Annotated in this window: 54 protein-coding genes, 1 tRNA gene and 3 pseudogenes (2 of these 58 only partly in view); 32 read left to right on the forward strand and 26 right to left on the reverse strand. The window is 52.2% G+C overall.

All coding sequences use genetic code 11. The annotated features are described in order from the left end of the window. Positions 1-398 carry the 5' portion of a hypothetical protein gene (locus AC1V0D_RS12090; RefSeq protein ID WP_046101128.1) on the reverse strand. The gene continues 238 nt to the left of window position 1, outside the view, so the window shows 398 of its 636 coding nt (coding positions 1-398); it begins with the start codon at positions 396-398; the stop codon falls past the left edge of the window. A gap of 131 nt (positions 399-529) precedes the next feature. Next, entirely contained in the window at positions 530-1,039 is a 510-nt protein-coding gene (locus tag AC1V0D_RS12095) for a YjjA family protein (protein ID WP_482907470.1), read from the reverse strand. Between the two features lie 533 nt (positions 1,040-1,572). On the opposite strand from AC1V0D_RS12095, the gene AC1V0D_RS12100 reads away from it, so the two are divergent. Then, on the forward strand, positions 1,573-1,974 hold the full coding sequence (locus tag AC1V0D_RS12100) for a DUF2382 domain-containing protein (RefSeq protein WP_033736634.1): 402 nt from the start codon (positions 1,573-1,575) through the stop codon (positions 1,972-1,974). Between the two features lie 16 nt (positions 1,975-1,990). Beyond that, positions 1,991-2,989, forward strand: a complete 999-nt coding sequence (locus tag AC1V0D_RS12105; protein ID WP_482907471.1) for a YsnF/AvaK domain-containing protein — start codon at positions 1,991-1,993, stop codon at positions 2,987-2,989. Between the two features lie 118 nt (positions 2,990-3,107). Here the strand turns inward: AC1V0D_RS12105 and AC1V0D_RS12110 are convergent, their stop codons facing one another. Both AC1V0D_RS12110 and AC1V0D_RS12115 read right to left on the reverse strand, forming a co-directional pair. Then, entirely contained in the window at positions 3,108-3,773 is a 666-nt protein-coding gene (locus AC1V0D_RS12110; protein WP_482907472.1) for a class I SAM-dependent methyltransferase, read from the reverse strand. Next, positions 3,770-4,783: an HNH endonuclease family protein gene (locus AC1V0D_RS12115; RefSeq protein ID WP_482907473.1), complete on the reverse strand. Its 1,014-nt coding sequence runs from the start codon at positions 4,781-4,783 to the stop codon at positions 3,770-3,772. The genes AC1V0D_RS12110 and AC1V0D_RS12115 overlap by 4 nt, the downstream gene beginning before the upstream one ends. A gap of 265 nt (positions 4,784-5,048) precedes the next feature. Here AC1V0D_RS12115 and AC1V0D_RS12120 point away from each other — a divergent pair, with 265 nt between their 5' ends. From AC1V0D_RS12120 to AC1V0D_RS12135, 4 genes are all read left to right on the forward strand, one after another. Then, positions 5,049-6,077, forward strand: a complete 1,029-nt coding sequence (locus AC1V0D_RS12120) for a DUF1176 domain-containing protein (protein WP_482907474.1) — start codon at positions 5,049-5,051, stop codon at positions 6,075-6,077. 11 nt (positions 6,078-6,088) lie between these two features. Then, positions 6,089-7,120: a DUF1176 domain-containing protein gene (locus AC1V0D_RS12125; protein ID WP_482907560.1), complete on the forward strand. Its 1,032-nt coding sequence runs from the start codon at positions 6,089-6,091 to the stop codon at positions 7,118-7,120. 207 nt (positions 7,121-7,327) lie between these two features. Further along, a tRNA-Leu gene (locus AC1V0D_RS12130) sits at positions 7,328-7,412 on the forward strand. A gap of 151 nt (positions 7,413-7,563) precedes the next feature. Beyond that, positions 7,564-8,826, forward strand: a complete 1,263-nt coding sequence (locus tag AC1V0D_RS12135; protein WP_482907475.1) for a tyrosine-type recombinase/integrase — start codon at positions 7,564-7,566, stop codon at positions 8,824-8,826. A 24-nt stretch (positions 8,827-8,850) separates the two neighbouring features. Here AC1V0D_RS12135 and AC1V0D_RS12140 read toward each other — a convergent pair whose 3' ends face one another. Together AC1V0D_RS12140 and AC1V0D_RS12145 are read right to left on the reverse strand one after the other, a co-directional pair. Beyond that, complete coding sequence (locus AC1V0D_RS12140; protein WP_482907476.1) at positions 8,851-10,572, reverse strand: ATP-binding protein; 1,722 nt, start codon at positions 10,570-10,572, stop codon at positions 8,851-8,853. Positions 10,573-10,574: 2 nt separating this feature from the next. Continuing rightward, on the reverse strand, positions 10,575-11,861 hold the full coding sequence (locus AC1V0D_RS12145; protein WP_482907477.1) for an SIR2 family protein: 1,287 nt from the start codon (positions 11,859-11,861) through the stop codon (positions 10,575-10,577). A 113-nt stretch (positions 11,862-11,974) separates the two neighbouring features. Here AC1V0D_RS12145 and AC1V0D_RS12150 point away from each other — a divergent pair. The 3 genes and pseudogenes from AC1V0D_RS12150 to AC1V0D_RS12160 form a co-directional block, all read left to right on the forward strand. Then, positions 11,975-13,927, forward strand: a pseudogene (locus AC1V0D_RS12150) (phage/plasmid primase, P4 family); the annotation flags it as partial. A gap of 794 nt (positions 13,928-14,721) precedes the next feature. After that, positions 14,722-15,729 (forward strand): hypothetical protein, encoded by a 1,008-nt coding sequence (locus AC1V0D_RS12155; protein ID WP_482907478.1) that lies wholly within the window; start codon positions 14,722-14,724, stop codon positions 15,727-15,729. Positions 15,730-16,138: 409 nt separating this feature from the next. Further along, positions 16,139-16,465: an NIPSNAP family protein gene (locus tag AC1V0D_RS12160; RefSeq protein ID WP_482907479.1), complete on the forward strand. Its 327-nt coding sequence runs from the start codon at positions 16,139-16,141 to the stop codon at positions 16,463-16,465. Positions 16,466-16,519: 54 nt separating this feature from the next. Here AC1V0D_RS12160 and AC1V0D_RS12165 read toward each other — a convergent pair whose 3' ends face one another. Next, positions 16,520-16,939 (reverse strand): bleomycin resistance protein, encoded by a 420-nt coding sequence (locus tag AC1V0D_RS12165; RefSeq protein WP_482907480.1) that lies wholly within the window; start codon positions 16,937-16,939, stop codon positions 16,520-16,522. Between the two features lie 238 nt (positions 16,940-17,177). Here AC1V0D_RS12165 and AC1V0D_RS12170 point away from each other — a divergent pair, with 238 nt between their 5' ends. Then, entirely contained in the window at positions 17,178-17,387 is a 210-nt protein-coding gene (locus tag AC1V0D_RS12170) for a DUF6434 domain-containing protein (RefSeq protein WP_482907481.1), read from the forward strand. A gap of 159 nt (positions 17,388-17,546) precedes the next feature. On the opposite strand, the gene AC1V0D_RS12175 is transcribed toward AC1V0D_RS12170, so the two are convergent. Next, a complete protein-coding gene (locus tag AC1V0D_RS12175; RefSeq protein ID WP_482907482.1) occupies positions 17,547-18,038 on the reverse strand; it encodes a hypothetical protein in 492 nt (163 codons plus the stop codon). 283 nt (positions 18,039-18,321) lie between these two features. Here AC1V0D_RS12175 and AC1V0D_RS12180 point away from each other — a divergent pair, with 283 nt between their 5' ends. From AC1V0D_RS12180 to AC1V0D_RS12210, 7 genes and pseudogenes are all read left to right on the forward strand, one after another. Beyond that, on the forward strand, positions 18,322-19,023 hold the full coding sequence (locus tag AC1V0D_RS12180) for a lecithin retinol acyltransferase family protein (protein WP_482907483.1): 702 nt from the start codon (positions 18,322-18,324) through the stop codon (positions 19,021-19,023). An 11-nt stretch (positions 19,024-19,034) separates the two neighbouring features. Then, positions 19,035-19,130 (forward strand): annotated as a pseudogene (locus tag AC1V0D_RS12185) (major capsid protein); the annotation flags it as partial. A 272-nt stretch (positions 19,131-19,402) separates the two neighbouring features. Continuing rightward, positions 19,403-21,481 carry an AAA family ATPase gene (locus tag AC1V0D_RS12190; protein ID WP_482907484.1) on the forward strand — a complete coding sequence of 693 codons (2,079 nt, stop codon included), beginning with the start codon at positions 19,403-19,405 and terminating at the stop codon, positions 21,479-21,481. Continuing rightward, complete coding sequence (locus AC1V0D_RS12195; protein ID WP_482907485.1) at positions 21,474-22,295, forward strand: HNH endonuclease family protein; 822 nt, start codon at positions 21,474-21,476, stop codon at positions 22,293-22,295. The genes AC1V0D_RS12190 and AC1V0D_RS12195 overlap by 8 nt, the downstream gene beginning before the upstream one ends. A 138-nt stretch (positions 22,296-22,433) precedes the next feature. Continuing rightward, entirely contained in the window at positions 22,434-22,859 is a 426-nt protein-coding gene (locus tag AC1V0D_RS12200; protein WP_482907486.1) for a hypothetical protein, read from the forward strand. Between the two features lie 147 nt (positions 22,860-23,006). Continuing rightward, positions 23,007-23,396 carry a hypothetical protein gene (locus tag AC1V0D_RS12205; protein WP_482907487.1) on the forward strand — a complete coding sequence of 130 codons (390 nt, stop codon included), beginning with the start codon at positions 23,007-23,009 and terminating at the stop codon, positions 23,394-23,396. Positions 23,397-23,596: 200 nt separating this feature from the next. Further along, a complete protein-coding gene (locus AC1V0D_RS12210) occupies positions 23,597-24,154 on the forward strand; it encodes a hypothetical protein (protein ID WP_482907488.1) in 558 nt (185 codons plus the stop codon). Positions 24,155-24,286: 132 nt separating this feature from the next. On the opposite strand, the gene AC1V0D_RS12215 is transcribed toward AC1V0D_RS12210, so the two are convergent. Both AC1V0D_RS12215 and AC1V0D_RS12220 read right to left on the reverse strand, forming a co-directional pair. Next, positions 24,287-24,820 (reverse strand): hypothetical protein, encoded by a 534-nt coding sequence (locus AC1V0D_RS12215; protein WP_482907489.1) that lies wholly within the window; start codon positions 24,818-24,820, stop codon positions 24,287-24,289. 958 nt (positions 24,821-25,778) lie between these two features. Next, entirely contained in the window at positions 25,779-26,879 is a 1,101-nt protein-coding gene (locus tag AC1V0D_RS12220; protein ID WP_482907561.1) for a nuclease, read from the reverse strand. Between the two features lie 227 nt (positions 26,880-27,106). Between AC1V0D_RS12220 and AC1V0D_RS12225 the strand changes: the two genes are divergently transcribed. The 7 genes and pseudogenes from AC1V0D_RS12225 (at position 27,107) to AC1V0D_RS12255 (ending at position 31,448) form a co-directional block, all read left to right on the forward strand. Further along, positions 27,107-27,427: a hypothetical protein gene (locus tag AC1V0D_RS12225; protein WP_482907490.1), complete on the forward strand. Its 321-nt coding sequence runs from the start codon at positions 27,107-27,109 to the stop codon at positions 27,425-27,427. An 842-nt stretch (positions 27,428-28,269) separates the two neighbouring features. Next, complete coding sequence (locus AC1V0D_RS12230) at positions 28,270-28,530, forward strand: hypothetical protein (protein ID WP_482907491.1); 261 nt, start codon at positions 28,270-28,272, stop codon at positions 28,528-28,530. A gap of 72 nt (positions 28,531-28,602) precedes the next feature. Continuing rightward, positions 28,603-28,959, forward strand: coding sequence for a putative T6SS immunity periplasmic lipoprotein (locus AC1V0D_RS12235; RefSeq protein ID WP_482907492.1), 357 nt, complete (start codon positions 28,603-28,605; stop codon positions 28,957-28,959). Positions 28,960-29,114: 155 nt separating this feature from the next. Next, a pseudogene (locus AC1V0D_RS12240) lies at positions 29,115-29,816 on the forward strand (hypothetical protein). Next, positions 29,813-30,238, forward strand: a complete 426-nt coding sequence (locus AC1V0D_RS12245; protein ID WP_482907493.1) for a hypothetical protein — start codon at positions 29,813-29,815, stop codon at positions 30,236-30,238. Before AC1V0D_RS12240 ends, AC1V0D_RS12245 begins: the two are co-directional and overlap by 4 nt. A gap of 25 nt (positions 30,239-30,263) precedes the next feature. Then, the gene (locus tag AC1V0D_RS12250; RefSeq protein WP_482907562.1) at positions 30,264-30,557 is read left to right on the forward strand and encodes a contact-dependent growth inhibition system immunity protein; all 294 of its coding nucleotides are present in this window, start codon (positions 30,264-30,266) and stop codon (positions 30,555-30,557) included. A 72-nt stretch (positions 30,558-30,629) separates the two neighbouring features. Then, entirely contained in the window at positions 30,630-31,448 is an 819-nt protein-coding gene (locus AC1V0D_RS12255; RefSeq protein ID WP_482907494.1) for a CDP-diacylglycerol diphosphatase, read from the forward strand. A 34-nt stretch (positions 31,449-31,482) separates the two neighbouring features. On the opposite strand, the gene AC1V0D_RS12260 is transcribed toward AC1V0D_RS12255, so the two are convergent. The 4 genes from AC1V0D_RS12260 to AC1V0D_RS12275 all read right to left on the reverse strand — a co-directional run bounded on the left by AC1V0D_RS12260 (position 31,483) and on the right by AC1V0D_RS12275 (position 35,890). Beyond that, on the reverse strand, positions 31,483-32,343 hold the full coding sequence (locus tag AC1V0D_RS12260; RefSeq protein WP_009092306.1) for a ketose-bisphosphate aldolase: 861 nt from the start codon (positions 32,341-32,343) through the stop codon (positions 31,483-31,485). A gap of 5 nt (positions 32,344-32,348) precedes the next feature. Next, positions 32,349-33,773, reverse strand: a complete 1,425-nt coding sequence (locus AC1V0D_RS12265; protein WP_482907495.1) for a PTS fructose transporter subunit IIC — start codon at positions 33,771-33,773, stop codon at positions 32,349-32,351. Positions 33,774-33,886: 113 nt separating this feature from the next. After that, on the reverse strand, positions 33,887-34,360 hold the full coding sequence (locus AC1V0D_RS12270) for a PTS sugar transporter subunit IIA (RefSeq protein WP_482907496.1): 474 nt from the start codon (positions 34,358-34,360) through the stop codon (positions 33,887-33,889). Positions 34,361-34,375: 15 nt separating this feature from the next. Continuing rightward, on the reverse strand, positions 34,376-35,890 hold the full coding sequence (locus tag AC1V0D_RS12275; protein WP_482907497.1) for a BglG family transcription antiterminator: 1,515 nt from the start codon (positions 35,888-35,890) through the stop codon (positions 34,376-34,378). Positions 35,891-36,342: 452 nt separating this feature from the next. Here AC1V0D_RS12275 and AC1V0D_RS12280 point away from each other — a divergent pair, with 452 nt between their 5' ends. From AC1V0D_RS12280 to AC1V0D_RS12290, 3 genes are read left to right on the forward strand one after another with little or no spacing between them, the layout of a single operon-like run. Beyond that, on the forward strand, positions 36,343-36,858 hold the full coding sequence (locus AC1V0D_RS12280) for a DUF2778 domain-containing protein (protein WP_307567908.1): 516 nt from the start codon (positions 36,343-36,345) through the stop codon (positions 36,856-36,858). Next, a complete protein-coding gene (locus AC1V0D_RS12285) occupies positions 36,839-37,360 on the forward strand; it encodes a hypothetical protein (protein WP_482907498.1) in 522 nt (173 codons plus the stop codon). Before AC1V0D_RS12280 ends, AC1V0D_RS12285 begins: the two co-directional genes overlap by 20 nt. A 1-nt stretch (position 37,361) precedes the next feature. Continuing rightward, entirely contained in the window at positions 37,362-37,847 is a 486-nt protein-coding gene (locus AC1V0D_RS12290; RefSeq protein ID WP_307567903.1) for an Hcp family type VI secretion system effector, read from the forward strand. Positions 37,848-37,992: 145 nt separating this feature from the next. Here the strand turns inward: AC1V0D_RS12290 and uhpT are convergent, their stop codons facing one another. The 5 genes from uhpT to AC1V0D_RS12315 form a co-directional block, all read right to left on the reverse strand. Then, positions 37,993-39,384 carry a hexose-6-phosphate:phosphate antiporter gene (gene uhpT, locus AC1V0D_RS12295; protein ID WP_482907499.1) on the reverse strand — a complete coding sequence of 464 codons (1,392 nt, stop codon included), beginning with the start codon at positions 39,382-39,384 and terminating at the stop codon, positions 37,993-37,995. Between the two features lie 151 nt (positions 39,385-39,535). After that, on the reverse strand, positions 39,536-40,864 hold the full coding sequence (gene uhpC, locus AC1V0D_RS12300; RefSeq protein ID WP_482907500.1) for an MFS transporter family glucose-6-phosphate receptor UhpC: 1,329 nt from the start codon (positions 40,862-40,864) through the stop codon (positions 39,536-39,538). A 9-nt stretch (positions 40,865-40,873) separates the two neighbouring features. Then, the gene (gene uhpB / locus AC1V0D_RS12305; protein ID WP_111207672.1) at positions 40,874-42,373 is read right to left on the reverse strand and encodes a signal transduction histidine-protein kinase/phosphatase UhpB; all 1,500 of its coding nucleotides are present in this window, start codon (positions 42,371-42,373) and stop codon (positions 40,874-40,876) included. After that, on the reverse strand, positions 42,370-42,963 hold the full coding sequence (gene uhpA / locus AC1V0D_RS12310; protein WP_140028820.1) for a response regulator transcription factor UhpA: 594 nt from the start codon (positions 42,961-42,963) through the stop codon (positions 42,370-42,372). The genes uhpB and uhpA overlap by 4 nt, the downstream gene beginning before the upstream one ends. Positions 42,964-43,144: 181 nt before the next feature. Then, positions 43,145-43,813, reverse strand: coding sequence for a YecA/YgfB family protein (locus tag AC1V0D_RS12315; RefSeq protein WP_046101153.1), 669 nt, complete (start codon positions 43,811-43,813; stop codon positions 43,145-43,147). Positions 43,814-44,051: 238 nt separating this feature from the next. On the opposite strand from AC1V0D_RS12315, the gene AC1V0D_RS12320 reads away from it, so the two are divergent. Continuing rightward, on the forward strand, positions 44,052-45,332 hold the full coding sequence (locus AC1V0D_RS12320) for a serine hydrolase domain-containing protein (RefSeq protein WP_482907501.1): 1,281 nt from the start codon (positions 44,052-44,054) through the stop codon (positions 45,330-45,332). Positions 45,333-45,426: 94 nt separating this feature from the next. Next, on the forward strand, positions 45,427-45,939 hold the full coding sequence (locus AC1V0D_RS12325) for an RcnB family protein (protein WP_111207674.1): 513 nt from the start codon (positions 45,427-45,429) through the stop codon (positions 45,937-45,939). A gap of 32 nt (positions 45,940-45,971) precedes the next feature. Here AC1V0D_RS12325 and AC1V0D_RS12330 read toward each other — a convergent pair whose 3' ends face one another. The 4 genes from AC1V0D_RS12330 to AC1V0D_RS12345 all read right to left on the reverse strand — a co-directional run bounded on the left by AC1V0D_RS12330 (position 45,972) and on the right by AC1V0D_RS12345 (position 49,532). Further along, positions 45,972-47,084: an NAD(P)/FAD-dependent oxidoreductase gene (locus AC1V0D_RS12330; protein WP_482907502.1), complete on the reverse strand. Its 1,113-nt coding sequence runs from the start codon at positions 47,082-47,084 to the stop codon at positions 45,972-45,974. A 19-nt stretch (positions 47,085-47,103) separates the two neighbouring features. Further along, positions 47,104-47,856, reverse strand: coding sequence for an amino acid ABC transporter ATP-binding protein (locus AC1V0D_RS12335; RefSeq protein ID WP_009092290.1), 753 nt, complete (start codon positions 47,854-47,856; stop codon positions 47,104-47,106). After that, on the reverse strand, positions 47,849-48,658 hold the full coding sequence (locus AC1V0D_RS12340; protein WP_482907503.1) for an amino acid ABC transporter permease: 810 nt from the start codon (positions 48,656-48,658) through the stop codon (positions 47,849-47,851). The genes AC1V0D_RS12335 and AC1V0D_RS12340 overlap by 8 nt, the downstream gene beginning before the upstream one ends. A 61-nt stretch (positions 48,659-48,719) precedes the next feature. Then, positions 48,720-49,532: an ABC transporter substrate-binding protein gene (locus AC1V0D_RS12345; RefSeq protein WP_058958261.1), complete on the reverse strand. Its 813-nt coding sequence runs from the start codon at positions 49,530-49,532 to the stop codon at positions 48,720-48,722. Between the two features lie 193 nt (positions 49,533-49,725). Here AC1V0D_RS12345 and AC1V0D_RS12350 point away from each other — a divergent pair, with 193 nt between their 5' ends. Next, the gene (locus AC1V0D_RS12350) at positions 49,726-50,793 is read left to right on the forward strand and encodes a LacI family DNA-binding transcriptional regulator (RefSeq protein ID WP_307744052.1); all 1,068 of its coding nucleotides are present in this window, start codon (positions 49,726-49,728) and stop codon (positions 50,791-50,793) included. Positions 50,794-50,811: 18 nt separating this feature from the next. Here AC1V0D_RS12350 and pdxR read toward each other — a convergent pair whose 3' ends face one another. Beyond that, positions 50,812-52,260, reverse strand: coding sequence for a MocR-like pyridoxine biosynthesis transcription factor PdxR (gene pdxR / locus AC1V0D_RS12355; RefSeq protein WP_337025446.1), 1,449 nt, complete (start codon positions 52,258-52,260; stop codon positions 50,812-50,814). 100 nt (positions 52,261-52,360) lie between these two features. Between pdxR and AC1V0D_RS12360 the strand changes: the two genes are divergently transcribed. After that, positions 52,361-53,074, forward strand: a complete 714-nt coding sequence (locus AC1V0D_RS12360) for a GNAT family N-acetyltransferase (protein WP_482907504.1) — start codon at positions 52,361-52,363, stop codon at positions 53,072-53,074. A gap of 63 nt (positions 53,075-53,137) precedes the next feature. Here the strand turns inward: AC1V0D_RS12360 and opgB are convergent, their stop codons facing one another. Next, complete coding sequence (gene opgB, locus AC1V0D_RS12365; RefSeq protein ID WP_482907505.1) at positions 53,138-55,429, reverse strand: phosphatidylglycerol--membrane-oligosaccharide glycerophosphotransferase; 2,292 nt, start codon at positions 55,427-55,429, stop codon at positions 53,138-53,140. A 223-nt stretch (positions 55,430-55,652) separates the two neighbouring features. Next, positions 55,653-56,042: a tautomerase family protein gene (locus tag AC1V0D_RS12370; RefSeq protein WP_009092284.1), complete on the reverse strand. Its 390-nt coding sequence runs from the start codon at positions 56,040-56,042 to the stop codon at positions 55,653-55,655. A gap of 101 nt (positions 56,043-56,143) precedes the next feature. Here AC1V0D_RS12370 and AC1V0D_RS12375 point away from each other — a divergent pair, with 101 nt between their 5' ends. Next, a protein-coding gene (locus AC1V0D_RS12375) for a LysR family transcriptional regulator (protein WP_482907506.1) crosses the window boundary here: on the forward strand, positions 56,144-56,483 show its 5' end (the start). 578 nt of this gene lie beyond the right edge of the window; 340 of the gene's 918 nt are visible here — the first part of the coding sequence; the start codon lies at positions 56,144-56,146; its stop codon lies off the right edge, out of view.

The raw sequence follows: 56,483 nt of genomic DNA on the forward strand, positions 1-56,483 counted from the left end.
TCGTCGAACATCTCCATCAGCGCTTCGGTCTGCGGCGTGCGCGACTCATATTCGCGCGGATGCTCCTCCTCCAGGAAGCGCAGCATGGCGCGCATCGGCGTGCCGTCAGGGGAAGCAGGGGGTTCGGCTGCGAACCAGCTCAGCAGCTGGTGCATGGTGACCTGGTGAACGCGATAGCCGCTGTCGACCAGCTCATCGGCCAGCAGTTCGGCGGTTTCGTTTTCTATCAGACAGATATGCGTGCGGTTGGGTTCGTACTGATCCAGCCACTGATAGATCTCTTCAATCACGCCATCGTCATACTCGAATTTTTTGCTGAGATAGCTGCCGTCCTGCTGGTGGACGCAGGCCTGGATCTGATCGGGGTCGAAGTAAAGTGCGATGTTGATGCCTTTCATGCGTGCTGTCCTGTAGAAACCAAAACAACACTATAGCGCTCAACCCCAGGTTAAGGGAATGTCAGGCATCACAGCACGGGGGAGTTTCCCGCTCCCCGCTGAACCACGAGGAGAGGGAGGCAGAGAAGGGATCAGGAGATAAAGTTTTTGCCCTGCTTCAGGACCACGTCGCAGGCTTTGGTTTTGAGTTTCTCACCCATTGGCGAGTTGCTCAGGCTCTGCAGATTAAGCTGCTGACCGTTACCGGTGTTCAGCAGGCCAGCCAGACCCTGGGTGTAGTCTGTCTGCTGCTGTTGCGCGGCGGGCGTAGTCAGGCCCAGCTTGCTCAGCACCTGATCTTTCACCGACTGCACATTGTTTTTCACCACGTTGTGCTCGACGCAGTACTGCATCACGCCGGCCGCGTTCGTCATGCTACTGGCGCTGACCGCTTTGTCGCCGCCGCCCAGCATACTGGTAATGGAGGAGAGCGACAGCCCGCCATTCTGCTGCATGGTGCTGGTGGTGTTACCGCTGTTCTGCTGGCTGAGCTGCGACGCTGCACTGCTCAGCTGATCCTGCCAGCTTGCTGCTGATGCACTGCCTGCGACCAGAAGCGCGGCCAGTCCCCATCCCCACACACTGCGTTGTGCCTGTTTCATCTCAACCTCGGTATCTGCGTATTCAGTTTTGCTAAGAGAAGCAAAGGCACAGAAAGTTCCTGAACTTTTTTATTTAATTTTACTTTAAGACTCTTCTGTAATCATGGCGCTGAATAATGGAGTAAAGCGCGGCCTGGGTTATTTCACGGCGTAACATGATGGCTGTGTAAATAAAGATCTGGCGCTGAAACATTATTTAATATTCTCGCCCGTTATGGCAGGAATATTCCTGGTTACCGCGAATTTTTGTGGCCTTTTTATCGGCATAAATCCTGATGCCATATACCGGAAGGTAACTATTTATCCGTGAAATCAGTTCTTTTCAGGTTTTTGTTTTTACGGGTTTTTCTATTTTTAGCGCAGCGGTAAAAACTGAGATTTTATTTTGATTGATGTTAATCGAGGGGGCTGAATATAAATTTCATTCGCCGGAAATTTTATTATTCCGGCTTGCGAAATCAGCGAGAGTGTTCATGCTTAATCACTGTGTCAGGCAGTTGTGGCAGATATTTAATCTTAACGGGAGAATCAATATGGCTGGGCAGCCAGAACACAATAACTCTGCAGAGGTCGCGCTTAAACTCGCTGAAGAGAAAATAGCCCTGACGAAGCAAAAGATTGTGGATGGACATGTCCGGGTTACCCGTTCCACAACCGAGCATGACGAGGTCATCAGTACACTGCTTAACCGGGATAAGGTTGAGGTTGAGCATGTAGCAAAAGCACAACCCGTAGAGACGATGCCCGATATCAGGGAAGAAAACGGTGTACTGATTGTCCCGGTAGTTGAAGAAGAAATTCAAATCGTCAGAAAACTGGTGCTTAAAGAGGAAATCCACATCCGAAAAGTGCAGGAACACGTTCCTTTTCAGGAAGTGGTGACCCGACGTGAGCAGCAGGTGAACGTTGAGAGAGATGACGATCAAACCCGCTAACAGAGAGGAACCTATCATGGCACAGGAAAAAATCGTAACACTGTTCGATTCTGCAAATCAGGCAGAGGCCGCGAAAAGAAATCTCGTGAAAGCAGGCTTTTCCGATCGGGACATCAGTCTTATCAGTGGAGAGCGTTTAGAGCAGGAAGGGCAGTCAGTCCGCCATCCGAGCCTCTGGCAGCGCCTGTTTGGCCATACCGTCGATAAAGATCAGGCGGATGTCTATACCCGGGCGATGGATAAAGGCGGCGTGGTTCTGACGCTGCGCACCGAAGAGGAGAAGCTGGCACGCGCCATGACGATTCTCCATTCACATGACTCGGTGGATGTCCCGTCACGTATGCAGAGCACCCTGGATAACGGCACGACCACGCCGGGCGTTAACCCGACGGCGGGTAAGCAGTTTGCCGGTGAGACCAACGACCGTCAGGTTGAGCCGCGACGCACCTCGCTGACCGGTGATGAGAGCGAGGCCGATATTCTGCGTCTGGCCGAAGAGCAGATTGAAGTGGGTAAACGTCTGGTCAGCGAAGGCTCCACCCGTGTACGCCGCTATACGGTGACCGATACCGTCTCTGAAGAGATTTCGCTGCATGAGCAGCACGCTGACATCTTCCGCCGCTCGGTGAATGAACCCGCGCTGGCCGGAGAGGTGGACTGGTCCGAGAAAACCGTCGAAGTGGCGGAGACCCATGAGCAGCCAGTGATCAACAAAACGGCTCATGTGAAAGAAGAAGTGGTGGTGCGAACCGATGGCAGTGACCGCACCGAGACCATCAATGACACGGTGCGTCGTCAGGAAGTGGATATCGACCACGCCCGTGGCGGTCTGGATAGCGAACTGCCGGGTTCGGCGGCTCGAGGCAAACCGGTAACCGCAGGCACGGCCTCACCCGGCGTGCAGAACCGCGACCACAAAGAGAGCCTGACGGAGAAGGTGAGCGAGAAAGCCAGCGAAGTGAAGGATAAGGTTGAAAACAAGCTGCATCATCGTGATTACGACCATTCGCACTGAGGCGCCAACCCTGACAACAGGCGCTGAGGGCAATGCCCGATGCTGAGCATGCACGAAGAAGCCAACCGCGAGGTTGGCTTTTTTGTGGGGGTGGAACCTCGCCTGAGAGGCAGAGAGGTCAGCTTAGCGTTTTCCTGAGAATCGCATTCAGCCAGATCTCATTGCCCCGGCCGGCACGTAAATCACCGGTCTGCCAGAGGTGTGCTGTCTCAAGAGCGAACCTGTTCTCCCTGGCGCCCGCTTCTGCTGTCGTCAGCGACTTATTTTCCGCCAGCTTCTGAGCGCCGCGAATATTAACGCCATCAATCAGTTTCTGTAACCCGGCCATATCCATATCTGTAAATCTGCGGCCATCCTTTTCCCGCTCGCCGCGGCCATATTTGAACGAGAGATACCAGACGCCGTTTGGTTTCAGCGCGGTGGCCAGCCTGGTCATGACGCCAGGCAGCTCCGCCTCGGAGATATGCAGCAGGGAGGCGCAGCACCAGATCCCGTCGTATGTTTCAACCGCATCAACCTCCTGAAAGCACTTATGCGCCACCGCTTTCCCGGAAAACTGACTAGCCAGCGCAACCAGTTCGGCGGAAGCATCAAAGGCTTCGACGACAAAGCCCATGTCACTAAAGGCTCTGACGTCACGCCCTGAACCGCAGCCTGCATCCAGAATGCTTGCGCCTGGCGGCAATTCCCTGATAAAAGGTCGGTAAAGTGCCGACATATCTACGTTTGCCGTATCACGAAAAAACTGCTGAGCGTGCTCCTGGTAATACTCTTCATTGCTCAAAACAGGCTGTCTCCCTGTGCCGCTGGCTGCCACTCGTGCAGCAGGGCAAATTTTGCCCTGTTCCAGTTTGTCTGCAGAAAGCTGTGCCGCTGTTGGGGCGTTTCGCCGGTCTGGCGGATTAACGTTTCCCGCAGTGGCAGGTGGCTGTTAATAAAGTATTCGTTTCGATCGTTCAGGCGCTGCAGCAGCGCGATTGAGGGGATACGTGCAAACTTACCCTGAGCACCGCGATTACAGGTCTGGCAGGCCAGCACCAGATTCCAGACGCCGTTGAGGTTGCCGATCTCTTCGCTGAGCATCAGCGGCAGGAAGTGATCGACATCAGCCAGGTTCTCCTCACCGCCCGTCACGCCAATCGACCGGAAGCAATAAAAGCACCGGCCTTTCTGGTAGCCATTCAGGCTGCTGCGACAGCTGGTAATAGTGACGCGACGACCACTCTGACGGCTGAAAAGCATCTTATCGTTATCGTCATAATCAACCGCAATCAGATTACGTGAAACGTTCATCGCCCAGGCTTCTTCAACCAGCCGCCATCTGGCCTCTGTTTCCGCGACCAGACTGGCAAACTGATCATTTTCTGTCAGCTGGTAAAAGTTATCCGTCAGCCGGATGCCTTTATGGCTGCGCCGTTCATCCAGAAAGAAACGTTTGTCGATCTCCGCGTAATTCACGTTATGAAAGGCATCAATGACATTCGCAAAGCCGCGCTTCACGGTAATGGCAATCAGCTGATCTTCGGTGATGTCGCCCGCATTGAATTGCCTGCACGCCTCCAGAAACCCGCTGCTTTTGCTGGTGATTTGTTTAGGGGCATCCCGCAGGTGAGCACATAAATGACGCGTAAAGGGCACGGCCAGCGCCTCCAGCGTAATCAGATCGCTGTCTGGCTGCTTCAGGTCATAGAGCGCATGGGCCAAGGCAAACTTATAGGAGGCGACATTTTTGCCAAAGAGAATAACGCCGCGCCAGTAGTTTTCAAGGCGGGGATCGGCCTGGTAAAAGCGCATGCAGGTTCCTGTTTTGCGAGGCAGCTCGAAAATTCACGTAACAGGATCAGATAACAAACACAGGTAAATGTAAACCGTAAAGGGCGGGCGGGGGAGCGCGCGCTTTCAGGAATAAAAAGGCGTTAAAAGGTCATAAAGAGATTATGATAGCCGCTGTTGCCGGGCTCATCCGCAGGGACGCCCTCTGCTTAACAACAGATTGTCATTTCACTCACCTCACATTCAGGGAACAGGAAGCAGCGTGACGGTTATTCAGAAGCGGGTAATGCTAGTGGCAGCGCTTGCCACTCCGGTTATCGCCCAGGAAAGCGGCGTATCTTTTAATCACAAGGCGTGGTCAGTAGCCTGCGATAACACCTTAACCTGCCGTGTCGGCGGGCAAACCACAGAAGAGAATCTGGGCGGCGTGTTGCTGACGCGTGCAGCGGGCGCGGATACCGCCACCTCTGGCGAAATCATGCTGCCGGAGGATGATGAAAATCAGAAGCCCGTAACAACGCTCACGCTCTGGATCAACGGCCAGCGTGTGGGTGACGCGACGCAGAAAGCGCATCGCTGGTGGTTGTCAGATGCGCAGTCGCTGGCGCTGATTCAGGCTATCAAAGGCCGCGGCACGGTGGAGTTCAGAGGGGATAATGAGACGCTTCAGCTTTCCGGTGATGGCGCCTATGCAGCCCTGCTGAAAGTGGATGACGTGCAGGGCCGCATCAACACGCCGGGTGCCTGGGTGAAAAAAGGCGACAGGCCCGAAAAAAGCGTCGCGAAAGCCGTGGCTGTTCCGGTTATCCAGGCGGCACAGATCAGTCACTCCCAGCCCTCTGTTCTGACAAAAGAAGAGGCGGCAGCGCTCAGGCCGCAGTTGCTGGCCGCGTTAACCCCGGATCAGGAATGTGATTATCTGACCGCAGTCGGAGAGAAGGACGTCAACGACCATATTATCAGCGGCGATATTACCGCCACGCCACTGGATGCAACGCACACGTTGCTTTCCACCCAGTGCTGGGGCGCAGCCTATAACCAGGGATACGGCTTCTGGGTTACCGACCCGCAACGCAAAGCGAAGCCGGTGGCCGTTACCACCGACGCTCAGACCTGGGAAAAGGGGGTAATCACCAATGTTTCGCTGGCAAGCAGTGCCGGCAGCTGCGTGTTTAAAGAAGAGTGGGTCTGGGATGGCAGAGCGTTTCGTCAAAGCCTGGTAGAAATCAACGATGGCTGCTGGTTTCCACGTTCCCTCGGTGACAGAGTGATACCCACGCTGATATCAGACGTAAAACATGAGGGAATAAAGTGAACCGTAAACCGATGCTGTTCGTTCTGGCGATGCTCTCCCTGTCGGCTCAGGCTAGCCAGAGCGGCACCACCTTTGAGCACAAAGACTGGGAAGTCGCCTGTGATAATACGCTGACCTGCCGCATTGCGGGTTATGGCAAAGAAGAGGACCCGTCCGGCTCTATCCTGCTCACCCGTGCCGCCGGACCCGGAACAGAGACGGTGGGAGAGGTGACGCTGGGCGACACCGAAGATGACAGCGAACCGGCGGAAAATCTGACGCTGTGGATCGACGGGAAATCAGCTGGCGATCTGGTGGCGGCTGACGACAACTGGCGCATGTCGGCCAGTCAGACTTCTGCGGTCATCAGCGCCGTCAAAGGCAACGGTAAAGTGGAATTTAAAGGCGGCACAAAGCCTTTCCTGCTTTCCGGCGAAGGCGCCTATGCCGTGCTGGTGAAAGCGGACGACGTGCAGGGCAGGATCGGCACGCCAGGCGCGCTCACCAAAAAGGGCAATAAGCCGGAGAGCAGCGTGGCTAAGGCTGTGCCCGCACCGGTTATCCAGGCAGCAAAAACCGTCAGCGGCGAACCCCGTTTGCTGACTGATGCGGAAATTAACGCGCTGAAAACCCGACTGCTTTCAACCGTCAATCGCAATGACGATGACACGTGCGACAGCCTGTACTCACCTGCCGAAAACAGCGATCCGGAAACCGACGGACTCACCCTTACGCCACTGGATGAGACACATGCCTTGCTTTCGGCGCTCTGCTGGCGAGCCGCTTACAACGAAGGCTATGGCTACTGGGTAATCGATAATCAGCTAAAAGGCCAGCCGGTGCTGGTAACCGTATCCGGATCGGATTACGACAAGGGCGAGATCACCAGCGTGCAGAAAGGCCGGGGCATCGGCGACTGCATGAACCAGGAAAGCTGGGTATGGGACGGTCAGGCTTTCCGCAAAAGCTATGACGGCGGGACCGGGATGTGCCGCTATATTCATGCGGGCGGCACCTGGGATCTGCCCACGCTGGTAGCGGATGTGAAGCCTGTTTCGGGTTAGCGCTTTGGTTACGCCAGGAATTATTGGGGCTGCAGGAACCGCTGTAGAGCGGGCGAGGGGAGTAATCAGCGTCAGCAAGGCTGCCATCTGATGAACGTGAAATCTGAAAAGATGGTTTTTTCAGCAGTTGTACCTTAGCCTGCGGATAAGGGTTGCGGAAACAGGGGGTAACGGTATAATCCCCAACGTTTTCCGCATCCCTTCAGTGCCGAAGTGGCGAAATCGGTAGACGCAGTTGATTCAAAATCAACCATCGAAAGGTGTGCCGGTTCGAGTCCGGCCTTCGGCACCATTAGTACTTCCAAGACCATCCGGTAAAGTCAAATTATCCCTTAAAAATCAATGAGTTCAGCGATTTTAACGTCATGAAGCGTCTGAGGTTGTCCGTTGAAATCCGGATGCCATTGGGGGCATCTTAACTTCGATTAGAAATGTGCCCCCTAATGAAGCTCAACGCCAGACAGGTCGAGACTGCAAAACCAAAAGACAAAACCTATAAAATGGCCGATGGCGGCGGTTTGTATCTTGAGGTTTCGGCTAGGGGGGCAAAATACTGGCGCATGAAATACAGACGCCCCTCAGACAAAAAAGAGGATCGTCTCGCTTTTGGAGTTTGGCCAACTGTGACGCTTGCTCAGGCTAGAGCAAAGCGTGATGAAGCCAAAAAGCTGTTAGTGCAAGGTATTGACCCGAAAGCTGAACAAAAAGAAGCTCAGGCCGAGAATTCGGGGGCATATTCTTTCGAGACAATTGCTCGTGAATGGCATACCAGTAACATGCGCTGGAGTGAAGACCATCAGTCGCGTGTTCTTCGGTATCTTGAGCTTTATATCTTCCCGTATATCGGTTCATCCGACATTCGCCAGCTCAAGACAAGTCATCTGTTAGCCCCGATTAAAAAAGTTGATGCCAGTGGTAAGCATGACGTTGCGCAGCGCCTTCAGCAGCGTGTCACGGCCATTATGCGTTATGCCGTACAGAACGACTACATCGACTCTAATTCGGCAAGTAATATGGCTGGGGCATTATCGACAACTAAAGCGCGGCACTATCCTGCCTTACCCTCCAGCAGGTTCCCAGAGTTTCTTACACGTATTGCCGCATATCGCGGCCGTGTAATGACAAGGATCGCGGTCGAGCTTTCATTACTAACTTTTGTGCGTTCAAGTGAGTTACGTTTCGCGCGTTGGGATGAGTTTGACTTCGATAAATCACTTTGGCGCGTACCTGCGAAACGGGAGGAAATTAAGGGCGTACGTTACTCTTACCGTGGTATGAAGATGAAAGAGGAGCATATTGTTCCGCTTAGTCGGCAGGCGATGATTTTGCTAAACCAGTTAAAGCAGATTAGTGGTGATAAAGAGCTGCTTTTTCCGGGCGATCATGACGCTACTAAAGTTATGAGTGAGAACACAGTAAACAGTGCATTACGCGCTATGGGATATGACACGAAAAACGAAGTTTGTGGTCATGGATTCAGGACGATGGCGCGTGGGGCCTTGGGTGAATCAGGATTGTGGAGCGATGATGCGATTGAGCGCCAGTTGAGCCATTCAGAGCGCAATAGTGTTCGTGCAGCTTATATCCATACATCCGAACACCTAGATGAGCGTCGATTGATGGTTCAGTGGTGGGCAGATTACTCAATGGCAAATTCAATTGAATATATAGCACCACATGATTTTGCTAGGTTAAAACAAGATTAGCAGGGTCTAAATGACCCCCGCTTTCTACTTTTTCCAGATTGTGCGATATCCTGGAGAGTCTGATTCTGGTGGATAGATGGGGTGAGATATTTGTATTGTCATAGGAATAGGGAAATCTACTCCTACAAGCGCTACTTCACCTTGTTTTAAACTAGGGAGAAATGATGCTGCCGACTTGTCTATTTCGCCACATGCCCTTTCTACCACATCACGATCTCTGTCATTAGTCAATCTATGGACTAATAAGGTTCCTATTTGACTAAGAACTCCTTCAGTTATATCTCTTGGCCTCTGGGTTGTTAAGCAAATATTAAGGCCATACTTTCTTCCTTCTTTTGCGATCATTTCAAATGCATCAAGCTTTACTGAATGGTCTTCAGAGCCTACTCTTTTCCCCAAGAAGTTATGTGCTTCATCGACGATGACTAATAAGGGCTTTTCTCTAAATTTTTCGAGCCTTGCTAATGTTAATAATTTCCTTCCAATAACGTTTGCTAATATTTCTCTTGCGAAAAATTCATAGCTAACATCTCCAAGGCATAAACGAAGAACTCTTTTCTCTGAGTTTAAAAACGACTCTAAGATATCGCCTAGCTTCAATAGATTATCATCCCCATGGAAGACCGGCTTCAGAGAACTGGCATATGTTACTGCTTGTATTCTCGTTAATAGAGAAGAGCAATAGCTAAGATCCTGAGTAGCCGCATTACCCCATGAATCGTCACCATTATCAAAACAGCATTCTTGTACAATTTGTGGTATTAGTTTAGTTACATCGAAAGGTTGGGATGGGTTGTCAACTAGCTTTGAGTTGCCTCCTGTATTCATAGCGCGTCTATAATCAGTTTTAGGCTGTTTAATCTTTCTTAAAACGCCATTAGTAGCTATAGTGGGATCGATAGCTACTAATCTTAGGCTTTTAATGGCTTCTTTTAATTTAGGCCCCTGAACTTTACCAGAAGGATCGAACATAGCAATAAAGTCAGATTCCATAAAGTCAGTTGGAGGGATTCTAAACTCTTGAGAACCATTGGACTTATTAATTGGGTAACCTAAATGGTAGTGGGAGCAATGTTCTGAGTTGAATGATCTGTATTCGCTTGTTGCATCAATAATTATAGTCTTAGAGTTTTTATAATTTGCACATTCTTCTAGAATTTTCGCTGTAGTCCAACTCTTACCGCCGCCAGTTGCACCTAGTATCGCACAATGCCTGCCAAATAATTTATCTGGCTCTACAGTAACAATGCTGGTAGAACCACCGGATATATTACCTAATACTATCCCTATCCGATTTTCGGTGTTTTCATCCAGACTTTTATTAACTAGTTCTGGAATCATTGAGATAAAATCTAATGGGGCGGAATAAACTCTATCGCCCAATCTAGGGTAAGATTTTATACCAGAATCAATACGCAGATTCGATGAATCAATTGTACCTAAAAGTTGTATAGTCCCTATTGCATCAATCTTCCTGCTTCCCTGCGATTCTCTTGATATCTCTCCGCGCTCTCGTTCAGGTAATTTAACTTCAATTAAGCGCCCTAAGACAATTGATTGTTGTCCTTCAATTAATAGTATTTCGCCAACTTCACCTTTTCCATAACGATTTCCCTCTAAATATGAACCACTAACCTCACCAGCATAGATCAAGTTAGCTCTAACCGTTTGAGCAAAAACTGATGAGATCATGCCAACCTTCAAAGTATTTCTTAAAATTCCGGTTGTAAAAATAGAGTTAATCATTTTTAAGAATTACCTCCCGCACTTTTAATGGCCTTAGCTAATTGTTCGGCAGGTGTTAAAGCTCTAAGATTAGGGATTAAATTTATAAAATCATTGAAGGACGCATTTAAGAAATGTATATCATAGCCTGCTAAAGAAAGTTCTTTAAGTAAATTCCAGTATTTGCTGGAGTTACTGTTTTTGTTATCTTTTAAATGGTTTTCACATTTAAAGTCTACAATAATTAATCTCATGCTTGGGTTTGACTTTATTGCGGAATAAATAGGTTCAGATAAATGATCGTCATTAAATCCAAATCCTGAAATAACTAGGCAACTATTTTGCTTGCGTAAAAAATCTAGAAGTCTTGATAGTAATTCTAAATGTGGTTGGATAAAGGATTGTTGGTACTTACCTTTTGCTGGGTATATAAGGCAAGCATCTGTTGCTGATGGGTTTTCATTTTCGTATATTTGCCCGTCTTTTCTTATCCAGCTGACTGAACCGTGAAGCTTAAATAAGTGAAAAACCCCCTCTATAAACTCATGTTCGTTCTCGTCTCTATTCACAACATCGTAATTGAAGTATTTACCATCAAACCTTCTGGTTCCTGTATAAGAAAGGCCATCAACAACCATCATACCTAACTCTGAGGCGGCGGTCTCAAATGTTAAATCATAATTCGTTGTGAATACCTTTAACCTTGGGTCTCTAACTCTTCTCCTTCCCATCTTTTGCAGCAGATTGACATAGGCAGATAGGTCACTATTATCACTTTTAAGAAATGAACTGCATTTATCTAAAATGATTGCTTTTACTTCATTTAAAAATAACTTAACATCTTCTTCATCATGAAAAGCTAGATATGCTTCGCAATTTGAAAGGAAATGCTCAATATTGGGGTTGGTTCTTTCTAAGTATTTTACTTTTTCACAAACTTTTTGCGCTTCAGGTTTAATCCTTCCTTCATCAGTCGATTTTGGATCTTCCCACATTGCACATTTCCATAGATCCCACATGCTAGGGCCTCCAACATCGCCAAGAGAAGTGCCACTACCAGCGAAGAAGGAGAGATTTGGAAACTGCAATGACTTTAGTAGTAACTCATGAAAATATACCTGATTATCTTTCAACTCTTTTTTTTCAGAGTCTGACAAAGGCTCCGGTGGAAGGAGTGGTGCACCAGCTTCTTTTAGCACATTATTAGCTTTACCATCGCGCCAATAAATATATGAGATGTTGTTTAATGCTTTCCATTCATTACTACCTGGCTTTAAAAATGAGATATGCCCATCTGAAGTCGTAGCCATAGTCATTGTCCTTTGAAGATTTAGTGAGCTAAAGAACATAAATTACTACATTAAGAGTTCTAAACAATAGAGATATTCATTACGCTGTTATGATGGTCAGCAGCGCAAAAGCGGTCACCGGCAACGCCTACCTGTCCCGAAAGGGGCTGCCGGAGCAGACCTGCCTGACGCTCACAAAGCCGCATAAGGTGGCGCTGACCGCTTACCGTCCCGGCGACCTGGTAGTGCCGCTGCACGACGCGGACGGCGCGCTGGTTAACGTCCAGCTGATTAACGCCGCCGGTGACAAGCGCACGCTTAAGGGCGGTCAGGTGAAAGGCGCCTGCCACGTCCTGAGCGGTAAAGGCACACCAAAGCGCATCTGGCTCACCGAGGGCTACGCCACCGGGCTGACGGTGCACGCGCTGACGGGGGATGCAGTGTGGGTTGCCCTGTCGTCCGCTAACCTCCTTTCCCTGGCCGGCCTCGTCCGTGAAAAGCACCCGACGCTGCCGCTGGTGATTGCCGCCGACCGCGACCTGAACGGCGACGGCCAGCGTAAGGTGAAGCACGGCGCCGCAGCCTGCAACGCCAGTGTGGCCCTGCCGCCGGTGTTCGGCGACTGAAACGACGCCTTTACCGCGCACGGGGAGGACGCCACCCGGCAGGCGCTGCGGGAAGCCTCAGCCCCGCCCGCCGCCAGCCCGTTCGACACCATGAGCGAGGCCGAGTTTACTGCCATGAGCGTCAGCGAGAAGGCGGAGCGCGTCGCGGAGCACTACGGGCGTAATCTGGCGGTGGACGCCAGCGGCGAAATCCTCTGCCGCTATGAGGCCGGGGCGTGGAAGGTGATTTCCGGCAACCAGTTCGGGCGCGACGTGGCGAAGCTTTTCCAGCGCCTGCGCGCCCCGTTCTCGGCGGGCAAGGTGGCGGGCGTGGTGGACACGCTGAAGCTGATGCTGCCGCAGCAGGCCGCGCCGCAGCGCCAGCTCATCGGATTCCGCAACGGCGTGCTCGACACCCGCAGCGGCACCTTCAGCCCGCACCGGCGTGAGAATTGGCTGCGCACCGTGAGCGACGTGGACTACACCCGTCCCGTGCCCGGCGAAACGCTGGAGCGCCACGCGCCGCACTTCTGGCCGTGGCTTGACCGCGCCGCCGGTCGCAGCGCCGAGAAACGCGACGTGATTCTGGCCGCGCTGTTTATGGTGCTGGCGAACCGCTACGACTGGCAGCTGTTTCTGGAGGTCACCGGCCCCGGCGGAAGCGGCAAAAGCATCATGGCGGAAATCGCCACCATGCTGGCGGGAACGGACAACGCCGTGTCGGCCACCATCGAGACGCTGGAGTCGTCGCGCGAGCGCGCCTCGGTCATCGGCTATTCGCTCATCCGCCTGCCCGACCAGGAGAAGTGGAGCGGCGACGGCGCGGGCATCAAGGCGATTACCGGCGGCGATGCGGTGCCCGTAGACCCGAAGTACCGCGACGCCTACTCGACCCACATCCCGGCGGTGATTCTGGCCGTGAACAACAACCCCATGCGCTTCACCGACCGCAGCGGGGGCGTGTCCCGCCGCCGCGTTATCCTGCACTTCGCGGAAATCATCCCGGCGGACGAGCGCGACCCGCAGCTGAAGGAGAAGATACAGGCGGAGCTGGCCGTCATCGTGCGCCAGCTGATGCAGCGCTTCAGCAACCCGCAGGACGCCCGCGCGCTGCTTCAGCAGCAGCAGAACTCCGGCGAGGCCATGCGCATCAAGCGCGACGCCGACCCGATGGTGGACTTCTGCGGCTAACTGTTCGCGACCGCCGAGCCGAACGGCCTGCACATGGGTAACGCCGGCATCCGGCCCTTACAGCCGAAGCGCTACCTGTATCACGCCTATCTGGCGTACATGGAGGCCAACGGCTACCGCAATCCGCTCAGCATGAAGACATTCAGCCAGGCGCTGGAGAGCATCCTGCGCGAGTACGGAAGGAGCTACCTGAAGCGGCGCACGAAGCTCGGGATGCAGACCAACCTGGGGCTGACGGACGAAAGCAGCGCCGACTGGTTTCCGAAGTGCGATGACGTGAACGCAGCATGACAACCTGAACCGGCGAAAGCCGGTTTTTTTACGTCCTCCGGTCATCTGTGGTGAACGATGTGCTCTGACATTCTCTGCTCACAATAAAGTCAGAGACTGATGAAAATGTTAGTCCGCTATGTGCCAAAAGCTGACATTTGGCTTTGTGGTAAATGAACGATCTTCACTTATTTTATTGCATCAGACCACTGGATAAATTTCTAAGTATCCGGCTTGAGTAAATTCAAGAACAACATGGGTACTGCCTGTACAAATTTCGTCGCACGTAAGTTTACCAATATCAGAAGAATTTATTGAAATATAGGTACATGAGAGTTAGTTTGGTATGAGTTGGATTCAGGAAAGAAGGTGTAAAAGTGTTCGACTTGCGAGCATAAGCCCTTCTGTTAAATTGTTGGTGTAGGGAGAGTGTGTGCCAAATATAGTTTTCGAAGATCGGGCAGTTGCATTCATTGATATCTTATAATTTAAGTCCGTTGTAGAAAGCTTTGACTCGGGAGATAGAACATTTCTTGAAGAATTGGTCGAAACATTGGGAGCGGGTGTTCCAAGATTAGATGGTAAGGTCAGTCCATCCATATGTCGAGATCTAATTCCGAAACATATTTCCATTTTCGACCGTATTATTTTAAGTGCGCCATTAATCTCGGAAAAAATGAGTGACTATCTCAATAGCGAGATCAAGAGAAACTAGTTCATTGTTTACACCTAACAATTCAATTAACTTCGCGCCTGCGGCACCGGATGCATCAAAACTGAGCCGGTTATTGAGGCGTTATACATATTGAGGAAACATGGCAACATCACCTGAGCATCAATTTATTGCAGAAACAATGGACAGTGTTTTATCAAGATACGCAAGTACCAAGTTGCTTGGAGTTCTTGAAGCTGGAAGGAAGAAATTCGACTACAGCTGTGTGTTAGAAAGAGACTTTCATCGAGTCTTATCGGCACAAGTTTTATGGTCGCATACTGAGGGGATTCATAAAGACCTGATGACCTTGCTGCATGAAGAAGAATCGTATCTGAAAGTTTATTTTGCAAAAGATACAACCAAACACCGAATGCGAATCGATGAAGTTATCTCAGAGTATAAGAAAAGCTCACAAACCCGCGCACTGCTAAAAGGGTTACGAATAATCTACCTTCCTAGTGAATTTGACGCTGATAAATTATCAGAACAAAAGTTAATGTCAGGTCTTATGTCTCATCTAGTATGCAAAGATTTGCTGTTTGGTACTGTCTTTGGGAGATTATCTAGTTTTGATATTAGAGTTTTTGCAAATCATGGAGGGCCATTTGGTCTTAAATACGCTGTACTTGATGAGATTACAGAAAATGGATTAATCCACAACCCGACATTTAAAGAAAGGCTAGGTTACTCAACTACAGGTACAATAAGAGAAGTTACGACAATGTTGTCAGCATTGGGGTTAGTCAAACGACTAGACAACTCAGTTATTTTGCTGCCAACCCTTAAAGGGCGAATGCTCCTGGATTTAGCAAGAAAATTGGTGGTTGATAACAGCTCCGATGAAACAGCGAGCGGTGAGTTTGAAATCATTAAAAGTCTATTGTTCCCGATTGGTTCAAATGGTCAGTTTAATTACTTAAAAGAGATCAAAGAGTCAGCACTTTACTCAGCCAACAATTTTGGGAGGAAGCTAACTGTAAGCGTCCAGTCGGAAGGCACAAAGTTTTATAAAACTTTCAATTGGGATGACTGGCGTGAGCAACTTCAAATGATGCCAGAATTAAAAGACAAGTTGTTCACTGAAACTGACTTCGACTATGTGTATTAAAAATATGTATAACAAACCGTTCAAGCGGGACTGTTAACATTTGGCTCGGTTTCGCTTCGTTACGTGACCTGCTCCCGGTTGATTATTACACGTCAATGTTAGTCTTGCATCCCTGCGGTTATGACAAATGCGAACCTCCGCTCATCGCTCAGAGCGGACGCTGCGGCGCAAAGGTCCGCTCCGTGCCAGAAGCGGAAGTAGCTAACAACAGTTTGTATGGAGCAACTGGGAGCAGGTCACGGTATCTGGGCATTGAAGTCGATGATGCGTTGGAGATCTCTGAATCGATTGAAGTCTAAGGTTGTCAGGGTTGCAACAGCAGCCCTGTGCCAAAAGCGGACGTTGATGACCCCGGGATGTACTAATCTGCGGAAAGCAAGCCAGAGTGTAAAGCAGTGGAGATAAGCTTATGAGAATTGTTGAGATATTGCAGTACACCCTGAAACCCGGTACGGGTCCGAAGTTTCATCAAGTCATGGTAGATATAAGTGCTCCTCTGCATCATGAGGCGGGTATCGACGTTGTTGCGTTCGGTTGCTCACTGCATGACGAGGATTCGTATTACCTGATTCGGGCATTTGATGACATTGAGCATATGGAGGCATCGCAGGAAGCATTTTACGGTAGTCAGGCTTGGCAGAAGGGGCCTCGAACAGCAATCATCGAACGGATCAAAACTAGCGTGAAGGCAGTCATAACTTTGCCTGAAACAGTGGTTGAAGGATTGAGAAGTTAAGTAACGACTGGCTTTTATTAAATACGAGAGAACGGCAAAATCGCGGTGGAAACGCTACTCAATGTACTGGCTGAAACGCAGAAGGTAGCCATCCGGATCCTGCACAAGAAACTCTCGCTGGCAGGCAATTTTTTCTCCGATGTTGTAGTGGTTATCACGGAGATCCCGGTACAGCGTTACGCCGTGAGCATTTATGCGGTCTAACATCCGTTCAATGTCGTCCACTTCTATCTGAAAATTAACACCACGCCCCAGCGGGCAGGAGAGTTCTGCAGTATTCCATCCGCCAGGATGAAACTGCTCAAGCATCAGTTGTGCCTCACCAAGGTTGATATAGGCAAAATCGGGCTCTGAGCGCCTTATCATGACATTGAAGCCAAGCACGTCGCTATAGAAGTGCAGAGAGACGGAAAAATCCGTTACGGTGATTTCGGGAACCATACGGTTCCAGTAGATGTGGTTTGTATCAGTCATGTTTTTTCATCCCTTTTTGACGGACGTAGCATACACCAGATGCGTTGTGCGGGGGCCTGACTGCGGTGTCATGTTTAATGTGGCAGAACTACCCATGTCATCATGATTTTGACGTCCGCCTGTCGCTCATAGTAGACATCGTCCTGCACCCTGTACGCTTTGTGCCATAAGAGGACACATCAATAGTCATTGTGCTAGTTTTGAGGCTGATACTGTTTGTTTATATAGGAGTAAACAAGTGAAGATCGACTGGCACAGTTCTTCTTTAACCCGCACCACTGTCGTTGATAAAAATTACAAAAATACACAAAATGTTTGTCGTTTCATTATTGATGAATGTAGTCCGGATTTTCGATTTGATCGTGCGTTTATGGTCTGTATAAGAAATGATGCCCCAAAAAATTTAGGGGATTTGGTGGATGAGTGGAATCGCAGACATTCACTGTAAATTAACCTGCTGCTTGCCCACTGCTGGCATTGCCGAGCATACATGTCCGTTCCGTTCCGTGCCAAAAGTCGAAGTATATCTCACTTGCTGAAAACTATATGAGTTATGCGTGGATACAACCACCTTACAGTTTATCGGAACATCAGCCTGAATTATCATTCACTGGCAATATTTTTTGTTAAGCTCATTAAATGACTTCATCTGCAAGTGATATTCATAAACTAAGGATTTATCATCAATCGTGTATGCAATCGGACGGCGTGAGTACTTAACGTCTAATATCAAGTGTTGTGGCTCTGCAGAGATAAACCGAGCACCTATTTTTTGATTGATTTTTGTTCGGCCAGAAATGATTCCGCACACATAATTCGCCCCCTCAAAGTGATGAGTGCTCATTTCGGAGAATGATATTGGCTTTGAAAAATCAATATCGCTATCGCAAAAACCTAACATCATTTTCTTATTATTTTCATTTGAAGGATCTTTTGCTAAAAAATCTTTGAATAAATCACAACTTGCCGATGAACTCGCTATTTTTTTAAGAAAATTAATCACATATGGTTTAATTTGTTTGTGCTGAATATTTTCTTGACCATACGAAGCTGGAACTATAGTTAATAGAAGCAACGCAGATAAAACCAAACTTCTCATGAGCCTTCCTCCGTGAATGGATGTCCATGTTATATCGGCAAAAAAACACCTAACTTTAATGACCTGTGATTTTCAACCACATTAGACGCTTAAATCACCTTGTGGTGCAATCAATAGCAATCCGTCCTTTCCTCGCTCAACGCGGACGTCATTAACCTCGTTTAACTTCTCCTGTCATAAGGGGGGGAAGTCTTTACAAAATAATTTGAATGCTTGGTGATTTCCAAACAATACTTTCGGGTATAAACTCAGCGGATATGATTAGCTGAAAATGGAGTAATCGATGTTTACCCTTGGCGCACACCTTTCATCCAAACGTACCGGATATACTCATCATGGTATTTACATTGGGAGTGGTAAAGTTATCCATTATTCAGGTCTGGCAAGTGGGTTAAGCAAAGGTAAAGTCTGTGAGACTTCGTTTGAAGACTTCAATCAGAACCAGAGCGAAGTTGCCATTATCGAACATCTGGATGCTAAATGTGTTTACTCCAATGTAGATATTGTGAAAAGGGCTAAATCCAGACTGGGTGAGGATGGATATAATATATTCAACAACAACTGTGAGCATTTTGCGACATGGTGTGTGACTGGCGTTAGTGAAAGCGCTCAGGTCAAAACAGTGAAGACTATGGCATTATCTGTAGGGCAGGCGGGGGTCAATGCTTACAGCTATTATAAAATAACTCAAACAGCCCCCACGGTATTAAGAACTGCGGCGTCCATGGCAAGCCGTCAGGTTGCTACGCGAGCTATAGCATCAGGGGCAATGACATCCGGTACTTCAGCATTGACAGGTATATCGTCTGTTGCTAGTGGTGCAGGGTTAACTACAGCAGCTTTCTCTGGTGGAGCGAGTAGTATTGTTGGCTTAACTGGAGCTTCAGCAGCTACAGTAGCTGCGGCCCCCGTTGTGCTTGCCGCGGGAGGCGTAGCTTTAGTTGGGTATGGTGTATATAAAGTATGGTCATGGCTTAGCGACTAATTCTCAAATAAGCATTTAAACGCCGTGGTCGTAGTGTCGATGAGTTCTCCGAGGTGATCGGAATCGACGTTGCGGATGCAACGCTGGAGGGCTATGTAAAATACGGTGATCTGCTCCCTGCCGGTCAACACACGGGAAGGTGAGTAGAGCATTATCAATAGCGATGATAGTTGTGAACGTCTGCTCCTCGCTCAAAACGGCAACTGCGCCGCAAAGGTCCGCTCTGTGCCAAAAGCGGAAGTAGCTAACAATAATCTATGCTGTTCAATGGGAATCTCTGGACGTTCATCTTAGGTTGCGATAGAAATCATCATTTCGCATTTGCATTTACTTCAATTGCCTGCCTGATATGACGGCAGCAACTTAAAAAGGATTTTTAATGAGACTGGTCCACCGCCCTGAGTGTCCTTCATTCTTGCTCCCCTACCTGGCACTTGAGGATGCCGAGAGAAATAAAACTAGGGAAATAGTCAGACTTCGTCAGTCTCCTCAAATGCCCTATTCAAAATTATTGGGGAGAAGCGATTATTCCCATTTAGTTGACATGTTGAGTCAGCTATTTGAATACAAGTGTTGCTATTGTGAATCACAGCTAGGATTATCAAGTGAAGGTGAGATTGAACAATTCAGGCCCAAAGGCACGGTATTGGATAGAGAAGGAAGACATTCTCATCGTTACTGGTATTTATCTGTCGACTGGAGAAACCTCTATTTAGCTTGCCCGGTATGCAACCGAAATAAAAGTGCGCGCTTCCCGTTAAAGGGTGAGTCTGCTCCTGAAGGCTGGGGCTATGACAAGATTATCGCTTTTGAACAACCCTTGCTACTTGACCCATGCCATGATGATCCCGATGAACATCTTGCTATAGCGCCCGATGGCAAACTGATTGGATTGACCGAGCGAGGACTCACAACCATTGAGACGCTGATTCTGAACAGAGAAGCGCTGGTTCTCGCCCGTGAAATGGAAATTCAAAAATTTCAGGAAGCCACATCCATAACCCGAGCTGTGAATGCAATTAGATCTCCCTATTCCCTCGTCTGGCGACAGCTACTTTCTGGCAAGTCTCTGACTGAACGTACGCAGGGTGATGATCAACAACTGATTAGGCAGCAGGAAGGTTATGAAACTTCGCTTTCTGATTTTTCAACTGAAAGCGCCAGTGAAGAGGATAAAGAAAAATATCGTGCGAAGGCACGCTATATAGAAAAGATTTCCATCATCAATTTCGGCCCTGTTGAGAAAATGACCCTTGATCTGAGCGCGCCTAATGCCAGCAGAATTCCTTGTTTTGCCCTACTGGGTGAAAATGGGGTTGGGAAAAGTACCGTTCTTCGCGCGATCGCCATGACTCTCAGTGGTAAAAATTACCTTCGAAAGTTAAAACTTACTAGTAACCGTTTTCTCCCTGATCGCGCCTATAGTGGAGAGGTTAAGGTTACCTGTGCTGACAGGTCAGAATATGTGATGACCTTAACCAGAAACAAACCCATTTCACTCAGCCATGAGAGACCTCAATCGCTTCTTCTGGCCTACGGTGCCACCCGTCTTCTGCCCTCAAAAAACCGTAAAAGCAAGTCCGGGGAAGCGTTTGCCAAAATAGACAACCTTTTTGATCCTTTCCTGCCACTTACAGACCCTAAGGCGTGGTTACTTGAACAGAATGAGAGCCGGGTTGCTGACATCAATACGGTTTTGAACAACCTGCTGCCACCAGATCAACAGCTTGAATTGCAAATTGGTGGTAATAATGAAGTCAGGATCTCAATATGCAACGATCCCTTTCGCGAATTCAGTGATCTGAGTGATGGCTATCAGGGTATGCTCGGTATTGCCGTTGACATGATGAAAATCCTCTATGATGTCTATGACTCCATGGAATCTGCCCAGGGAATTGTATTGATTGATGAGTTAGGGAATCACTTCCATCCTGCCTGGCGCCTTCAGCATGTTACCGCCTTACGTAATGCCTTCCCAAACATTCAATTTATCTACAGCACGCACGACCCTCTCTGCCTCAGAGGGTTGCAGGAAGGGGAAGTGGCGGTACTGCGACGCGATAAATCCAGGCGAGTTTACGCCTTAGAAGACCTACCACCGGTCGACAGATTCCACGTTGAGCAACTACTCAAATCCGAACATTTTGGCCTACGCAGTACGGTTGATCCTTCTCAGGAAGAGAGAATTAAGGAATATGAAGATCTGCTGTCCGTTACATCACTAGATGCAGAACAGGAAAGACGCCTGGATGAACTTATTCGCGAACTCACAGATGAAGATTATCTCGGCGAAACAAGACGTGAACGTTTAGCACTCAAGCTTATAGACATGGAGTCAGCAACCGCTGTCCCTTATCAGTCATCAGTTAGCGCCAGAGAGTTATCAGAAGGAACAATTTCTAAACTTCGTCGCATCATGAATGAAATAGATAATAGGGTGGAGAAACATCATGATTAAAATAAACCGCACGGATGGCTCTGAACCCGCTGAATTACGAAAAGATGCGGCTAAGGAGTTACGTCGTAATCGCGTAAAATACCGAAACGGCGAAAAACTCAGTTTCAGTGTCTATTCGCAACTTTATGTCAAAAAAGCGCTCAATGACATATTTAAGCTAAAGTGTGCCTTTTGTGATTCCAGACTAAATGGAGCCGGAGACGTTGAACATTACCGGCCTAAAGGTAAAGTTCATATCAAAGTTGGTACAGCCGTGCATAAAATTGATGGATATTACTGGCTGGCAGCGAGCTGGAACAACCTCCTCATCTCCTGTGTTGACTGTAATCAACGCAGAAATCAGCTGGATGAAGATGGAGGGGTATGGAGTGTGACCGGTAAAGGCTGCTTCTTTCCACTTGCAAATGAAGCGTCGCGCGCAACAGGCCCCCGCAGTGTTAATTCCGAACAACCACTTTTAATTAATCCCTGTTTAACAGATCCAGAGCAGCACATTAAATTATTGGAAAACGGCAGCATCGAACCGGTTCAGATAAATGGTTCCCCCAGCCTCCAGGGAGAGTCAACGATAGAAATATGCGGATTGACACGCGTGGAGCTTCTTAAGTCCCGTGCGGAAAGAGCTATATTTATCAAATCGACCATCAGACATATCATCCGGGATATTGAGGAAGGAAAAGATCCTGCTGATGATCTTAATGACCTGCTCATTATTCTCGACAAATCAGCCCCTTATCTGATGTTAGCGCGCAGCCTCACTAGAGATAAACTGGGACCCTACATTAATTCACTGGGGTTGGCCCCGTTATTGTGACTGTAGTTAACCCCCTTCAGTTTCCACATGACAGGTATCGCGAAGGGCAGGATCTATCTTACGGTCAGATTGACCTGATTGTTTAACACTTTAGGATAGCTAATTATCTTTCTTATTCACCACTAACAAGGAAAAGGCATGTTCGGATTCTTTAGAAAGAAAAGGTTTGAAACTGAGCCCGGGCGAGGTTCCTCAATCACGGCAAAACAGTTTATCGCGCTGACGCTGAGTGATGAAAAGCTCTCTATGCCCGTCTATCTTCCGGGGATCCGTAACGAAGCTGATTGCGAGGATATTGGGCTAGGTCCTCTCATTTATATCTGGAATGTGGATCGTGCCGCTGGCACATTCAGCCTCTCGGTTAACGGTAAAGCGATTGCCCACCTTCTTGAGCCATATATGCCACGAGATGATCCTGCGTATTTTGAAATCCGTGATGAGGCGATGAACGTTATTGCTGAAGTATCTACTCAGTCCGTGCTGACAACCATAGAGGAAACTGGCCTCATGCCCGATGTTTTGTTTGCTTACCACGCTGATGATGCAAAGCAGGAGCAAAGCTGACAGGTAGGCAGAGTTTGAGATTACGCTAGGGACTAAGTTAATCAGTCCTGCCATCGCAACGCTAAATTATCGTCAAGAAAATGCTTTAGGTTGCCGAAATATACATTTAGCGTTATCCCTGAAAATAAATAAAATGGATTGATCCGAATGAAGAAACTCTTACTTTTTGTTCCACTGGTGTTTACTGCGCCGGTACAGGCTTCTGAAGCCACGGTAGGTCAGGTTTGCAAGGCTGCTTCTGCTGCTATGTTTGGTCGTGACCATAAGATCATGCAGCTGGATAAAGTCGAAGCAGGTACTGCCTACGTACATTACATCCGACAGAACGATGGTACCCGTTGGGCAATCAAGTGCAAACTTATAGGTGATCAAGTTATGTGGGCATCTGATAATCCTGACAGCACCGGTCGTTGGCGGGATGATCCTGCAGACAGTACGGTCAAATTTGCTATTGATGGTAAAAAAATTATTATTACCGAGCTCTACGGTGACGGTTCCAGTACTACTAACTCTTATCCATTGAAGCAGCTAAAGTGACTATGACCTTCTCTCCGTTGATTAAGACACATCAATGTTAGTTATGTCGTTGTTGGAGTTGCCAACTTCCGCTCCTCGCTCATTGCCGACCTTCAACTCAACTGACTTGTTCGCTTAGTGCCAAGAGCGGTCGTTACTTACATTGCGACATGTTAATTTTAGGGTAGCAAGATAACGGTACTTAACAAAAAGGAGAAAGAATGGAAAGTAGCAATCGACTTGCAATTGCCAGCATAATTGTCTCGGTATGTGGGGTCTTTATTGCCCTTTGTGCACTAGGCCTTTCGGTGTATATGGGTTGGTTACAAAAAAACAATTACGAAATTTCAGTTCAGCCTTACATTACTCTTGTACCAACGGTTGAACCGGGTAAAAATCAGTATGGGTATTATATTTACAATGCTGGCATGGGAAAAGGCTATATTGAAAGTGTTGAATATTATCTCGATGGGAGGAAAGTTGAAGGTGATAATTCTTCTGCATTAGTGCAGGTCGTTAGTTATTTTGGCTTCAATAAAGACTGCTTTGCTTATGGAAATCCAAGGAAGGGCGATTCGATAACACTGGATGAGATGAATACTCTTCTGGCACTCGGCACAGGCGTATCTTCGCTTCCTCAGTGCAAAAGCACTTATGAGAATTTTTTCAAAGAGTTAAACGCAAAACACAATAAGTTTTCGGTCAAGTTAAAGTATAGATCCATATACAATATCTCTTATTTTTACGACTCGTTAGATAATTCACACAGAAAATTTTAAAACTTTTGAGGGAATTTTCCTCATAACTCACAGTGATTAAGAATTAAAAATCTCTGAGTAGTGTAAAGTCTAAGATTACCGGGGCTGCAATAGCAGTCCTGAGTTAGATACAGGACTTTTTTATTGATAATATTAATAAATTCGCTTTCCTATTGTGGTCGGCAAGGGAACCAGAACCTCCCAATTAGTAGGCCAGTCGGGAACTATATGAGCTGGCATTGTTTGTCCCTGCCAATACAACTTTACACGGTAAGTATGAACAAGTGCGGAGGAGGAGTTATCTAATAGGCGCATATCCGCAATATGGCATCTACTTAAATCTACATCAAGTTCATAAATGGGATTCTCAGGACTTCCATTAGAGCTTCTGAACGCTATCGCTTCATTCAGAGATTGCCAAGCGTATAAGCTTTGCCATCGCGATGGTTTGGTTGGATATTTTGCCAGCCGATAAAATTCAAATGACCAATCTATATTAATTGTTTGGTCTATATAAGGTACATTCGAAAGAAAATAATAGTTACCTTGATCTGACACGCCATCAGGGAACAACTCCGTCACTAAATTACTCAGTTCGATAGGTGTGATATCATAGAATTTCTTCAGCGATATAATTTGATTTTCTTGGTAGCGATTGTATCTGTCGACAACATATAACTTTGCCATTTTCCTCTTCCAATTTAATTTGCAAAAGGTATGTCGGTGTTTTTTTGCACACTCACAGATATTAGCAAGCACGATTACTTAGCATCGATTTGATCATATGGTATCAGAGTCCCCTGCTCGCTCATAGCAGACTAAAAGCGCTTAGATTCTGCCCACCTTGTACCAGAAACTGTCAATGCTAGTATTGCGATGTATCGAACAACGAGCGAAGGTTAGGAGAAATGGTTGTAACCAGGGAAAGCATGAAAAAATGGATCATCGAGTGTCTTCAGGAACGGGGTGGTAGTGCCTGGCCACGCGAAGTTTCAAAATACGTATGGGACAGCTACGAGGCTGAGCTCAGAGAATCGGGTGATATGTTGTATACGTGGCAATATGACATTCGTTGGGCCGCTCAACAGTTGAGAAACGAGGGTACTCTGAAACCAGTAAATAGACGCAGAGATTTGCCATGGGAACTGGCATAGCAAAGCAAGGATTAACGTTCATTTCGCGGCCGTATCTGACCTTGTTTTGAGTGGATGGGAATTGGTGCCTCTGAAGAAAACGTTCCTGCCTGTCTGAATCTTGCTTTGATAGCCATATTGGTGTTCTACTGATATGGCTTTATACCCAGTAATGTTGTCTATTTTTTATGCGAATTTTAACTTGTGGGTACAAGTGCGGGTATAACTATTTATTCCTGATTATAAACTACATTGATATCAGTCTATTAGGTGTGAAATTCGAGTCCGGCCCTCGCACCAAACATGCAAGTTCAAGTCACTTAACGACGGCTTTTTTATCTGGGGTTTTGCAAAAAAAGGCGCTCACCAAACTAAGCCTAAGTTGAGTCTCTTATGATGCAGAAAATAAGTCTGGTACTGATGATATAATGATTTGATCAATATCCAGAATAATAATAAGCCCTTCATTTTTTCGAAAAAATTTTATATCATTAGGATACGTAATAAATAGACTACCATTCAGCATTCCAGCTTTTGAAAGAGAGCTTTAATTTTTCAATGGTATGGCGCCATTTTGGCGTTGTAGGTTTGCAGACGGTATTTTGATTGCCGAAAAAAACAACCTCATTGATGGCGTCCTGCTCGCTTCTGGTCTCCAGCCATTTCACAGGAACAAAATACTCGGACTTATCGGGGTCATCAGCATTCTTACGATAAAGCTCTCTGAACTTCAGCACATCCATAGCCAGCTTTTCACCCTCTTCGGTGTTTACAGTGAAGCTGCTGGCAGGCTCAACGCCACTCTGCACAATACCTACACCGACATAACCCGTTGCAGGAATTTTTACCCATACACGATTACCGGGCTGAAGTTGTTTTAAAGTCTGACTACACCAGCTTCCGCCACCCGCGCTGATAAAACCGTAACGGCGAGCCTCGTCCCAATTGCGACTATGCGGGTCGCCAAACGAGACGTAAAACTCACCGTTCCAGGGTTCCTTTGCACTGGCACCTGAAGCCGTGGCCTGTGCGGCGTTGGTTTGTGTTTCACTCGGATCGATAAGCCAGGCACGGCTCAGGAACTGATCGCCGCCGTGCTGAAATACTTTGAAGAAGAGGACGTTTATGGAGATCCCATTCTTACTAAGGTAGTCAACTATTCGTTCGGTTGATGGGTCCAGCTCCGCCGCGACAATAATGATCTGATGCGACTGATTCAGAGACTCTTCTTCCAGCTCAGTATTAAAGCGCTGCCTGAATGCGTCGCCGAGCTTACCTCCGCCTGAGAATTTTTCATAAATCTGCGACAAACGCTCGGCGGTCAGATCATCCACCCAGGAAGCGTAATCCAGCGCCTGCGCGACCACCTCCCGCGGTGTGCGGTCGCGTTTAAGCTCAATCAGGACCAGTGAGGCATCGGGTGCTATTGCCAGCAGATCGATACGCCCTTTATCAAGCGTATTTTCCTGATGGCCAATGATCATCCACTGATCGGAGAGGATGGTGGGATCGTTTAAGATCATATTCTCCAGCAGTTGCTCACTGGCGAGTTTACTAATGGTTAACGGCTGTGGGTTATCGCCCACCCGCCAGATAGCATGATGAACCGGCATCATCTGATCCTTAGTTTAATGCTGCATCTTTTAGCGCGTCCGCCAGATGGAGCTGAGTGCTCAGGTCGGGTTGTAGAAAGCCACAATTAACACTAAATCTCCTGATTTTGCTAATAATTTTCTTCTGTTATTTGATCGGTTTTAACAGCAAGATAAAGCTACTGTCTTTGTTTGTATTGAACTCTTTTCAAAGATAATATTGATTATGTTTTCATATGGAGCTACATATGCCAGCGTTAAAATTTACAGCCTCCCTGCTTGCCTTAGGCCTGTTTTCCTCTGCTGTTTTAGCTGATGAGGCACACGTATGTCGTTCGGCCTCACTGCCTCAATCCAATAGTGCAGCAACATTGTCTGATAATACCCAGTTTACCTGTGGTGGTGATATCTCCGGCACCGTGCCTGTTTTGTCCAAAGCAGGGTGGAAAGTCACTCATGTTCTGGAACAGTCAGATATGTCAGCTTTGTCCTCTATGAAATCTGGTAAAATGCCGCCTAACCCGGAGGATTTAACCAAAACTTATTGGATGATCATCATTCAAAAATAATTTATCAGTATTAAAAATGAAAAGTATATTCGAGATGTATTGTGTTCCGAATATATAATGCCGGGAGCATATCAATGTTAACTCTTTGAATGTACTGCTCCCTTCAGGATTTTTACCTGTTCCAGATTGTTTTACGCAGCGTAAAGTCAGCTATGCCTGATAAGCTATATGAGAATATTTAAATAAAGGTTTTTATGAGTCAATATTCCCTGCTATATCGAATCTCAAAACGGGGTTTCTGAAAAGAAACTCTGTCTTGAGTACACTATCTTCGCTGTGACTATTTGCAATTTACGCAGGTGATCTGTCAGAAGGATTATAAAGGGTTTCACTTACATGCAGCGCTAATTTATAGATTCCCATTGGCGATTATAGCAATTTAGCGAATCAGGAAGACAGTGTTTAATAAGGATGTTACTAAGTTATGATAGTGTAGAATATCGAAGGTAGATCAATTTCTTTTCATGGCGAGGCATTATGATATATCATGTTCTTGAATAAATCCCCTAATAGGAAAACAGCCGGAAATGGCATTAAAAGGAAATTTCACTGTTAATGATGCAGATTACTCTCCTTTACTCATCTATGGGATAGGCACGTTTATAGCGTACTCTGGTAACAGAGAATATCGCAATCGTGCAGGATATATTGCAGTCCCATACAATGTGCCGATACCTAAGGGTTATATCACATCGTTAAACGCTCTACGGGTGTCTCTTTAGGCTGCATCATTGTGCAACACAAAACTGATTTCATCGCGATTCGGCAGGTTTTACTTTATACACCACAAGTAAAATTACCTAACGGGCTAATGTCTTATGGAACAATTGAGGTGGTTTTAAATGGAAGCAAAACATGTCCCGGCGGGGTTTAGAATCCTTATCGCAGTGTCCTTGTTTGTCATTACTTTTCTTATTGCAAGGCCGTCAGATCCCTCGACAGAGGGAGAGCAGCAGTTTTGGACAGCGTCAGCAAAGCTATTCAATCAACGTGATATTGAGGGTTTTGTGGGGGTGGTGTTAATAGTCATCTGTACAGTGGTAACGCTCATCGGTTATCAGATTATAATCAGAGAGATTGAGAAGGAAATCAATAATAAATAAATTTGTAACGAGTAAAGTAGTTTGTGTCCTCTCGCTTTATCACAATATCGTAACAGGGAAAGGTCGTTAATCGTGAAAGACAAGATGATGCTAGGTATCGTATTTCTCTTAACGGGATGCCCTGGACCTGGCGACCGAATGGTGGAGCGCGAATCGACAACGGCATTTATCAAAGACAAGCAAGTTTGTGTGGTGTCGCCACTGGAGCCACAAGAAAGGATCACTGCCATTCAAATCAATAGCGAAAAAAGCAACTTCCTTCACAAGGTTTTTGATGACAAACCTGTTTATGTTCCAAAAGGTGAGTGCCTTCCTGTGTTCAGATTTAAGTTCATAACTGGAGAACGTTACTATTTCTCCTATGATGTTCAATCTGATAAATCAATGTCGCATTTAGTCACTGCTGATTTTCGTTATCACAAAGAATAAGGAGGCAGAGTGCCCGCTTTGTTGTCCAGACCGCCATGCAGCACAGGCGCGATGGTAATCGATTGGAAGCAGGCTAATGAAAACTGCTTCCTGTCTGGACTGCCTGAAAAATCAGCTATACCATTCTCGGGCGAATTACATAAGGAGATGTAAGTATGAGCACCAGAAGAGAAATTAAGGATGGGGCATCATTTGACGTACTCGATAGAGGCATTGTCTACACCGAAGTGTTGGGCTGGATTGACATGGGCCATGCTCGTGGCAATGACGTTGCTGCACTGAGGCGTCAGTTCGTTGAGGGCGAGCGCAGCAGCAAGCCATCATATTCAGTCATGTATCGGCAGGATATGGGAGTGTTTAAGTTCAAATCGCGATTTGGTGTTGGCAAATTCTCTCACTGGGAAATTAAGCGAGGCCGGAGCACCGATGAGATAAACAGAATCATGCTGGCGATGATGATGAACACCGCATCCAGATTTGAAGGTCTGCAAAGTCTGAGGTCATTTTCTTAGTATACAGACAGCGGTTTTAGTGGTGAAGATTTGGTGTCCGATCTGTTCGGATTTTATCGGGCTATCATACCGGGTCGGTATGGCTATCGTCTCAAGCCAGTCAGCTATGATTCAGCTGTTCGCCGCTGGGATCACTACGGAGCTATCGGCTCCCATAAAAATCACGGATTCCGTCCGATTCTTTTTCCTGACCCAGATGATCAATGTGTGCGACACCAGCCGTATCAGGTAAATCTTCCGCATTTTATGACCTGGCTCAGGCCTTGGAACGACTTCACATCTGGAGTTGTTAGGGTCGTTACCAGTGATGGGACATCACTCTCATTCATAGGGACGAAGCAATGAAAAACCTGTTTAAGTGGTCCGCGGTTATGGTTGCTACCGTGCTTGTTTGTGGCGGCTTGTTTGCCTGGTTGGTTGCATCGGGCTCTGATGAGGCGACTGTTTATAAAGAAAATGATTTTTTTAACTACCATATGCTGACAGACCCCGATATCGAAAAAGCACCGCGTATAACTAACGAGTTCTACTTCGAGTCTCACCCTGGAGACGGCTATTCTCCTTCAAATAGCATCATATTTAAGGGCGCTAGAGATACTGCATCGCTCCACGCTTATCTTGAAAAGCTGGGATACGTGAAGCAAAAGCGCAGTCTGGGTGAGAAGGAGATATGGGCAAAGCCTGATCAACTGGATGGGCAACTGTTTTATCTGTACGTTAACCCTGTTACCCGCGAGATCGAGTTGACCAAAGTTCTCACTCACTGAGCCCCGGGATACAAAGTTGAAAAACATGAATATATCCGGACTGGACAGCCTCATCGCCATCTGTTTTGGACAGGATTATGACCTGTTCGGTAGTGGTGAGAGTGTTGATGCTCAAATCAACGCATGGATTGCAGATTCCACCGCTTATTCCCGACATGGGTTGATTGGCGATATTGAGCAGTTTATGAGGGAGTGTGACAATCTGGAGGAGGACTTCAAAAGCCGCTATGGCGAGGAATTTTCTACAGACTTATGGGAAACGACGCCTGCAGAATTCCTGAAGCTTTTGAAGCAAAAGGTTAGTACATCTCTTTCTTGATGCTGAATGCTGATTCGCCATTCAGATAAACACTCCCCAATATGAACCCCTGCTGATGAGGTTGTACCTGCATTGAGTCTCCTGACCGGACGCAATCCACTGAACGAAAAATTGTTGTGGCGATGCCGGCCTCTGTCGCTGGTCATCGCGCTGCTGCTCACAGGATGCGCCCGCTCTGACGCGCTGTGGACGGTCACGCGTGACCTCTGCATGAATAACTATCACTACCGACGCGATCCGGCACCCTGCCAGCAAATCTATCTGCCGCAGGACAACACTCAGGGCTACAGCATCATCCAGAATCCCCGTTACAGGCTGCACTTTATTCTGGTGCCCACGGTGGCGATGTCCGGCATCGAGAGCATTGCGCTATCACGCCCCGGACGTCCCGATTATTTCGGCTACGCCTGGTTAATGCGTTATCGTCTGATGGCGGCCTATGGTGCTGCGGTGCCTGAAGATCGGCTCGGCATGGCGCTCAATTCCGCTTATGGCCGCAGCCAGAATCAACTGCATATTCATCTGACCTGCCTGCGGGAAGATGTCTATCGTCAGCTTCAGGCCGAGCGCCCCTTTATTCATGATGACTGGCGACCCTTACCCGATCGTTTGCTGAATCACACCTACTATGCCCGTCGCGTCATGCAGCCGACGGCGATGGGGATCTATCCTGTCTCCTCCGTGGCACGCCATTTCCATCTCTCCTCGCCGCAGCTGGCGGAGTCGGGCGTGGCGCTCATCCCGACGACGTTCTCGGGAGAAAAAGGGTTTATCCTGCTAACTACCCGGCGCGGCTGGGATAAAGGCAATCGGGCGTCCGTTGAGTCGCTACTGGATAAACGCTGCGCTATTCTTTCAGCGCCGCCCGCTGACGTTTCAGCCGCAGAGTAACTAAACCTCATCCCAGCCATCCACCACAAAACCCTTACCGGTACAGCGCCGCTTTCCCCACCGAACTGAACAGCGCCATCTTCGCCGCGACGACTTCACCCGCCGCCTGCATCGGTTTTACAAACAGCGCATTGGGTTCGTGTCCGCCCTGTTTCAGCTCCTGCTCCAGCGCCACGAAAAACGCCTTCTTCATATCGCTGGAGATGTTGATTTTACCGACGCCATAACGAATCGACTCCGCCACCTCGCTGTCTTTATTACCCGAACCGCCATGCAGCACCAGCGGAATATCCACCACCTTCCGGATCTGCTGCAGACGCTCGATATCCAGCTTCGGCTGCTTCCCTTTGGGGTAGAGGCCGTGAGAGGTGCCGATAGCGACTGCCAGCGTGTCGGTGCCGGTCTCACGCACAAAGGTCTCAGCCTGCTGCGGATCGGTATAGAGAATCTCATTACTGCCGCCTTCGCCGCTGCCTTCTGCCACCCCGATGGTGCCCAGCTCCGCTTCCACGGAGACATTCACCGCGTGGGCGATCTCCACAATCTTCTTCGTCAGCGCAATGTTCTGCTCAAAAGGGTGCGAGGAGGCATCCATCATCACCGAGGTAAAACCGGCGTAGATCGCTTTCATCACCTCTTCGAGCGTGCGGCCATGGTCCAGATGGATCACCACCGGCACCCGTGCCTGAATCGCCAGCGTCCGCAGATAGCCGATGAACTCCGGGCCGGTAAACGCCATCTCATCAGGGTGGATCTCCAGAATCAGCGGTGAATCCAGTCGCTCGGCCGTCTCAACCGCGACGCGTCCAAACTCAGCGCTGGCGATGTTAAACGCGCCCACGCCAAACTGATGCTGCCGGGCCACGCTGAGCAGGTCTTTCATGTTGTAAAGCATAGGTTTTATCCTTGTTTTGCAGGAAGGGAGATATCTTTTTTCAGGAACAACAGGATCAGCGCCGTCAGCAGACTGCCTGCGGCAATCGCAAACAGATAACCCATGACGTTGCTGATCACGTTAGGAATGAAGATGACGAAGATGCCGCCATGCGGAGCACGGGACGCGCAGCCCAGCATCATCGACAGCGCGCCCGCTAAGCCGGAGCCCGCGACAATCGCCGGGATAACGCGCAGCGGATCGGCGACCGCGTACGGGATGGCGCCTTCGGTAATGAAGGAGAGGCCGAGGATGTAGGTCACCTTGCCGGTTTCCCGCTCCTGCTCAGTAAACTTGCGGCGGAAGAGGGTGGTCGCCAGTGCGATGCCCAGCGGCGGCACCATGCCCGCCGCCATACAGGCGGCAATCGGGCCATAAATGCCGCTCGACATCAGGCCAATCGCAAACATACAGACGGTTTTGTTCAGCGGGCCGCCCATATCAAAAGCCACCATCATGCCGAACAGCAGGCCCAGAATGGCCGCATTGGTGTTACCCAGCGAACTGAGGAAGGCGGTCAGCCAGCCGAGCAGCATCTTGATCGGCTCACCAATCAGCAGCACCATCAGTGCGCCGGTCAGCAGCACGCTCAGCAGCGGCACGATTAAAATGGGCTTCAGCCCGGCGACCGCTTTGGGCAGGTGGATATGGTTGTTGATGAGCAGCGTGATATAGCCCGCCAGGAAGCCGGCAATCAGCGCACCGAGAAAGCCGGAGCCGGTGTGGATCGCCATCATCCCGCCCACGGCCCCCGCCACGATGCCCGCTTTACCGCTGATCGACTGGCTGATGCCCAGCGCAAGAATCGGCAGCATCAGGGCAAAGGCGGAGCCGCCGCCGATGTCAGAGAGCATCTTCGCTATCGGGCTGAAATGTGCGTCCCCTGGTGTGGCCGCCGTAATCCCGAAGGAAAAACTCAGCGCGATCAGAATGCCGCCCGCCACCACAAACGGGATCATCAGGTTCACACCGGTGATGAGGTGGACATAAATCTGCGACGCCCAGGAGCGGGAAGCCGACGCCTCTCTGACCGCAGAAGCCGGTTCAGTAGCGCCGGTCAGTGACGCAGATTCGACCAGCTTCGGTGCCAGCTCGCCATTCACGATGGCGCTTAACAGACCTTCCGCATCTTTCGCCGCACGAGTGACGGGCACTTCAATCACGTTTTTATGCTGAAAGCGTGCCATCTCAACTTTTTTATCTGCGGCAATCAACACCACGTCAGCCTGATGAATATCATCGTCGCTGAGAATATATTCGCTTTCTATGGCACCCTGGGTTTCCACTAATACATTCAGCCCCAGTTTTTTCGCCGCTTTTTTTAAATTACTTTCGGCAAGGTAGGTGTGGGCAACACCTGTAGGACAGGCGGTAATGGCAATAATGTTCATAAACGTTCTCCGGTAAAAGGAAACGATTTTATTTTTATCTTTTTAACGACTGATGGATGGCGACTGTATGAAAACCTCCTTACTCTTTTATTTTGTCACGATCTCCCTGTTATTCAGGCTCCCGAGCGGGACAGGAGTAAATGAAACATCTCTTCGCGATGTTCTGTATTCAGTAATTGTTCAACCACCTCTTCATCGCCAAGGGCAATGGATATTCTGGCGAGCATTTTTATATGGCCGACATCTTTATCGGACTCTTTAACCGCAAAGAGGATTACCAGCCGCACCCGGGTGCCGTCGATGGTCTCCCAGGGAATATCCTGGCGTAAGCGTCCGACGGCAATCCGGGTTTTAACGACGGCAGCCGATTTACCGTGCGGAATGGCAATATGATTTTCAAATCCGGTTGAGCCTAACTCCTCGCGCAGATAAACATCTTTCAGAAAAGCGGCTTTATCCGTGACCGCCCCGGTCTGGCAGAGCAGGTCGGTCAGCTGAGAAACAATCTGCTCTTTGGTCTGGCAATCGACATCGAGAATAATGCACTCTTCTTTAAGCACTTCATTAATCGCCACGGCTGTCGTCATTTTATTTCTCCATCATTAATTAATTGAGTTCGATACCAGACATTCGGTAACCCTGGCGATATCTTTCGCCGAAAAGAGGGCGGAGACATACACCACCGGCTTTTCCAGCGGTTCCAGCCGGATAGTCGAGATCACCACGTCGCACGCCTGTCGCTTCAGGGAGTCCGCGATATTTTTACCGGGCACAATGTCGATAATCTGCCAGTCAGGAAAGGCGCGCAGGATCCGTCCGTAAAGCAGCTGCGAGGTACCCAGGCCGCTGGAGCAGACCAGCAGCACCCGCTTTACCTTAATGCTGTTTTCGATGGCCGCCTGAATATGCACGGTCAGATAGGCCACCTCATCGTCACTGATTTCATCCAGCTGATACTCCTGCGTCAGCTCCCGGATCACCGCTTTGACAGCGGCGAACACGGTGCCCAGTTCGGTCTGGATATCGTGCAGCAGCGGATTTTTAATCCGGATGTGATATCTGAGGCGGTTCAGCATCGGCTTGATGTGTGAAGTCAGCGAAGCCTGCAGCTTCGGATCGGTGGTGATGGCGATGTTGATTCGCTGCGCCACCCGGTCGATCAGCGCCGCCGCAAAGCGGGTTTCCCGTTCTGAAATCAGCGCGTCATCGTGCAGATCGGCATCGCCGCCCGCTTTACCGGACGACACCAGATACTGGTAGATGGAGTGCGCCTCCTCGGCGACCAGTAGCGTGTTGTAAGCCGTCTCAATGCGCTCTATGACCGCCAGTGAAACCTGCCAGGCGTGCGGATCGCTGACCCGGTTCATGACCACGGCGCGGGCATCCGGGCTGTGCATCGGCGAGTGGCTGCGGTGAATCAGCACCAGAACGTGGGTGAACAGATTAATGTAGTAAGGATCGCTTATCGTATAGTGCAGCTGCTGTTCAATAAAATTGATGAGCTGCAGGGTGAAATGGACAGCCTGCTGACCAAACTTCTCTGAAAGCTCCTGCAGCGTGCTTTCATCCAGGCGGCTCTCCATCATGTCCTGATGGTTGTAGATCGATTTTAAGACCAGCGCTTTCATCGCCAGGCGAATATTCTGGTCACTGCCTTTAATGCTGGTGCCGGTACGACTTTTTAATAACGTTAAATTAAACTGATGTAACCAGGCATCTAATGTTTTTAAATCATTCACTATTGATGCACGGCTGATAAAATATTTATCGGCCAGCTCACTGATTGACGAACTTCGGGGTGACAGCATCAACAGATCGGAGGCTATTTTCAGCATTCTGACGTTACTGCTGAAATCATCCACCTCTGCAGAAAAAATTCGTCGGGCCGCTATTTCGGATGTGGCGTCAGCAAATTTAATTGTGATGCCTCTCCCACTTTTACCGCTCAGTGTGATCCCCTGGCCTGCGAGTTTTTCATTAATATCGGCAATGTCGCGGCGTAACGTTCTTGGCGTGATGGCCGTTTTTTCTGAAATAGCGCGCAGGCTCACATAACTGTTATGAGAAATAAGCTGTCGCATAATGGTCAGTTGCCGTTCTGTCAGCGCCTTCATCATCTTCAGGTTCCGCTTAATCAGTTATTCGCCTTTGGGAGTTATCATCTAAGCAAAGGCACCAGACCCTGTAAATATTAAAACATGGCCACAACCCGAGGGTCTGGCTGACCACCTGACAGCGGGTTCTGGAATAACAGGGACGAGATGAACGGTCAGAGAGAAGGCTGATTGGGTGTGATGGTCATTGTGATGGCGACGGGCAGATTTGCCGGATGGCGGACAGCTATGCGGCAGGTGGCACACCAGCGAAAGCATCAGCCTCTGAATACGGGAGCGTTTTTATCTGCTCTCATCAATTGCCTGAAGCCGCACGTTGATGCTTCAGGCAACCTCAGAGGTGGGGCATGCCTCTCAGTTGTGTCAGGCATTGAAATCAGAAAACTACAGAAAAAATCATTCTTCCGCCTGGTTGATAAAGAATAGGGTAGAGACAAATCATGAGGAAATTATTTATGGCTCTGCATGGAAAGTTCATACTTAATGATGCCTATTATTCACCGTTATCTTTCCCGGGCGTGGGAACGTTTTTAGCATTTTCAGGTAATGGTGCTTACCGTAACCGTGGTGCATGTGGCATGATCCCCAAAGAAGGCCCCGTGCCAGCAGGTAAATACTGGATTGTTGATCGCCCTGAGGGAGGACTTAAATCACAACTTAATGCAGGTATCAGAGATATATATAATCACTTTGCCAACGGCGCAACGTACAGACATTCTGAGTGGTTTGCGATATGGCGGGATGACTGGGCAATCGATGATTATACCTGGATAGAAAGTGTAAAACGCGGTAACTTCCGCTTGCATCCCGGCATGCTATCAGAAGGCTGTATTACACTGCCACATGACTCCGATTATGGCCTGTTACGTAACGCACTATTGAGAACGCAAAAGATAGAGGTTCCTTGCATGAAGCAGTTAATGGCTTATGGGACGATTGAGGTAATTGCTAATGGCAAAGCGTGCCTTTAATATTTTTATCAGGATAGCGTTGTTTACTGTAATTATGCTGCTTGTCGCTAAAGCGGTTCCCTATGAGGGGGTAGTGAACGCTTTAACAGCATCATTTAATTTTCATAACGCTCAGGTATTGACCTCTTTTATTCTGGGTGAGCCTGACCCGGATGTCTGGGAATCATTAAGGGACTACATCAGCATTTTAGTTAATACTCTGATTAGCGTGCCTGTTATGAGTGTGCTCACCACTTTCTTCAACGGCGTTACGCGAAGGATAAGGCCAGATTATCTTGCTAAAGAGTGGGCTTTCTCAACGTTGCGTCGGTTGGGGGAAATCTTTTTATTCACATTTATCTTTTGGCTGCTTTTCCGACTTCTGCCTTATTCATCTTTTTTTCCGGATGAACTGACTTTTTCATTTTTAAATCTCGCGGCGTTTCTGGTGTCAAATCTTCTATTAACAATTATCTGTTATTACTTTGTCAGGAAGAAAATAAGATTTCAAAGGAGGTTATAAAATGCCTATTCCAGCTTATATGTGGCTTAAGGATGATGGTGGGGCAGCTATTAAGGGTTCTGTAGATGTTCAGGATCGCGAAGGTTCAATTGAGATTGTTGGCTTTAGTCACGGGTTGAATATTCCTGTAGATAGCGCCAATGGTAAGATTACCGGCAAACGATCACACTCTCCCATGATGATTGAGAAGGAATTTGATAGCGCCAGTCCATACTTATACAAAGCCGTTGCCACGGGACAGACGCTGAAAAGTGCAGAGATTCGCTGGTATCGCATTAACTACGCTGGCCAGGAGGAGTGCTATTTTGTGATGACTGTCGAAGGCGTAAAGATAACAGGCATCAATCCCGGCATGCCTAACGTTAAGATGACAGGGAACTCACAGATTAATCATATGGAAAGCGTTTCTCTAATGTATGACAGGATCACATGGCGTTATGTTGATGGCAACGTGCAGTACACGGATGACTGGAATGTCCGGGCCTGAATCAACGATCTGAAACCTGCTGCATCATCCAGCCTGTTTGCAGGCATTAAGCGTAACGGCGAATTGAGTCAGCAAAAGCCAAACAGAGTCCTGTGACGGGTTGAGCACAAAAAAAGCCCGGCATCCGCCGGGCCCGATAACATCTTTACGCCATCTTCAGCCGCTGCAGTCGCTTCTCGCGGCGAATCTTGCGCTCCTCCATTACTGCGACCATCGCCATCAGACAGATACAGGCGATAGCGGCGGTATCGAGTGCGGCAAAGGTACCTGCCCAGCCGGTCAGGCCGAAGATCGGGGTGCCGTCTGCGATCATGCCCAGGCCCAGCTTGGCAAAGCTATCGCCAATCAGGTAGGCGAAGGTGCCTTTAATACCGTCGGCGGCGCTAATCGCTTTTTTCGGGACGAAGCCCACGGCGGCCACGCCGATCAGTAACTGCGGGCCAAACACCAGAAAGCCCAGCGCAAACAGCGAAGCCAGATAGACATACTGGTTGCTGGCATGCTGATAGATCCCCAGCGTGGCGATAATCAGCGCTAACGCGACGCAGGCCACCAGCGCACGACGGCCATTGGCCAGATCGGATAACCAGCCCCACAGCAGCGTCCCCACCAGCGCACCCGCTTCAAACAGGGTAAAGCCCTGAATCGCGATCTCTTTTGAGAGCTTCAGCTCCTGAAAAGCATAAACCGTTGACCACTGATCGATACCGATGCGCACCACATAGAGGAAGATGTTGGCGAAGCAGAGCAGCCAGATCACCTTATTCTTCAGTACGTATTCAACAAAGATCTGCCATTTGGTCATCGACTCATCTTCGGCCTCTTTATCCTCTTCGCTCAGCTCCTCGCCGAACAGCTCTTCGGCTTTGCCCAGACCATAGGACTCCGGCGAGTCGCTGCCGTAGCGCAGGCCGATAAAGCCGACAATCAGCGCGATGATCGACGGGAAGATAAACATTCCGACCACGTGACCGTCGAACAGCACATTGGCACCAAACAGCGCGACGCCCGCGGCACCGGCTCCGCCGAGGTTGTGAGAGATGTTCCACATGCCAAGGTAGGAGCCTCGCTTACGGCGTGGTGTCCATTTGGTGATGGTGGAGTAGCTACAGGAGCCGCCGGTGCTCTGGAAGAAGCCGCTCAGGGCGTAAAACGCGATCATCAGAAACAGGCTGATCGAACCGCTGCCCATGCTGGCGCTGAACCCCAGCATACAGATGGCCGAAAGGATCAGCATAAACGGCAGAAACTGCTTGGTGTTTTTACCGTCCGCATAATAGGAGACCAGGGTTTTCCCGACGCCATAGGTGATGGAAAAGCCCAGACCAATCATCCCCAGTTGGGTCATGCTCAGCCCGTAGGTGGTGATCATATCGTTCTGCGCGATATTGAAGTTTTTGCGGATCAGATACATGGTCAGGTAGCCGATAAAGACCACCAAATAGGACTGTATAAAGGGCTTGAACCACATCTTGCGCCGCAGTTCGATTGGCAGATCCAGCGTGGGTCTGCGCACCTGTTTGAGGAAGGCCAGCATGGAAGGGGATTCTCCTGGTTGGAAAACTGCCATCGGCAGCGAATGGCTGGCATTGTAAAAACCGCTGACCAGACCGGCCTGAGACATCGTCCAGGCGAAACCAGGAAAATGTCTTAGTTTTGCCCGGCTCAGGGCAAAAAAGAGAGGCGTATCACGCTTCAGGCTGGGGGCGCGGCGCCTGCGCATTCAGAAACGGCAGCAGCAGCAGGGCAGAGATCCCCGCAGCCGTGGCAATCACCGCAAAGAAGCCGCTCCAGTGCCAGATGTCGATCACCCACGCCAGCGGCCAGCCGGAGAGCGACGCGCCAAGGTAGGCAAACAGGCCGACAAAGCCGGTTGCCGCACCCGCCGCGTCTTTGTGTGAACACTCCGCCGCCGCCATGCCGATCAGCATCTGCGGGCCGAAGACAAAGAATCCGGTCGTGAAGAAGCAGGCTGCCTGCATCACATAGCTGGTAAAGGGCATCAGCCAGAGTGAACCCACGGAAAGCAGAATGCCGGCGGCGAAAATCAGGTTCATCGGGCCGCGATTGCCGTTAAACAGCCTGTCCGATCCCCAGCCGGCCACCAGTGCGCCCATCACGCCGCCCAGTTCGAACAGCGTAATGGCGGAGTTCGCCGTCACCAGGTCAACGCCCAGCGTCTCCGAAATGTAGAGGTTGCCCCAGTCATTAAGCGCGGCACGGACGACATAGACCAGCACGTAGCAGAGTGACAGCAGCCAGATGTAGGGGTTGAGCAGCACGTAGCGCGTCAGGATCGCCTGGCGGCTCAGGCCCGCACCTTCCTGCTGCTGCGTCATCTCCATCTCATCCTGTCGCCAGTCGCCCACGGCAGGCAGGCCCACGGTCTGAGGCCGGTCGCGCAGACGCCAGCAGAGAAACAGCCCGGCAAGGATCGCCAGACAGCCCGCAATCATCATCCCGGTTCGCCAGCCATACTGCAGCGCCACCGCGCCGATAATGATCGGGATGAGTGCGCCGCCCACGTTGTGAGCGGTGTTCCAGAGTGCCCACCAGCCGCCCCGTTCGTTACGTGAATACCAGCTGGTCAGCAGGCGGGCGCAGACCGGCGCTCCCCAGCCCTGGAAAAAGGCGTTGAGGGTCCAGAGCAGCGCAAAGGCCCACAGCGAGGTGGAGAAGCCAAACAGGATATTGACCACGCCCGTGGCGATCAGGCCCAGCCCCATGAAGTAGCGCGCATCAGAGCGGTCGCTGACGATGCCGGAGAAAAACTTCGACAGGCCGTAGGTGATGTAAAACAGCGTCGCCAGCAGGCCGATATCGGTTCGCAGCATGACACCGCTGGCGATCACTTCCGGCGCTGCCGCGTTGAAGCTCTTGCGGGTAAAGTAGAACAGCGCATAGCCGATCCAGATGGTCGCCATGATGTGGCGGCGCCAGTAGCGATAGCGGCTGTCAATCTCACGTTTATCCTGCAGCGGCGCCGCGTCAGGAGGCGTTTTCAGAAAGGTAAACATGGCAGTTCCTCAGACAGCCCGCAGCGGCAGATGGACGCTGACGCGGGTTCCATGGGTGCAGGAGAGGGTCAGCGACCCGCCCAGCGCGGTGACGCGTTCGCGCATCCCGACCAGCCCAAAGCGCTGCTGACCGGAGCCTGGCGGCAGACCGCAGCCATCATCTTCAATCACCAGCAGCAGGCGATCATCCTGCTGCCAGCCTTTGAGTATCACAGCGCTGGCGCTGGCATGTTTAACAACGTTGTTCAGCGCCTCCTGGCAGATGCGAAACAGCGTGACGCGCTGCGCTTCACTCAGCAGCGTCTCATCAATGCGCCAGTGAAGATGACTGACGATGCCGGCATCTTCCAGCTCCATCTCCCGCATCAGAGAACGGATCGCCTGCTCCAGTGAAAGGTCATCCAGCTGCCGCGGCCGCAGACGCCCCAGCAGTCGCCGCACCGCGTCATACACGCCCAGCGAGAGTTGTTCAATGTGGACGCCACTCTGGATCACCCGGCTGTTGTCCGGCGCCACGCGCTGCACAATGCCCGCCTGTGTGCGGATCGCCGTGATCGTCTGCCCGATATCATCGTGCAGTTCACGCGCCACTTCCTGACGCACGCTCTCCTCCGTCTCCACCAGGCGTTCCGCCAGACGCCGGTTGCGCGCCAGCTCACTCTGCAGGGAGTGGTTCAGCTCGCGCAGCCGCTGGATACCGGCACCCAGCAGCAGCCCGGTCAGGCTCTGGGCCAGCAGGGAGAGCAGCAGATCGACGGGATGATCATGCCAGGTCTGGCTGGCGATCAGCGCGATGGCATTCATCAGCGTGGCAATCAGTGCGCCCTGCCAGCCGTAGTGCCAGGCCAGCGCAATGATGGGCAGCGCCAGACAGAAAGGGGTAAAGCGTGACAGCTCTGCAGGCAGGCCAAGCTGCAACCAGAGGCTGATGACAAACAGCAGCAGATACCAGACAAGATGCCGGGCGCGCCAGTTGACCGGCTGCGAAATCAGCGACGGACCCAGCGGCTGCCAGCGGGTTCGGGTGAGGTAGTGCCAGAAGACCAGGCAGGTCGGGGCCAGCGTCAGGCCGCCGGTCAGCGTCAGCAGCAGGGTGTTGAGCATCTCCGCCTGACCGGCCCAGGGCAGAGACTGCAGCAGCGCTGCGGCGATCAGCGCCGCGCCCTGGCTCAGCAGCGTGCGCCAGTCACGCTGGTGGCGGAAACGGGAGATCAGCGCCACCGGCAGCAGCGTCAGCACGCCGCCCGCCATCAACAGCGGCAGATGCGCCAGGGAAACGGCCTTCGCCAGCCAGAGCAGCATGACCCACTCAGCCGCCAGCAGCACCGGCCAGTAACTGCGCGGGCATTGCAGCATCAGCCCCAGACGCAGGCCAAACGGGAAGAGCAGCACCGCCAGCTCCGGGCGTTCAACCAGGTGCAGGCTGATACTCCACAGGCAGAACCAGGCTGCCGAGAAGAGGAAGAAGCTGGCGACCACTGAGATCAGCCGGGAGAAGAGAGGGCTCATTGCCAGCCATCAAACATGCGGCGCGCCAGCTCCACATCGTTGCTGACGCCGAGCTTCTCCATCAGGTTGGCGCGATGGACATGCACGGTTTTTGGTGACAGGCCGAGTTCAGCCGCGATCTCTTTGACCGCCATGCCCTGAGAGAGCCTCTCTGCGACCTCACGTTCGCGACGGGTCAGCGGGTCCTGACGTCCGGCGGCCAGTTTAACCGCAATCTCTGGCGTCAGATAACAGCCGCCGGTGGAGACGGTGCGCACCGCCGCGATCAGCTCATCGGGGCGACAGCGTTTGGAGAGAAAGCCACGCGCACCGGCATTCAGCGCCTGTTCAACCAGTGCCGGGCTGTCGTGTACAGAGAGCATGATCGTGGCCAGCCCCGCCGGAAGCTGGCTCAGTAACGCCAGCCCGGAGAGGTCCGGCATGGAAATATCGCAGATGCAGACCTGGACGCCCCGGCCCGGTAACCCTGCCAGCGCCTCACGGCCGGAGCCGAACTCTGCCACCACCTGAAAATCAGGTTCCAGGGCGAGCAACTGGGCAAAACCGGAACGGACGATAAGGTGATCGTCAATCAGCGCGAGGGTAATCATGGCGTTTCCTGGCAGGTAAAATCGCGCTTACCTTAGCGATAAGCGTGAAGCTGTTCAAGTCGTGACCACTCTACAGGATTGCGGGGGCGGGCGGGGTGACAGCGGTCAGATCGCTGGCGATCGGCAGATTAAATCGGCCGGGCAGAACCCCACCCGGCCGATCAGAACGCACTCCGTTCGATCAATGCAGACAGCACTGCTTATATTTTTTGCCGCTGCCACACGGGCAGGGATCGTTGCGGCCGGGCTGCTTATCGACGGTCACCGGCTGTTGCGGCACCGGCACCGCCTCGGGCTGCGAGATCCAGTGATCGTGCAGCGCCAGCGCAGCGGGGCGGATAGCTTCGATGCTGGCTTCCATCTCTTCCGGTGTCATGGCGTCGAGCTTTTCGAGGTTCTCTTCGGTGCCATGCAGGGCGATAGCGTCCAGCGCAGGCTGCAGATCCGCGGGCAGCGCCGACCAGTCGGTCAGTGCGACGCCACGCATATAGCCGAAGCACCACTCTTCCACCACGGTAAACTCCAGTCCTTCCATCTCACGGATGCCAAACAGCGGTTCAAACTGCTCCGGGAATTCCGCTAAGCGGTCTGCCACGTCATTCATATGCTGGAAGCAAAGCGACATAAAGCGCGTCATTTCGCGCTCGTTGCTCCATTTCGGAATCTGTTTCTCGCCACCCCACAGGGCCACCAGCCACTGGCTGGGTTCCACGGTTACGGGACCGGAGAGGATCGCCGTCAGCAGACCATCAAGTTCGGAGACATCGAGAATCGACGCTTCGCTGCCATACTTTTCCAGCATATCTTCCAGCCATTGCAGCTCTTTTTCGGTCAGTGGGCCTTCTTTCATGCGGTTGCCTCCCGGGCATATCTAAATTTCAGCGCGGCGTTGAGCCTTAAAACCGCAGCAGTGTACACCCTTGCGGGCAGCAACACAGCTAACGCTGTCCGGCATCAGAAGGGTTAACCTGCGTTTAACCCCCCTTTTACCCCATTATGCAGGCGATAGCCCGCCGCACTTTATGGTACCTTTTTGCGCTACGGCCAGCCTGCTGCGCGATAACACTACTTAACTGAATGATTACTCTATGAAAAAGGAATTTTCTGGCAGCCGGATCGCTGCGCTCTGCCTCAGACGGCTGGCTCTGGTCGCTCAGCGGATCGGCAGACCCTGCGGGATCGCTGCGGCGATCGTTCTGCTGACCGGCTGTGGCACTCTGTCGCAAACCTCCGCCCCGGTCAGCGATCGTGTCTACCTGACGCATGCCACCTTCAACGAAAATGTCGATGACATCGTGCAGCACTACATGCAGCAGAAGCAGGTTCCCGGCATCAGCATTGCCGTCATCCATCATGACGAGCCAACGCACTACTATTCATTTGGCGTCACCGATCGGGTGCATCGCTATCCGGTGACCCCGGACACCCTGTTTGCGCTGGGATCGCTGAGTAAGGGCGTGACGGCCGAGGTGATTATCCAGCTGGTGGACAAGGGCAAACTGCACTGGAGCGACACGCTGGCCGATCTGCTGCCCGCGGGCGTGCCGCTGAGTCGTGACGCACGCCGCATCACGCTGCTGCAGCTGGTGACGCATACCTCCGGTCTGCCGCGGCAGGACATGGATCTGCCGATGCTGCACCAGTTCATCCGCTATCTCGGCACGGGCGAAAACTTCTACGGCAATCTGGACAGCGATAGCGTGCTGAGTTACCTGGCGGATTTCTCTGCTCCGGCGGTTCGCAGGCCGTGCTACTCCAACCTCGGCTATGCGCTGCTGGGCTTTATTCTGCGCGAGCGCTTTCATCAGGATATCCAGACGCTGGCGTCCCGGCTTATCTTCGCCCCGTTAAAGATGGATCAGAGCAGTTTTGAGCCGGAAACGCTGGCGGGCTATCCGTGGCGCGCGCTGGGGCACGCCGGCGATCAGCCGAAATTTATCCGTCGCGGGGCACTGACGCCTGACTGGCATTTTCACGGCAACATGGTGGCGGCGGCCAGCCTTTACAGCAGCGCGCGCGATCTGAGTCGCTATCTGCGCGCGCACCTTACGGCCACCGGTGATGCAGAACGGGACAGGGCGTTTGCGGCGGTGAACCGTGCCTGGTACCGGCAGGGCGCACAGACGCAGAATATCGCCTGGGTCACCGAGACAACAGAAGGGCAGCCGATCACCTATCAGGTGGGCTACATCGGCGGCTACGCGAGTTTTATCGGCTACGATAAAGGTCACGGTAACGCGATTGTGGTGCTGCAGAATGGTTTTAACTGGAGTAACTATTTAGGCATTGCGCTGTTGGTCGATCTGGCAACTCAGGATAAAGTGGTCGCACAGCGATCCGTTACCGCTGACCAGGGCGCCATAAAGTGAATTGCGCTGTGTTGCCTGGCACATAGCGTCATCGCGCCGGAACTGAAGTGCGATAAATTTAGCCTGACTGTCAAAATTCAACGTGGAAATCATTATGCGCAGGACTCAACGTGTACTTTTATCAATGGGATTACTGGTTGGCTCACTGAGCCTGATCCCTGCTGTTCAGGCGGCTGGCGAAGCAACCGACAGCGTTCCGCCTCCGCCGCAGATCCAGCCCGCTAACCCGGATGCCCAGCCGCAGTCTGGTGCAGGCAGCGCCCAGCCGGACAACGGTGCCGCACCGAGCCAGGCACCGACCAGCTCACCGTCTAACGATGGCATTACACCGACGACGCCCACCACGCCGTCAACGGCCAACAGTGCGCGCCCGAATTACGATCTCAGCACCATCATCATCGACTACAAACAGTACAACATCGGTGACACGGTGCCAGAGAAGTACACGGATAAAACTTACACCATCGTTGAGTGGCAGAAACGCAATCTGCCGGCCCCGCAGGAGAACACCCACTGGGCCTATATCAACGCCAACTACATCCTGATTACCAATGACACCGGCAAAATCGTCATGGGGAAATCGGGTGATATCTTCTTCCGTGGCTAAAATAATCAGCCGGTCGTGATGACCGGCTTTTTTTAGCTGAAGCGCTCAGCCCCAAAGCTGGCCAGCATCGGATGCTTCTCACCGGTCACGATCTCCTCCGCCAGCAGCTCGCCGACAATCAGCGCCAGCGTGGCACCCGAATGGGTGAAGGCCACATAACAGCCCGGCACCTTCTGCAGTTCACCCAGCACCGGATCGCCATCGCCCGGAATCGGCTTCAGGCCAATCTTCCAGCTCTGCACGCTGAGCGGCTCGTCGCCGCGTAACAGCCGGCTCGCCTCCGCGGCCAGCGTGGCCACAACATGTTCATCAATATGGTAATCGCCGTCGGCCAGCGGCTGGATATCCGCCTCATACCAGTCATGATCCAGCGCGTAGCGGTTGCCGGGATTCGGTCTGATGGCGGCGCGCGGGGTGTTGAGCACCGCTTTCAGCTGATGCCCGGCCGGTTCCGTGATCACCAGCATCGAGACCGGCGAACCATTGGGGATTGTCACGCCCAGCGGGGCGATCACGTCCGGGGTCCAGGGGCCGCAGGCGACCACTACCGCATCCGCCCGCATCTCCCCCTTGTCACTGCGGATGCCGCAGGCCCGGCCCTGGTCGGTGATCACGGCGGCTTTACCGGCGTGTTCGATCACTTCGCCGCCGCGTGACCGGAACTGGTTCAGCAGATAATCCACCAGGTGCGGCAGGCTGACCCAGCCTTCACCCGGATTAAAGATCGCCTGCGACGGCAGCGCATCGGGATCGACCGTCGCATCCGCCAGCGCCACGTTATCGGCACTCATGAGCTGAGAGTCGTAGCCGTGCGCCTTCTCATAGGCGTGTCGCGCCTGCGTCCCGGCCGCATCGTTGCTGAACCAGCAAAGTCCGCCATCAAAACGCAGCCAGTCGAGGTCAGGGTGCTGCGCAAACAGCGTGCGATAGCGATCGATGCCCGCCATGCGCAGCGCATGATAGGGCCGGGAGCGCTCACCCGCCGAATTGAGCCAGGAGAGTGAACGTCCCGATGCGCCGGAACAGACCTCCGCCTCGGTCACCAGCGTCACCGCCCCCCCGCGTTTTGTCAGCTCCAGCGCCGTCGAAACGCCCAGCACGCCGCCGCCCAGTACCACCACCTTCATTTCAGTTTTTACCGCCATTGTCAGGTTCCTTGCTCAGTTACAGCACTTCAGAGAGAAAACGTTGCAGGCGCGGCGACTGCGGCGCGTCAAAAATGGCGTCTGGCGGCCCGGCTTCCACAATCTCGCCTTCGTCCATAAACACCACCTGATCCGCCACTTTGCGCGCAAAGCCCATTTCATGTGTCACCACCACCATCGTCATGCCGCGACGACAGAGATCCGCCATCAGCGTCAGGACCCCTTTCACCAGTTCGGGGTCAAGCGCGGAGGTAGCCTCGTCGAACAGCATCACCTCCGGATCCATCGCCAGGGCCCGGGCTATCGCGACCCGCTGCTGCTGCCCGCCGGAGAGATCGCGCGGCCGGTGATCGGCGCGCTGACCTAAACCGACCTCTTCCAGCCGCTGACGCGCAATCGCCATCGCCTGCGCCTTGGGCAGGCCTTTGACACACCAGGGGGCGAGGGCGACGTTCTCCAGCGCAGTGTGATCGGGGAAGAGATTGAAGTGCTGAAACACCATGCCAATCCGCAGCCGCAGCGCATCAGGCTTGTCGCGCAGCACGGAGCGGTCGGCCAGCAAAACATCCCCCGACTGCGGTTCGTGCAGCCGGTTGATACCGCGCAGCAGGGTCGATTTACCCGATCCCGATGGCCCGATGATGCAGGTGGTGGTGCCGGGGGCCACCTGCAGGGAGACCTTACGCAGCACTTCAATCGGGCCATAGGCGAGGGTCAGATTGCGCAGCTCCAGGCTGGCGCCGCGCCAGCTCGCGCCATTCAGATTATTCATGGTTGCCTCCCATCCGGGGGTGAGTGACCAGAACGGCGCCGCCGGACGGTCTGACCTCATCCACCTCTTTCAGACCGCTTTGCGGGGCCGTCAGACGACGGCGTCCGGTGCGGTAGCGCATATCGACATAGTTGACCATGTGCGTCAGCGGCACCGTGATCATCAGATAGAAGAGTCCTGCCAGCATCAGGGGCGACAGGTTGCCGGTCAGCACCGCCGCATCCTGACCGACGCGAAACAGCTCACGCTGCTGCGTCATCAGGCCGAGCAGATAGACCAGCGACGAATCCTTGATGATGGCGATGAACTGGTTAACGATGGCGGGCAGCACGCGACGGATCCCCTGTGGGATGATGACCCGTCGCATGGCCCGGCCATAGCTCATCCCCAGCGCACGGCACGCTTCCAGCTGGCCGCGTTCCACGCTCTGGATACCGGCGCGAAAAATCTCGCCCATGTAGGCGCTGGCGATCAGGCTGAGGGCGAAGATCCCCAGCGGATAGGGTGTCGGGCCGAACAGCTGATAGCTGAAGCGCGCCAGACCCTGACCAATCAGCAGAATGGTCAGAATGGAAGGCAGACCGCGAAACAGATCGGTATAGAGCCGGGCAGGCACCCGCAGCCAGCGCGAGGGCGAGATGCCCATCAGCGCCAGCAGCAGGCCAAACAGCGTGCCGAGCAGCGTCGCCGCCAGTGAGATAATCACCGTGTTGACCAGCCCGGTGGTCAGCATCTGCGGCAGTACTTCCCTCATTGATGAAAAATCAAAGAAGGTGCGGGAAAGAATCGTGAGCAGCTCCATCGCCGTCTCCTTGCAGAGCGGGGCATCCCCCGGTTAACTCAGGACGTAAACGTCCACCTCTTTACTGACCGCCAGGCAGATACTGTTTTGGCATCGGCGATCCGGGGAACCACTTCTGATAGAGCCGTTGCCAGGTGCCATCCTGCATCGCAGCCTTGATGGCGTTATCCAGCGCGGCCTTGAAGGCGGGTTTACCTTTGGCAATGGCAATGCCCGCCGGTGCATCAAAAGAGGGGATATCGGCGGCAGAGACCAGCTTAAAGCGTTCGGCGTAGCTTTTGGCCGCCTCGTAGTCGAGGAAGACGGCGTCGAGCGTGCCGTTGTTGAGGGCAGAGACCGCGCTGTTGTTATCCGGAAAGCGCACCAGATCGGTCTGCGGGAAGTGCTCCACGGCATAGTTCTCCTGGAGCGTGCCCTGAACCACGCCGAGCCGGTGCTTGGCCAGCGTGGCGACATCTTTCACGCCGCTGTCATGACGGGTCAGAACGGTGAGGAACCCGGCCAGATAGCCGGTGGAGAAATCGACCGTTTTTTCCCGCGCCGGGGTGATGCCAATCGCCGCCACCGCCGCATCGTACTGACCGTTGGCGACCGCGGGCATGATGGCCGAGAAGTCCTGACCAATAAAATCGACCTTATCGATGCCCATGCGGTGGGCAACATTTCTGAAAAACTCGACGTCGAAGCCGGTGAACTGACCGCTGGCGTCGGTGAAGGTGTAAGGCTTTGAGTCGCCGACGCTGGCGATGCGAAGCTGACCCGGTTCGATCAGCCCATAGGGATTGTTGTCGCTGGCGGCCAGCACAGAGAACGACAGTGAACAGAGTGCGAGTGCGGTGCCGAGCAGTTTGCCCAGTGTGATTTGCGATTTCATAGCTCATCCGTTTTTGCAGGTTTAAACATCAGAGACTGTTGAGCCAGTAATTCTGATTGAGACCGGTCTCAACGCAGGTGGCACCTTAAGACAGAAACATTGTGAGACCGGTCTCAAGGAGTTACAATGAGTTTAAGCACAGCCTTTTTTCGGCGTCAATATTCCTGTCATCAACCTGTGATTCGAAATAATTATGACCAGCCAGAACAGACGATCCAAAGCGCCGACCGTGGCAGATGTGGCGCGCGCAGCAAATGTTTCCAAAGCCCAGGCGGCGCGCGCGCTGGGTGGCTATGGCGCGGTCAGCGATGAGGTGCAGGAGCGGGTCAACAGCGCCGCCTCCGCGCTGGGTTACCGGCTCAATGCGCTGGCGCGCAGTATGAACACCGGCCGCTCCAATACTATCGGGGTGATTGTCGGCGATATTGAGAATCCTCACTTTGGTCTGGCCCTGCGTGGCATGGCGGACGTGGCGCGCACGGCGGGTTACCATCTGCTGCTGAGCAACAGTGATGAAAAGCTGCAGGCGGAGCAGGATGCGGTACGGGTGATGCTGGAAAAGCGGGTCGATGGCATTATCGTTGCGCCCTGCTGTTCAGCCCTGGAACAGAACGCGCATCTGATACAGGTGCAGGAAGAGGGCAGAGCGCTGACGCTGTTCGATCGCGCGGTAACCGGTCTTGATGTGGACGCGGTCTGCTGTGAATTTACCGACGTGGCCGCAGACGTCACGGCCCGGTTGCTGGCCGCAGGTCATCGCCATATCGCCTATATCACCAGCATGGCGCTGACCACTGACTACAGCACGCCGGACGATTTTGGCCTGACGCCGGTCGCCCAGCGCGTGGGCGGCATGATGCAGGCCTTTGCTGACGCAGGCGTGCCGTTTGATCCGTCGCTGGTGCAGGTGAACGCGCTGGACGAGGCATCGATTAGCCGTATCGTCGCGGCGCTGTGGCAGCGTCCGCAGCCGCCCACCGCGCTGGTGGCGTCTGACAGCGTGGTCGCCATGTGGCTGCTGCGCGAAGTGACGCAGCGCGGGCTGCGTATCCCGGCCGATCTCTCTTTTGTGATGTATGACAATTTCCCGTGGAGTGAGATTGTGACGCCACCGCTGACGGTCATTGCGCAGCCGGTCTATGAAATGGGCCGTGAAGCCGCACGACGTCTGATCGCCGCCATCCGCGGTGAGGCCCCCGGCCCCGTGCCGCGCTTCGATGCCCATCTGATGATTCGCCACTCGATTGCTGCGCCGGCCTGAGGCGCGCTGAATCACAGCCTAGCCCGGCCAGCTCAGTATCCGGCTTAGCTGGCGCGTGGCTGCAATGATTTGCGTGTCGCTGCTGTTGCCATAGCCCATAACCAGGCCCTGCTGCACCGGTTCGGCCAGATAAAATTCAGACAGGGCTGCGGGAGCAAAGCCTGCCTGATGCAGCTGTCGGGCAATCACGGCATCATTGTGATGGGAAGCCAGTGGCAGCACCAGATGCAGTCCGCTGTCACCCCCCAGCAATGGAAGCGACTGACCCGCCGCACGCTGCAGTTCGGATCGCAGTAATTCCTGACGCTGACGATAGAGCCGACGCATCTTGCCAAGATGGCGACGATAATCGCCACTGAGAATAAAACGGGTCAGCGCCTGCTGTTCAGGACGGTTGCCGCCACGCAGCAGCTGATGAAGTGCCGGTGTCAGACGACTGACCAGCGGTGCGGGGAGTACCATGAAACCGATACGCAGCGCAGGGAACAGGGTCTTGCTGAAAGAGCCAAGATAGATAACCGGGGCGTTATCCGTCATGCCCTGCATCGCCATAATGGGATCGCCGTGGTAATGGAAGTCACCATCGTAGTCATCTTCAATAATCCAGGCCCGATGCTGTCGTGCAGCCGCAATCAGCGCCAGGCGTCGCGCCGCGCTCATCACGGCACCGGTGGGATACTGATGCGTCGGGGTGGTATAGATCAGCCGTGGCGGGGCCTGCTTCCAGTGTCCCGGCTGGGGGGCCAGCCCCTGATGATCGGCAGGGATCGGGATCAGGTTAAGTTCTCCGGCCCGAAAAGCCGCTTTGGCTCCGCGATAGCCAGGTTCTTCAATCCAGCCAGGGTCGCCCGGATTGCTAAGCAGGGTAACGCACAGCATCAGCGCCTGCTGCACCCCTTCCGTGATCACAATCTGCCTGGCGTCACAACGCACCCCGCGCGTGATACGCAGATGCTGCGCCAGCGCGGTACGCAGTTCCGCATCGCCAAGGGGATCACCATAGCCGAGCAGCTGCGGAGGCGTATGGCTCATCACCTGACTCAGCGCCCGTCGCCATGCCGCCACAGGAAAATGGTTCAGGGCGGGTATACCGGGACGCAGGGGCAAGGCGCCGGTGTCGACCCAGGGTCTGCGTTGAAAGATATCGATCCGTTTTGCCAGCGGCCAGCGGGTAAGCGTATCGTCATCCACCTGTCCGGCTGGCAAAGCCAGCGGGGTGACCCGGCTGCCTTGTCGATCGCTCATCAGATAGCCCTCTGCCTGAAGCTGCGTCCAGACGTTGAGCACGGTATTACGTGAAACCTGCAGTTCAGAAGCCAGTTGCCGTGTGCCAGGTAAAACGGCTCCGGCAGCAAGCTGCCCCTGCAAAATGCCCTGCTTTATCCGCTGATAAAGCTGCTGCTGTAGCGTCGTACCGGTTACCGGTGCTAAGGGAGCCAGCAGTAACGGGGGGATTTCTGTCGGCATCGTCTGCTTCCATGGATCTATGATTTTCCCTGATTGTGGTACTTTTTAACCCACCATAACAGTGGCACTCTGCTGACATTATCTGCAGCCGGGAGGCGATATGTCACAACACTTTAATCACTATGGTCAGCCGGTCGGCCAGCCTTTGCCAGACTGGCAGCCGCGTCCTCTGCCACAACATCAGGTTTTCACCGGTCAGTCGTGTCGGCTGGAGCCCTTCAGCGCCGCGCGGCATGGAGAGGCCCTGTCTGACGCCTGGGCGCTGGCGGAAGATGGGCGCGACTGGACCTATATGTTTATGGGGCCGTTCGATGATCCCCAGGCGTGGCAGGATTATATCCGGCAGCTGGAGGCCAGCCGCGACCCGCTGCATTTCGCAGTGATCGACCTCGCCACCGGAGAGGCGGTGGGCAGCCTGTCGTTAATGCGTATCCAGCCTGAACATGGGGTGATGGAAGTCGGTCATGTCGCTTTTTCGCCCCGTCTGAAGCAGACGCGCATGGCAACAGAGGCGCATTTCCTGCTGATGCAGTACGCCTTTGAAAGCCTGGGTTACCGCCGGTATGAGTGGAAATGCGACAGCTGCAATGCGCCTTCTCGCAGAGCCGCGGCACGCCTCGGTTTTCAGTATGAAGGTGATTTTCGCCAGGCCATTGTTTACAAAGGTCGCTCGCGCGACACCAGCTGGTTTTCGATAATCGATCGCGAGTGGCCGCAGGTGAAAAGCGGGCTGCAGCGCTGGCTGGCGGAGGAGAATTTTACCGCCGATGGTCAGCAGCGTGAGAAGCTGGAAGCGCTGCGCGGCAGGTCCTGACCCGGTGGCGACAAAGTAAGAGGCCTCTGCAAAAACGCAGAGGCCTGAAGAGAAAAGAGGGGATTAAGGCTGGGGCACGATTTTAAGTTCGACCATGCCAATGCCCAGTTTGCGCGGGTCCTGCCCCGTGATATTGCCGGTGTTGCTCAGCTGAGGTTCAGGCGGGGCGATCACCAGCTGGTGGCTGGCGTCCGGGTTATCAAAATGCAGGGTATGGGTCGAGATCGCTTCGCCCAGCGACAGCAGCTGCTGTTGATTGCCCACGCGAACCGGAATCGGCCGGTGCACATTCGCGCCGTAAGCCCGCGCCGTGATCACCAGATCGAACTTCGCGGGCAGGGCATCAACGTAGTCGATATGCACCTCAGGCGCGAGATTGGCATTTGACCAGCGTCCCCAGCTCTCCGGGCGTGAGATGCCGCTGAAGCTTTTCACACTCAGCGGCGCGCCGGGGATATCAAGCCGGAAGCTGTCAGCGCTGTAGCGGATATTGTTATCTTCGATACGGATCTGCGCCAGATTTTGCTGATAACGTGCATCGCTGATCGGCCCGTCCGGGAACTGCACCCGGCCTTTCCATTGCGGTTTATCGATGTGAGTAACGGACGGTGTGCCGCCGGTTTGCCCCATCGCCACACAGAGATCGCCGGAGAGGGCCAGCGACGGCTGCCAGAGTCGCGCCATTTTAAAACAGCGATCGACCCAGACGAATTTATCGGCTGCCGCGAAATCGGCCAGCTGATAGCGCAGCGGTGCCGAATATTCCCCTTCCGGCATCGGCTCAACGTGTTTGTCGCTGATGCGGAACAGAATCGGCAGCTTAAAAGTGGTCCCGGAGAAGCTGAAGGTATTCTTCGTCTGATCGACGGTGAAGTTCTCCATCTTATTCGGGAAGTTCCAGAGCTGAATGATATCGGGCTTCCAGCTCATGACCTTGCTCTTCATATCGTCAAACTGCGTTGAGAGCGACAGCGAAGAGAGGCTGCTGCGGCCCAGACCTATCGCATTATCGCCGCCGAGAATATCCAGCAGCGTAGCGCCATTATCCAGCGTGCTGCGCTTTGCCTCCAGCAGCTCCGCCTGCGGTTTATCCCCGCGGATCACCATAAAGAGATTGCGACGCGGCTGTTTGATCAGCCAGGGATGTGCAGTGTTGTTCATCGCCAGATGATCGGAACTCACCACGATCACGGTATTTTTAAACCACGGTGACGCTTTGATGCGTTCGATCAGCCGCGCGACGTGCTCCTGTGAACAGGCGACCGCGCTGAAGGACTGGTTAGGTTTTCCCTCAATGCTGTAGCTTCGGCGCTGACAGCTGCGCGAGATAAATCCGTCAGGATGGTGAGTGTCGACGGTCAGCGTAAACAGCGCAAAAGGTTTACCGGCCCGGGAGAGCGCCTGATACTTCTCAAAGACTTCGTCCAGCACCGTATCGTCATAATAGCCCCAGTTATTGCGGTAGCTGGGATCGGCGACGCGGCTTTTCAGCTCCTGCGAACCATAGAGGTTGGCAGGATCGAAGCCGTGCGATTTCAGGAAGACATCCTTACCGGCAAAACGCAGATCGGCACCCTGAATAAACCAGTTCTCATAGCCGGAGTTTTTCAGGATGTCGCCCAGACAGACATTTTGCGGATAGAAGCTGGAGAGTGACGCCGACGCATTGCCGTCAAACGGCGCAAACAGTGGAATGCCGCACTGTGAGGCGACCATACCCGCGATCGTGTAATCGGTGCCCGGCAGCTGTTCGGTCTGGCTGAAATCGATACTCTGCTCTTTCTGACGGCTCAGCTCAGGTGCCAGGCCGGGGAAGGCAATCGGATCAAAATAGGTGCGCTCTAAACTCTCGCCATAGATATAAACCACGTTGAGGCGCGGCTGTTCAATGCGGTTACGCGGCACTTTATAGAAGGTGTCGAAGTCAGAATCGGCCAGCTGGGTATGCGACACGATCAGCGTCGCGACCTGACGAAAGGCGGGGGTGGTCTGCACCGAGCCGATCGCGCAGGCGGCCGCCAGCAGCGACCAGCCCAGATGATGGGGACGTTTACGCCGCCGCAGCACCCAGGAGAGCAGGCAGAACAGCAGAAACAGCACGATGATCAGCCCGATGGCCGGCACCACATATTTACTGACGCCCGCGCCGGTCAGGCTGTTAGTCAGGGTATAGATCACCGCATCGTTAATGCCGTCGCCGGTGAAATAGTTACTGGCGTAGAGGGTGGCGTTCAGCACCACAAATATCACCAGCAGAACAAGAACAAGCACAAACCAGAATCTGTTACGCCCGGCTTTACAGGAATAGATAGCAATAGCAGCCAGAAACAGCACGACTGACACAAATTCGGACAACGGGAAATCCTCTCTCTGCAGGGGGGCGCGGGGCGTCACGCAACCGGCCATCGTCGGGGGATGGTTTTTCGACAATCTATATTGGCTGTCATCGGGCTGCAACATATCCGGCGGATTTGTGCGAGGAAGCGCAGAGGGATTTTGTGTCGTGCCTGCCGGGCGTCCAGCAGACGTGACGGTGGCTGGCGCGCACCGTCAGCAGAGCAGGCGTCCGGGCCGCTTTTCAGAGTTTGCCGGTCAGATACTGCGCTTCGCCGTCGGCAAAACTCCAGTCGCCTTTGTCATTGGTGATAAAGCTGATCATCAGATCGTTGCCCTGCACGCCACAATGCTCACGCAGTTCGCGCGCCAGCTCCGCCATAAACCGCTGTTTCTGTTCGCTGCTGCGCGGGCTGGTAAAGACCCGCACCATCACCAGATTATCGCTGCGGCTGAATCCCAGCCCGGTGTCCTGAAACACCATCTGATAGCGTTTGTTTTCATGAACAATCTGGTAGCGATCCCGTTCCGGCACGTTAAAGGCGGTCAGCACGGCCCGGTGCGCGGCATCCAGTAATGTACGCAGCTCAGATTCTGAACGACCCTCAATAACATCAAATTGCAGCAGTGGCATAGCGGTTTCTCCTGAGAAATAAGAGGCCTATGGTGACGGCTTTATCCGGCGGGAAAAAGCGCGTAGCCTGAAATGATTATTCATTATTGTGAACAATGCTGATGAAAGAGATGAAGACGGATACCCTGTGGGAGCATCTGCACTGGCTGACGGTACTGGCAGAGCAGGGCAGTTTCACCCGCGCGGCAGCGCGGCTGGATGTCAGCAAAGCGGCGATGAGCCAGAAGATCAAAGAGCTGGAGGAGAGAGCGGGTCTGATGCTGGTGCAGCGCACCACGCGCAGCGTGCGGCTTACCTCCGCTGGTGAGAAGCTGGTGGAGGAGCTGCGCGAGCCTTTTGCCCGCATCGAACAGAGTTTTTTCAGCGTGCGGGATACCGCCGGGCCGGTGCGGGGTCTGGTGCGCATCACCGCACCCGTGGCGTTTGCCCGCCAGCAACTGG

This window comes from Pantoea sp. PA1 (genome assembly GCF_056856975.1).

What these genes read in the sequence shown, in the direction of transcription:
- AC1V0D_RS12095 (WP_482907470.1), bottom strand. Translation starts at nt 1,039, where the DNA reads ATGAAACAGGCACAACGCAGTGTGTGGGGATGGGGACTGGCCGCGCTT.
- AC1V0D_RS12100 (WP_033736634.1), top strand. Translation starts at nt 1,573, where the DNA reads ATGGCTGGGCAGCCAGAACACAATAACTCTGCAGAGGTCGCGCTTAAA.
- AC1V0D_RS12105 (WP_482907471.1), top strand. Translation starts at nt 1,991, where the DNA reads ATGGCACAGGAAAAAATCGTAACACTGTTCGATTCTGCAAATCAGGCA.
- AC1V0D_RS12115 (WP_482907473.1), bottom strand. Translation starts at nt 4,783, where the DNA reads ATGCGCTTTTACCAGGCCGATCCCCGCCTTGAAAACTACTGGCGCGGC.
- AC1V0D_RS12120 (WP_482907474.1), top strand. Translation starts at nt 5,049, where the DNA reads ATGCTAGTGGCAGCGCTTGCCACTCCGGTTATCGCCCAGGAAAGCGGC.
- AC1V0D_RS12125 (WP_482907560.1), top strand. Translation starts at nt 6,089, where the DNA reads ATGCTGTTCGTTCTGGCGATGCTCTCCCTGTCGGCTCAGGCTAGCCAG.
- AC1V0D_RS12135 (WP_482907475.1), top strand. Translation starts at nt 7,564, where the DNA reads ATGAAGCTCAACGCCAGACAGGTCGAGACTGCAAAACCAAAAGACAAA.
- AC1V0D_RS12140 (WP_482907476.1), bottom strand. Translation starts at nt 10,572, where the DNA reads ATGATTAACTCTATTTTTACAACCGGAATTTTAAGAAATACTTTGAAG.
- AC1V0D_RS12145 (WP_482907477.1), bottom strand. Translation starts at nt 11,861, where the DNA reads ATGGCTACGACTTCAGATGGGCATATCTCATTTTTAAAGCCAGGTAGT.
- AC1V0D_RS12155 (WP_482907478.1), top strand. Translation starts at nt 14,722, where the DNA reads ATGGCAACATCACCTGAGCATCAATTTATTGCAGAAACAATGGACAGT.
- AC1V0D_RS12160 (WP_482907479.1), top strand. Translation starts at nt 16,139, where the DNA reads ATGAGAATTGTTGAGATATTGCAGTACACCCTGAAACCCGGTACGGGT.
- AC1V0D_RS12165 (WP_482907480.1), bottom strand. Translation starts at nt 16,939, where the DNA reads ATGACTGATACAAACCACATCTACTGGAACCGTATGGTTCCCGAAATC.
- AC1V0D_RS12175 (WP_482907482.1), bottom strand. Translation starts at nt 18,038, where the DNA reads ATGAGAAGTTTGGTTTTATCTGCGTTGCTTCTATTAACTATAGTTCCA.
- AC1V0D_RS12180 (WP_482907483.1), top strand. Translation starts at nt 18,322, where the DNA reads ATGTTTACCCTTGGCGCACACCTTTCATCCAAACGTACCGGATATACT.
- AC1V0D_RS12190 (WP_482907484.1), top strand. Translation starts at nt 19,403, where the DNA reads ATGAGACTGGTCCACCGCCCTGAGTGTCCTTCATTCTTGCTCCCCTAC.
- AC1V0D_RS12195 (WP_482907485.1), top strand. Translation starts at nt 21,474, where the DNA reads ATGATTAAAATAAACCGCACGGATGGCTCTGAACCCGCTGAATTACGA.
- AC1V0D_RS12200 (WP_482907486.1), top strand. Translation starts at nt 22,434, where the DNA reads ATGTTCGGATTCTTTAGAAAGAAAAGGTTTGAAACTGAGCCCGGGCGA.
- AC1V0D_RS12205 (WP_482907487.1), top strand. Translation starts at nt 23,007, where the DNA reads ATGAAGAAACTCTTACTTTTTGTTCCACTGGTGTTTACTGCGCCGGTA.
- AC1V0D_RS12210 (WP_482907488.1), top strand. Translation starts at nt 23,597, where the DNA reads ATGGAAAGTAGCAATCGACTTGCAATTGCCAGCATAATTGTCTCGGTA.
- AC1V0D_RS12215 (WP_482907489.1), bottom strand. Translation starts at nt 24,820, where the DNA reads ATGGCAAAGTTATATGTTGTCGACAGATACAATCGCTACCAAGAAAAT.
- AC1V0D_RS12220 (WP_482907561.1), bottom strand. Translation starts at nt 26,879, where the DNA reads ATGCCGGTTCATCATGCTATCTGGCGGGTGGGCGATAACCCACAGCCG.
- AC1V0D_RS12225 (WP_482907490.1), top strand. Translation starts at nt 27,107, where the DNA reads ATGCCAGCGTTAAAATTTACAGCCTCCCTGCTTGCCTTAGGCCTGTTT.
- AC1V0D_RS12230 (WP_482907491.1), top strand. Translation starts at nt 28,270, where the DNA reads ATGGAAGCAAAACATGTCCCGGCGGGGTTTAGAATCCTTATCGCAGTG.
- AC1V0D_RS12245 (WP_482907493.1), top strand. Translation starts at nt 29,813, where the DNA reads ATGAAAAACCTGTTTAAGTGGTCCGCGGTTATGGTTGCTACCGTGCTT.
- AC1V0D_RS12250 (WP_482907562.1), top strand. Translation starts at nt 30,264, where the DNA reads ATGAATATATCCGGACTGGACAGCCTCATCGCCATCTGTTTTGGACAG.
- AC1V0D_RS12260 (WP_009092306.1), bottom strand. Translation starts at nt 32,343, where the DNA reads ATGCTTTACAACATGAAAGACCTGCTCAGCGTGGCCCGGCAGCATCAG.
- AC1V0D_RS12265 (WP_482907495.1), bottom strand. Translation starts at nt 33,773, where the DNA reads ATGAACATTATTGCCATTACCGCCTGTCCTACAGGTGTTGCCCACACC.
- AC1V0D_RS12270 (WP_482907496.1), bottom strand. Translation starts at nt 34,360, where the DNA reads ATGACGACAGCCGTGGCGATTAATGAAGTGCTTAAAGAAGAGTGCATT.
- AC1V0D_RS12275 (WP_482907497.1), bottom strand. Translation starts at nt 35,890, where the DNA reads ATGATGAAGGCGCTGACAGAACGGCAACTGACCATTATGCGACAGCTT.
- AC1V0D_RS12280 (WP_307567908.1), top strand. Translation starts at nt 36,343, where the DNA reads ATGGCTCTGCATGGAAAGTTCATACTTAATGATGCCTATTATTCACCG.
- AC1V0D_RS12285 (WP_482907498.1), top strand. Translation starts at nt 36,839, where the DNA reads ATGGCAAAGCGTGCCTTTAATATTTTTATCAGGATAGCGTTGTTTACT.
- AC1V0D_RS12290 (WP_307567903.1), top strand. Translation starts at nt 37,362, where the DNA reads ATGCCTATTCCAGCTTATATGTGGCTTAAGGATGATGGTGGGGCAGCT.
- uhpT (WP_482907499.1), bottom strand. Translation starts at nt 39,384, where the DNA reads ATGCTGGCCTTCCTCAAACAGGTGCGCAGACCCACGCTGGATCTGCCA.
- uhpC (WP_482907500.1), bottom strand. Translation starts at nt 40,864, where the DNA reads ATGTTTACCTTTCTGAAAACGCCTCCTGACGCGGCGCCGCTGCAGGAT.
- uhpB (WP_111207672.1), bottom strand. Translation starts at nt 42,373, where the DNA reads ATGAGCCCTCTCTTCTCCCGGCTGATCTCAGTGGTCGCCAGCTTCTTC.
- uhpA (WP_140028820.1), bottom strand. Translation starts at nt 42,963, where the DNA reads ATGATTACCCTCGCGCTGATTGACGATCACCTTATCGTCCGTTCCGGT.
- AC1V0D_RS12315 (WP_046101153.1), bottom strand. Translation starts at nt 43,813, where the DNA reads ATGAAAGAAGGCCCACTGACCGAAAAAGAGCTGCAATGGCTGGAAGAT.
- AC1V0D_RS12320 (WP_482907501.1), top strand. Translation starts at nt 44,052, where the DNA reads ATGAAAAAGGAATTTTCTGGCAGCCGGATCGCTGCGCTCTGCCTCAGA.
- AC1V0D_RS12325 (WP_111207674.1), top strand. Translation starts at nt 45,427, where the DNA reads ATGCGCAGGACTCAACGTGTACTTTTATCAATGGGATTACTGGTTGGC.
- AC1V0D_RS12330 (WP_482907502.1), bottom strand. Translation starts at nt 47,084, where the DNA reads ATGGCGGTAAAAACTGAAATGAAGGTGGTGGTACTGGGCGGCGGCGTG.
- AC1V0D_RS12335 (WP_009092290.1), bottom strand. Translation starts at nt 47,856, where the DNA reads ATGAATAATCTGAATGGCGCGAGCTGGCGCGGCGCCAGCCTGGAGCTG.
- AC1V0D_RS12340 (WP_482907503.1), bottom strand. Translation starts at nt 48,658, where the DNA reads ATGGAGCTGCTCACGATTCTTTCCCGCACCTTCTTTGATTTTTCATCA.
- AC1V0D_RS12345 (WP_058958261.1), bottom strand. Translation starts at nt 49,532, where the DNA reads ATGAAATCGCAAATCACACTGGGCAAACTGCTCGGCACCGCACTCGCA.
- AC1V0D_RS12350 (WP_307744052.1), top strand. Translation starts at nt 49,726, where the DNA reads ATGACCAGCCAGAACAGACGATCCAAAGCGCCGACCGTGGCAGATGTG.
- pdxR (WP_337025446.1), bottom strand. Translation starts at nt 52,260, where the DNA reads ATGCCGACAGAAATCCCCCCGTTACTGCTGGCTCCCTTAGCACCGGTA.
- AC1V0D_RS12360 (WP_482907504.1), top strand. Translation starts at nt 52,361, where the DNA reads ATGTCACAACACTTTAATCACTATGGTCAGCCGGTCGGCCAGCCTTTG.
- AC1V0D_RS12370 (WP_009092284.1), bottom strand. Translation starts at nt 56,042, where the DNA reads ATGCCACTGCTGCAATTTGATGTTATTGAGGGTCGTTCAGAATCTGAG.